The sequence below is a fragment of the Pseudomonas sp. NPDC089758 genome, from assembly GCF_044748705.1.
In the GTDB taxonomy this organism is placed as follows: Bacteria; Pseudomonadota; Gammaproteobacteria; order Pseudomonadales; family Pseudomonadaceae; genus Aquipseudomonas; species Aquipseudomonas putida_X.
In genome coordinates, this window is sequence record NZ_JBIVGN010000015.1 from 57,198 (window position 1) to 113,215 (window position 56,018).

Below are 56,018 nucleotides of genomic sequence, written 5' to 3' on the forward strand. Positions count from 1 at the left end.
AGCGACGATCGCTGAATTAAAACTTAATGCAACAAAACCAGGGCATGGCACCGGCTTTGCCGGCGATGGGCCGCAAAGCGGCCCCGATTCGCGTGACTGGCCAGCACTCAGATCACTGGTGGTACTGCGCGGACAGTTCATGCACGGCGTTGATGAACACGCCCGCATGCTCCGGGTCGACCTCCGGCGTAATGCCGTGACCCAGGTTGAACACATGGCCGGTACCCTTGCCATAGCTCGCCAGGATCCGTGCCACTTCGTTGCGGATGGCCTCGGGCTTGGCGTACAGCACGGTCGGGTCCATGTTGCCTTGCAGGGCAACCTTGTCACCCACGCGGCGGCGGGCGTCGCCGATCTCGCAGGTCCAGTCCAGGCCCAGTGCATCAGCGCCGGCTTCAGCGATGCTCTCCAGCCACAGGCCGCCATTCTTGGTGAACAGGATTACCGGCACCTTGCGCCCATCGTGCTCACGGATCAGGCCACTGACGATCTTGCGCATGTAGGCCAGGGAGAACTCCTGATACGCCGCCGCCGACAGGTTGCCGCCCCAGGTGTCGAAGATCTGCACGGCCTGGGCACCGGCCAGAATCTGCCCGTTGAGGTAGCTGGTGACCGACTGTGCCAGCTTGTCCAGCAGCATGTGCAGGGCTTGCGGGTTGTCGTAGGCCATCGCCTTGGTCTTGCGGAAGTCTTTGGACGAGCCACCTTCGACCATGTAGGTGGCCAGGGTCCATGGGCTGCCGGAGAAACCGATCAGCGGCACACGGCCGTTGAGCTCGCGCCGAATGGTGCTTACGGCATCCATCACGTAGCCGAGGTCTTTCTGCGGATCAGGGATGGCCAACGCTTCGATGTCGGCCGGGGTGCTGATGACCTTCTTGAAACGCGGGCCTTCGCCGGTCTCGAAGTAAAGGCCAAGGCCCATGGCATCGGGAATGGTGAGGATGTCCGAGAACAGGATCGCTGCGTCGAGCGGGTAGCGTTCCAGCGGCTGCAGGGTGACCTCACAGGCGAACTGGGGGTTCATGCACAGGCTCATGAAGTCACCGGCCTTGGCGCGGCTGGCGCGGTATTCCGGCAGGTAACGGCCGGCCTGGCGCATCATCCATACAGGGGTGACGTCTACGGGTTGCTTGAGCAGTGCACGCAGGAAACGATCGTTCTTCAGGGCAGTCATGTCGGCATCCGGCAAAAAAGTGCGGGCATTTTCTCAGACGCCAGCGCAAAAGGCACGGTTGAGACCATGCGTTTTGTCTATTGGGTGCCGTGGATCAAACAATTTTGTATACAAAACCGATGAGGCCGCTTTGCGGCCCCATCGGGCCGATCAGACTTCGAGGTAATCCAGGATACCTTCGGCAGCGTTGCGGCCTTCGAAGATGGCGGTCACCACCAGGTCCGAACCGCGCACCATATCGCCACCGGCAAATATTTTCGGGTTGCTGGTCTGGTGCTTGAACTTGCCTTTCTCCGGGGCCACCACGCGGCCTTGGCTGTCCATCTGGATGCCATGCTGCTCGAACCAGGGGGCCGGGCTTGGGCGGAAGCCGAATGCGATCACCACGGCGTCCGCCGGGAGGATTTCTTCGGAACCCGGGATTGGCTCAGGGCTGCGACGGCCACGGGCATCCGGCTCGCCAAGACGGGTCTCGACCACCTTCACGCCTTCGACCTTGTCTTCACCGACAATGGCGATCGGCTGACGGTTGTAGAGGAATTTCACGCCCTCTTCCTTGGCGTTCTTCACCTCTTTGCGCGAGCCTGGCATGTTGGCTTCGTCACGGCGGTAGGCACAGGTCACCGACTTGGCTCCCTGGCGGATCGAGGTGCGGTTGCAGTCCATCGCGGTGTCGCCACCGCCCAGCACCACGACCCTCTTGCCCTGCATATCGACGAAGTCTTGCGGCGACTTCTCGAAGCCCAGGTTGCGGTTGACGTTGGCGATCAGGAAGTCCAGCGCGTCATGCACGCCCGGCAGGTCCTCGCCCGGGAAGCCGCCTTTCATGTAGGTATAGGTACCCATGCCCATGAACACCGCGTCGTACTCGGCGAGCAGCTGTTCCATGGTGATGTCGGTGCCCACCTCGGTGTTCAGGCGGAACTCGATACCCATGCCAGTAAAGACTTCGCGACGATGGCTCAGCACGGTCTTTTCCAGCTTGAACTCAGGGATGCCGAAGGTCAGCAAGCCGCCGATTTCAGGGTTCTTGTCGAACACCACCGGGGTAACCCCGGCACGCACCAGCACGTCGGCACAGCCCAGGCCCGCCGGGCCAGCACCGATGATGGCAACGCGCTTGCCAGTCGGTTTGACCTTGGACATGTCCGGGCGCCAACCCATGGCGAAGGCGGTGTCGGTGATGTACTTCTCAACCGAACCGATGGTCACCGCGCCGAAGCCGTCGTTCAGCGTGCAGGCACCCTCGCACAGGCGGTCTTGCGGGCACACACGGCCACAGACTTCCGGCAGGGTGTTGGTCTGATGCGACAGTTCGGCCGCGGCCAGGATGTTGCCTTCGGCGACCAGCTTCAACCAGTTCGGGATGAAGTTGTGCACCGGGCATTTCCACTCGCAATACGGGTTACCGCAGCCCAGGCAGCGATGCGCCTGCTCTACGGACTGCTGGGGCTTGAAGGGCTCGTAGATTTCCACGAACTCCTTCTTGCGCTGGCGCAGCAGCTTTTTCTTCGGGTCCTTGCGGCCCACTTCGATGAACTGGAAGTCGTTACTCAGACGTTCAGCCATTTTTCAAAACCTCTTAACAGCAGCTGCAAGCTACAAGCTGCAAGCCGCAAGACGATCACTTAAGCCGGGCAAACCTCGAGCTGCTCTTACTTGCAGCTTGAGGCTTGCCACTTGCAGCTGTTTTTACTGCGGGTTGGCACGGGTACTGGACAGCAGTTGCTTGAGATTGGCCGCCTTCGGCTTGACCAACCAGAAGCGTCGCACGTAATCGTCCAGGTTCTCCGAGAGCTCACGCCCCCACTCGCTGCCGGTTTCTTCCACGTATTCGCCAAGGACCCGCGCCAGGTGGCTACGGTAGGCTTCCATCGCTTCACCACTGATACGCTGGATTTCCACCAGTTCGTGGTTGAGCTTGTCGACGAAGCTGTTGTCCATGTCGAGCACGTAGGCGAAGCCGCCAGTCATGCCAGAGCCGAAGTTGTAACCGGTCTTGCCCAGGACGCAGACAAAGCCACCGGTCATGTATTCACAGCAGTGATCGCCAGTACCCTCGACAACAGCGTGGGCGCCGGAGTTACGCACAGCGAAGCGCTCGCCCGCGGTGCCGGCGGCGAACAGCTTGCCGCCCGTGGCGCCATAGAGGCAGGTGTTGCCGACAATGGCGCTGTGCTGGGTTTCGAACGGGCTGCCGGCTGGCGGCACGATGGTGACCTTGCCACCGGTCATGCCTTTGCCGACGTAGTCGTTGGCGTCACCTTCCAGGTACAGGTTCAGGCCGCCGGCGTTCCACACGCCGAAGCTCTGGCCTGCAGTGCCCTTGAAGCGGAAGGTGATCGGCGCTGCGGCCATGCCCTGGTTGCCGTGCAGCTTGGCGATTTCGCCGGAGATGCGCGCACCGATGGAGCGGTCACAGTTGCAGATGTCGAGCGCGAACTCGCCACCGGCCTGATCGCGGATGGCCGGCAGGGCCATTTCCACCATCTTCTCGGCCAGCTCGCCCTTGTCGAACGGCGGGTTCTTGTCGACTTCGCAGAACTGCGGCTTGTCGGCCGGAATGTGCGAGCTGCCCAGCAGCGGCGACAGGTCAAGGTGGTGCTGGCGCTCGGTATCGCCTGGCAGCACGTCGAGCAGGTCGGTCCGGCCGATCAGCTCGCCCAGGCTACGCACACCCAGCTTGGCCAGCCACTCGCGGGTTTCTTCGGCAACGAAGGTGAAGAAGTTGATCACCATGTCGACGGTGCCGATGTAATGGTCCTTGCGCAGCTTGTCGTTCTGCGTGGCCACGCCGGTGGCGCAGTTGTTCAGGTGGCAGATGCGCAGGTACTTGCAGCCCAGGGCGATCATCGGTGCGGTACCGAAGCCAAAGCTCTCGGCACCCAGGATGGCAGCCTTGATCACGTCCAGGCCGGTTTTCAGGCCACCGTCGGTCTGTACCCGTACCTTGCCGCGCAGGTCGTTGCCGCGCAGGGTCTGGTGGGTTTCGGCCAGGCCCAGTTCCCACGGGGCGCCGGCGTACTTGATCGAGGTCAGCGGCGAAGCACCGGTACCACCGTCGTAACCGGAGATGGTGATCAGGTCGGCATAGGCCTTGGCCACGCCAGCGGCGATGGTACCAACGCCTGCTTCTGCCACCAGCTTGACCGACACCAGGGCCTGAGGGTTGACCTGCTTGAGGTCATAAATCAGCTGGGCCAGGTCTTCGATCGAGTAGATATCGTGGTGTGGCGGTGGCGAAATCAGGGTCACGCCCGGTACCGCATAGCGCAGCTTGGCGATCAGGCCGTTGACCTTGCCGCCTGGCAACTGCCCACCCTCGCCCGGTTTGGCGCCTTGGGCAACCTTGATCTGCAGCACTTCGGCATTGACCAGGTATTCCGGAGTCACACCGAAGCGGCCGGTGGCCACCTGCTTGATCTTGGAGCTACGGAGGGTGCCATAGCGCGACGGGTCTTCACCGCCCTCACCGGAGTTGGAGCGCGCGCCCAGGCGGTTCATCGCCTCGGCCAGCGCTTCGTGAGCCTCTGGCGACAGCGCGCCCAGCGAAATACCAGCAGAGTCGAAGCGCTTGAGGATCGCCTCCAGCGGCTCGATCTGATCCAGCGGCAGGGCCTGGTCGGCCACCTTCACCTTCAGCAGGTCGCGGATCATCGATACCGGGCGCTGGTCGACCAGCGTGGTGTATTCCTTGAACTTGGCGTAGTCGCCCTGCTGCACGGCAGCCTGCAGCGTATTGACCACATCCGGGTTGTAGGCGTGGTACTCGCCGCCGTGGACGAACTTGAGCAGACCGCCCTGCTGGATCGGCTTGCGCGCGCTCCAGGCCTCAGCGGCGAGCAGCTTCTGGTCGCCCTCAAGGTCGACGAAACGCGCGCCCTTGATGCGGCTGGACACGCCTTTGAAGCTCAAGCCGACCACTTCGTCGGCCAGGCCCACCGCTTCGAACAGCTGGGCGCCACGGTAAGAGGCGATGGTGGAGATGCCCATCTTCGACAGGATCTTCAGCAGGCCCTTGGAGATGCCTTTGCGGTAGTACTTGAACACTTCGTCCAGGTCGCCCAGCACTTCGCCGGTGCGGATCAGGTCGGCCAGCACTTCATACGCCAGGTACGGGTATACCGCAGAGGCGCCGAAGCCAAGCAGTACCGCGAAGTGGTGCGGATCACGGGCAGTGGCGGTTTCGACCAGGATGTTGCTGTCGCAACGCAGGCCTTTTTCCGTCAGGCGGTGGTGGACCGCGCCAACGGCGAACGAAGCATGCACCGGCAGCTTGCCCGGGGCGATATAGCGGTCGCTGAGCACCAACTGGGTCTTGCCTGCGCGAACCGCTTCTTCAGCCTGATCGGCGATATTGCGGATGGCCGCTTCCAGGCCGATGCTTTCCTCATAGTTGAGGTCGATCAGCTGACGGTCGAAGCCTTCGCGCTCCAGGTTCATCAACGAACGCCATTTGGTGGGCGAGATGACCGGGGAGCTGAGGATTACCCGCGAGGCATGCTCGGGAGATTCCTGGAAGATGTTGCGCTCGGCCCCCAGGCAGATCTCCAGCGACATGACGATCGCTTCGCGCAGCGGGTCGATCGGCGGGTTGGTAACCTGGGCGAACTGCTGGCGGAAGAAGTCGTAAGGCGAACGCACGCGCTGCGACAGGACAGCCATTGGCGTGTCGTCACCCATCGAACCGACCGCTTCCTGGCCTTGCTCGCCGAGTGGGCGCAGTACCTGGTCACGCTCTTCGAACGTGACCTGGAACATCTTCATGTACTGCTTGAGCTGGTCAGCGTCGTAGCTGGCCGCGCCTTGGTCGTCGGTGAGGGTCGCCTGGATGCGCAAGGCGTGCTGACGCAGCCAGCGCTTGTACGGGTGGCGCGACTTCAGCCGGTTGTCGATGGCATCGGTGTCGAGGATGTGACCGGTCTCGGTGTCCACGGCGAAGATCTGGCCTGGGCCGACCCGCCCCTTGGCGATGACATCTTCAGGCTTGTAGTCCCAGACGCCGATTTCCGACGCCAGGGTGATATAGCCATTCTTGGTGGTCACCCAGCGCGCCGGGCGCAGGCCGTTGCGGTCAAGCAGGCACACCGCATGGCGGCCTTCGGTCATGACGATGCCGGCCGGGCCATCCCACGGCTCCATGTGCATGGAGTTGTATTCATAGAACGCGCGCAGGTCGGCGTCCATGGTCTCGACGTTCTGCCAGGCTGGCGGTACCAGCATGCGCACGCCGCGGAACAGGTCGATGCCGCCGGTGACCATCAGCTCCAGCATGTTGTCCATGCTCGAGGAGTCGGAACCAACGCGGTTGACCAGCGGGCCGAGCTCTTCGAGGTCGGGGATCTGGTCGTTGGCGAACTTGGTGCGACGGGCCATGGCCCAGTTGCGGTTACCGGTGATGGTATTGATCTCGCCATTGTGGGCGAGGAAGCGGAACGGCTGCGCCAGCGGCCATTTCGGCAGGGTGTTGGTGGAGAAGCGCTGGTGGAACACGCAGATCGCGGTTTGCAGGCGCTCGTCGTCCAGGTCCGGATAGAAGGCCGCGAGATCGCGCGGCATCATCAGGCCTTTGTAGATGATGGTCTTGTGCGAGAAGCTGCAGATGTAGTGGTCGGCGTCGTGGGCGTTGGCCACGGACGAACGGCGACGGGCACTGAACAGCTTGATGGCGAATTCCTGATCGCTCAGACCTTCACCGCCGATGAACACCTGTTCGATCTGCGGCAGGCGCTCCAGCGCCAGGCGGCCGAGCACGCTGGTGTCGATCGGGACTTTGCGCCAGCCAACCAGGGTCAGGCCGGCAGCGATGATTTCGCGGTCCATGTTGGCGCGAGCAGCTTCGGCTTTTACCGGGTCCTGGTTGAAGAACACCATGCCAACGGCGTACTGCTTTGGCAGCTCGACGGCAAAATGTTCCTGGGCTACGGCACGCAGGAATTGATCGGGTTTCTGCATGAGCAGACCGCAACCGTCACCGGTCTTGCCGTCGGCGTTGATACCGCCGCGGTGGGTCATGCAAGTCAGGGCCTGCATGGCAGTTTGCAGAAGGTGGTGGCTCGGTTCGCCCGTCATATGGGCGATCAGGCCAAAACCACAGTTGTCCTTGAATTCTTCGGGATGGTACAGACCTGTTTTCATAGACACTTTCTCACCAGGTTCACCTCTCAACCGGAGGCAAATCTCTTTTTTAACAACCACTTACCATCCACGCCGATCAAATGCCAGCTTTTTTGCGGTGGCCATGGAAAACCATTGTTGCACAGCGACAGCGATGCCCACAAATTTTCATGTCTCACCATTGAAAATTTATGTCGCAATATTGAATGTTTTGCGCCATGCGCCGTGATAGCGGCTTGGCTCGAGTCTGAAGCGTTCCAGCCATGACTGCAAGATTGGCTTGTGGCCGGCAGCCTGGGACAGAAAAGCCTGCCGCGCTCGGGCGCAGCAGGCTAGACGAAAGTCAGTTATCGCTCAGCAACTGGGCGGCGGGGTGGTGCCGCCCGGAAGGTATCAGCGGGCCGTGGCCAGCTCTTGTTGGACGCTGGCTACAGTACGTGGCCAAGGTTTACCAGCCTGGACCTTCGCTGGCAAGTTCTTGATTGCCGCAACCGCTGCATCGCGGTTGGCGAAGCTACCATAAGTGACCACGTAAAGCGGCTTGCCCTGCAGGGTTTTCTTGAAGTAGCGATAGTCGCCACCCTGCGCCTTGATGAAGGCCTGCGCCGACGCTTCAGAGCTGGTACCGAGGATCTGCACGACATAGTTGCCAGGCTTCTGCCCGGTGTACCAGCCACTGTTACCGCTCCCGCCAGCCGCTTTGGCAGCAGGCTTGGCGGTGGCAACCTGGGTCGGTGCCGGAGCAGGCTTGGCAGGTGCAACCGGCTTGGCCGGCTGGGTTGCTACCGGTTTCTGCGCAGGAGCAACCGGCTGAGCCGGCGGCGTGCTGGTAGTGGCCTGGGCCATGGTGGGTGCAGGGCCGGCAGCCTCACCCTGCGGTGGTGCGATGGTCGTGACCGTCGGCGGATTGCCCGGCTGCAGCGCAGTGCTGTCCGCCGGGCCACCTTCTTCACCATCCCCCATGCCGGCGGCCTGCGCCAGAGGCTCGCGCATCACCGGCTGCGACTGGCCAACCAGCGGCAGTGGCATCGGCTGCGACGACCCTGAGAACTCGATCGCCGGGTCAGCAGGCTTTCCTTCCCCCAGCGGCAATTGGGCTTGGGCCGTCGGCGCATCCGTGGCCGCCTTGTCGCTTTTCTTGGGCATGAGAACCGCGGCAGCAACGGCGACCACAACGACAGCGGACAGCGCGAGCACGTGTTTCTTAGGCATTTTGAACCCCATGGTTGGTCGCTTCGCCGAACTACGGCTGGCGATCATGGCTTCGATCAAAGTATCGCGGGCGACCTGGTTGATATTGCCGGGCCACCCGTCGGAGTGTTCGTGAATATCGACGATCTGCTCATGGGTGAACACCTCGATGCCCCGGCCTGCGCCTTCCAGGCGCTGCTCCAGGTACTCGCGGGTCTCTTCCTCGCTGTAGGGCGCGAGTTCAATGACGTGGAAACGTTCTTCCTCGACAGGGATCTCGTCCAACCCGGCGATCAGCGACGCTTCGCCGAACAGGAACACGTGCGGGCGCCCCTCCGGGACACCTGCAGCCAGCTCCAGCAACGCTTGGAGTGCCGACTCGTCGAGTTGTTCCGCATCGTCCACCAGTAAATAGACTTCCTGCCCGGTGAGGGCAAGCTGGACTACCTTGGAGAGGATCGCCTGAACGTCCGCCGTGGCCAGCTCAAGCGCCTGGGCCACCTGGCCCAGCACACTGGCGGCATCGCTGGCGCTACGGGCCGAGACCACTACGCTCTGCACCGACTGCTTGTTGGTGCTGGCCACCAAGGCCTGGCGCAGCAAGGTTTTACCACTGCCGACAGGGCCTGTAACCACCAGCATCAGCTGGCTGTAACGGGCCAGGTGGTGCAGTTGGCCGAGCACAGGCTTGCGCTGGGCAGGGAAAAACTTGAAGCCGGGCACACGCGGCGCGAACGGATCGTGGCTCAACTGGTAATGGTCGAGAAACGCCTCATCGGCATGCAAACTGGTCATTGCGCTGTCACAACCTCAAAGCTGGGCCACGATCGCGCGGTAATCCGCCGACAGCGTGGCCTGAAGAACCTCTTTCGGATAGTCGTCGGTCACCACGGCTTCGCCCATCTGGCGCAGGAGCACCAGACGCAAACGCCCATCGATCACCTTCTTGTCGACCGCCATATGCTCCATGAAATGCGCCGGGGTCATTTCCTGTGGTGGCACCACCGGCAAACCTGCATCCTGCAGCAGGCGGATTGCGCGATCGCGCTCGGACTGGTCGATCCAGCCCAGGCGCATCGACATCTCCAGAGCCATCACCGTGCCCGCTGCCACGGCTTCGCCGTGCAACCAGACACCGTAGCCCATGTGCGTTTCGATGGCATGCCCGAAGGTATGCCCCAGGTTGAGCGTTGCGCGCACACCGGACTCACGTTCGTCAGCCCCGACCACGGCGGCCTTGGCTGCACATGAGCGCTGGATCGCTTCGGTCAGCGCCGCAGGTTCAAGGGCGCGCAAGGCCTTGATATTGTCCTCGAGCCAACCGAGGAAGGGCTTGTCGCAGATCAGCCCGTACTTGATCACTTCGGCAAGGCCCGCCGACAGCTCGCGCTCGGGCAGGGTCTTGAGGGTGGCGGTGTCGATCAGCACGGCATTGGGCTGATAGAACGCACCTACCATGTTCTTGCCCAGCGGGTGGTTGATGCCGGTCTTGCCTCCAACAGAGGAGTCGACCTGGGAAAGCAGGGTGGTGGGGACCTGGATGAAATCGACGCCACGCTGATAGCACGCTGCAGCGAAGCCGGCCATGTCGCCGATAACGCCACCACCGAGGGCCACCACCGTGGTGCGGCGGTCGTGCCGGGCGCGCAGCAGGCCGTCGAAGATCAACTGCAGGGTTTCCCAGTTCTTGTGGGCTTCGCCATCCGGAAGGATCACTGGCAGCACCGAATAGGCACCCAGCGTCTTGCTCAGACGTTCGAGATACAGGGGTGCGACGGTCTCGTTGGAAACGATGGCAACCTGCCGGCCGGCAATATGCGGCGCCAGCAGTTCTGGCTGGTCAAGCAGGCCTTCGCCAATGTAGATCGGGTAGCTACGCTCGCCCAGGTCGACCTTAAGTGTCTGCATGTATCCCCACAATGTACTTGGGCGCGGCGCCGGCTGAGCGACCCACGCGGTAACGTTGAACCTCGCCTCGGCCCTGGCCGAGAATAGTCCCGGCCTACCGGGGCGGCAATTGCTGCAAGCGCTCGAGAATATCCAGTACGACCATGCGCGGCGGCCGTTCGTCGGTTTCCACCACGATGTCGGCGATCTCACGGTACAGCGGGTCGCGGGCCTCGAGCAGGTTACGCAAGGTCGCCTCTGGATTGGCGGTACGCAGCAATGGCCGATTGCGATCACGCGCAGTACGCCCCACTTGCTGTTCCACCGAGGCATGCAGGTAGATCACCCGGCCGCCATGGTGCAGCGCGTGGCGGTTGGCCTCACGCATGACCGCACCGCCGCCGGTCGCCACGACCACGCCATCGAGCGCGCAGAGCTCGGCGATCATCGCCTGCTCACGGTCACGGAAACCCGGCTCGCCTTCTTTGTCGAAGATCCACGGGATATTGGCGCCGGTTCGCAGTTCGATTTCCTTGTCGGAATCTTTGAACAGCAGGCGCAGCTCTTTGGCCAACAGGCGCCCGATGGTGCTTTTTCCAGCGCCCATGGGCCCTACAAGTATCAAATTTCGCACAGAATCAACGACTCACAGCAATCGCCTGGTCACTCATGATACGCGGAGTCAGGAAGACCAGCAGCTCGGATTTTTTCTCTTGTAATACATCGCGTCGAAACAGCCGCCCAACATACGGCAGATCGCCGAAAAATGGCACCTTGTCGACCACATTGTTTTGCGTGGTCGAGTACACGCCGCCAATGACGATGGTTTCCCCATCCGCTACCCGGACCTTGGCATTGACCTCGTTCTTGCGGATCGGCGGCACATCGTGCAAGGCATTGACGAAATCAGGCTCGTCCTTGGTCACCTTGACCGTCATGATCACCTTGCCGTCCGGCGTAATCTGCGGCGTGACCTCCAGCGACAGCGACGCCTCGCGGAATGCAACCGACGTAGCGCCACTCTTAGAGGTCTCCTGGTAAGGGACTTCTGTGCCTTTGAGGATACGGGCAGTCTCGTTATTGGCGGTTACCACCTTGGGCTGGGAGATGATTTCGCCATTACCGGTCTTCTCCATGGCGCTGAGTTCAAGGTCCAGCAGCACGCCCCCGCGCAATACGCCCAAGCCGATGCTGGAACCGGCCCGCTCCACCCCAAGATCGACAAATACGTCCGCGCCCAACGCAGGGGCTTCGCCATAGAGACGCGGGCCCCAGCGCACCCCAAGGCTGTGCTCGTAATCGACATTGGCCTCCACGATGCGGGCCTCGATCTCGACCTGCCGTACAGGCACATCCAGCTGCGCAACCAACTGGCGCAACTCGGCAAGCCGGTCCTCAGGCTGGTGAGCGACCAGCGTATTGGTGCGCACATCCACATGCAAACTACCGCGCCCAGTCAGAATGCCGTCATCGGCCAACGTAGCCAGCAGCAACTCGGCAAGTTCTGAGGCCGCGGCGTGTTGTATCGGCAGCAACTCCCGGCGCAACGGCTGCGACTGGGCCTCCAGCTCCAACCCCATACGCGCCCCCAGCGCCTGCTCGGCCAGCTCAGCCGCTGGCGCCACCACCAGTACCTTGCCTTCTTCCCGCCGGGCCAGCCCCTTGCTGCGCAGCACCAATTCCAGCGCCTGATCCCACGGAACATCCTGCAGACGCAAGGTGATACTGCCCTGCACCGTGTCGCTGGCGACCAGGTTGATGCCGGCATAATCGGCCAGCACCTGCAACACAAGGCGCACTTCCACGTCCTGGAAGTTCAGCGAAACCGGTTCACCCTGATAAGGCGTCGCTGCCAGCGAAGGCATCGGCAGCAAGGCCGCCACCAGCCACTTCATCATCCCGTTCATTGTCCCGCGTGATCTCCCTGTCCACGCCCTTCCTGAGTGTCAGCACTGTGGTGCGCTCGCGCCAAATGCCCCCCACGAACAACCGTTCGCACACCTCGACCTGTTGCGCGTCCACGCGCACCACCACCCCCTCATCGCGCCCCAGCCGGTCACCGGCACGCACGCGATAGAGCCGCCCTGCAGACAACAGCAGAGCCTCATGCTGCATACCTCGGGACAAGCTGCCGACCATTTCCAGCTGAGCGAGCGGTATGTTGGCGAGCCCTTGCTTTACAGCGCGGCCCGACCAGCCAGAAAAGGGGTCGGCCACAGCTGGCCTGACGTGATCACGCGCAGGCAGCCAAGCCAGTGATTCCGGCTCTGCCACCGCCCCATCGGCGTGGAAGGCGTCGACACGCAGCCTTAACCTCAACACGCCCGGCCTGCCATGAGCACTGGCCAGATGCATATCACCGGCACGCAGCAGGCGAACCTGCCCAAGCCAATCATCGAGCCACATTCGCAGTGCCGCGTAACGCCCCACGACCTGCACATCCAGCGGTGTTCGGCCAAAACCTGGCTGATTCTGCTCATCCAGCACCTCAAGCCGCTCGAAATGCAGCCCATGCACATGCCCCGATGCGGCCAATTGGTCGAGCAGATCGCTGATTTCGCCGCCGGCCGCCAGACGCCATCGCATATCGTCCAAGTGCCGCTGGGCGTCGCTCAGCGCTTGCGGAGCATGCACACGAGCCGATACCTCGGCAGCCTTGGCCTGGTGCTTGTCGTCAAGGGCCTTTTGGTTTGCCTGGGCTGTGTGCTGCAGTTGCCGCCATTCCGGCCAACGCATCAGGCAGCCTGCCGCAACGACCAGGCACCCCGCAGCTATCGGCAGGGCACACCGGAACAGGCGCGAGCGCGCCACGAGCGCCTGCCAGTCCAGACGGGTGCGCAGTTTCACGACCAAGAGGCCGACATCCGCGCCTGCAGCAAAAACTTCTCGCCAGCAGGCAAGCTCTCGATCCGCTTCAGCTCCAGGTCGAGCAATACCCCGGAGCGCCCGAGATCGCGCATCAATTGCGCTATCACAGCACTGGACGCAGCCAGCCCGACCACGTGCAACCGCTCACCCTCGACCTTCAGTTCGACCACCTGAACGCCCTCGGGTAATGCCCGCTCCAGCGCGCTGAACAGCGCCGTCAGATACCCTCGATCAGCGAACAGAGCGTCCAGCAGAGCGGTTTGGGCCTGTGCTGCGTCGAGGGCCTGGTGAATGACGTCAAGCTGCTCCAACTGCGTATCGAGACCAGCGATGGCGGCCTGCCGGCCCAGGTTGGCAGCCAACTGATGCTGCGCGCGCTGGCGTGCCAGCTGGTCCATCAACAACACCACACAAAGCGCCAGCACCACGCCGCCAATCAGCCTGAATTGAAAGCGGCGAAGTGCTGCCTGGCGCTGCTGCTCGCGCCAGGGCAGAAGATTGATACGCAGCATCAGCGCAAAGCCCCCAGCGCCAGGGCAGTCGCCAGTGCCATGTCGCCGTCGTGGCATGCAAGGCCAGCCACCTGTGGCAATGGCCGGCAAGGCCTATTCAACTGGCTGCACAACTGATCGAGCCGACCTTGCTCAAGCAGCAGGCTTCCTGTCAGAAGCAGGTCCTGCACCTGTGGGTTATCGACAAACAGTTCATCCAGCCGGGCCAAGGGCACTTCGCGCCGCTGCGGCAACACACCTTCAGACCAGCCATGCAGCGTAGCGCTACCGGGTTCGAGGCGCAGCAACGCGGAGCCGTCTGCACGCGGTTGCGGCATCATTCGCCACAAGGCGATGCTGTCGACCTCCACGACCTCCAGCAGCAGGCCGGCCTCGTCGAACAGCGCTTCCAACGGCTGCAGCACGGTCTGCCGGCAAGCCACCACCAGAACATCACGCGCGTCAGCCTGGCCACAGGAAGGCCCCAAAACCTGGAAGTCCATCACCAAGTCTTCCAGCGGAAAAGGAAACAACCTGTCCGCATCAGCCAGGAGTTGCGCCTCCATCTCGGCCACCGGCTGGTCGGCCGGTAGCTGGCACAACTTGCAGATCACCTGCGAGGCAGGCAGCGCCACTGCGGCCCGCCGCTGGCGGCTGCCACTGCGCCGACAAGCGCGATGCAGCGCCGCCACTACGCGATCGGGCACCTGCCACCACTCACCAGCACCTGCGGGCTCGAACGGCTCGGCCTCCCAGGCAAGACGCTCGCAGCGCCCTTTTCTGCGTTGCAGTTGTACAAGCCGAATCGAATCGGCGGCAATTTCAACCCCCAACAGTGAACCGGCATCCTTGCCCATGCGTCCAAGCATCGCTGCTCCTCTGTGTCAGCCCTGAAACCCGCACCAGCACCCAGGCTCGATGGCCAGACGGTGCAGCGGGCTGCCCGGCCGGTCACCCGGCGAGGCGAAAAATGCTTATAATGCCCAGCGTTTTTTTTCGTCCGCCGGCTCCGTGCGCAACCCACCCCTCAACCTGGACACCCAAAAGCCTTGATACGCCTGCTGAAGTTCTTCTGGTGGTCTTTCGTCGCAGTCATCTGCGCGCTCGTACTCGGTGTGAGCGGTGCGTTTCTGTATCTTAGCCCCAACCTGCCGTCGGTCGATTCGCTCAGAAGCATCCAGTTGCAGATACCCCTGAGGGTGTACAGCAGCGATGGCAAGCTGATCGCTGAATTTGGCGAAATGCGCCGCTCGCCCATCCGCTTCGCGGACATTCCCCCGCAATTCATACAGGCGCTTCTGTCAGCCGAGGACGACAATTTCCTCAATCACTACGGCGTCGACCCGGGCAGCCTGATGCGCGCCGCGACCCAACTGGTGAAAACCGGTCACATACAGACCGGCGGCAGCACAATTACCATGCAGGTGGCGAAGAACTACTTCCTCACCAGCGAGCGCAGCTTCTCGCGCAAGACCAACGAGATTCTGCTGGCACTGCAGATCGAGCGCGAACTGACCAAGGACGAGATCCTTGAGCTGTACGTGAACAAGATCTACCTGGGCAACCGCGCCTACGGCATCGACGCTGCCGCACAGGTTTACTATGGCAAGTCGATCCGTGACGTGAGCCTGGCGCAGATGGCGATGATCGCTGGCCTGCCCAAAGCGCCGTCGCGCTTCAACCCTCTGGCCAACCCGGCGCGCGCAAAAGAGCGCCGCGACTGGATCCTGGGCCGCATGTACAAGCTCGGCAAGATCGACGAAGAGAGCTACCAGGCCGCCCTGGCCGAACCGCTCAACGCCAGCTACCACGTATCGGCACCAGAGGTGAATGCGCCCTACATCGCCGAGATGGCCCGAGCTGAAATGGTCGGCCGCTATGGCAGCGAGGCGTATACCGAAGGCTTCCGCGTCACCACCACCGTGCCGAGCGACATGCAGGAAATGGCCAACAAGGCCGTTCACGGTGGCCTGTCCGATTATGATGAGCGCCACGGCTACCGCGGCCCTGAATCGCGCTTCCCGGGCAAAGGTCAGGCTGCCTGGCTGCAGGAATTGAACAAGCAGCGCACCTTGGGCGGGTTGGAACCGGCCATCGTCACCCAGGTCGAGAAGAGTGGCCTGAAGGTGCTGACCCGTGGCGGCAAGGAAGAAGACATCGCCTGGGACACCATGAAGTGGGCGCGGCCGTTCATCAATAGCAATGCTCAGGGCCGGGCGCCACAATCGCCGGCGGACGTGGCCCAGGTCGGCGACCTGATACGCGTGCAGCGCCTGGACGACGGCACACTCAAATTCAGCCAGGTCCCGGCAGCGCAGAGCGCGCTGATCACGCTGGACCCTTACAACGGCGCCATTCGTGCACTGGTTGGCGGCTTCTCGTTCGAGCAGAGCAACTACAACCGCGCCATGCAGGCCAAGCGCCAGCCCGGTTCGAGCTTCAAGCCCTTCATCTATAGTGCGGCACTGGACAGCGGGTATACCGCCTCCAGCCTGGTCAACGACGCGCCGATCGTGTTCGTCGACGAGTACCTGGACAAGGAATGGCGACCGAAGAATGACAACAACACCTTCCTCGGCCCGATTCGTATGCGCGAAGCGCTGTACAAGTCGCGCAACCTGGTATCGATCCGTCTGCTGCAGGCCATGGGCGTAGGCCGCACCATCGACTACATCACCAAGTTCGGCTTCAACAAGCAGGACCTGCCGCCCAACCTTTCGCTGGCATTGGGCACCGCGACCCTGACGCCGATGGAAATCGCTACGGGCTGGAGCACCTTCGCCAACGGTGGTTACAAGATCAACCCGTACCTGATCGAGCGCATCGAGAGCCGCAACGGTGAGACGCTGTTCACCGCCAACCCTGCGCGCGTGCCGCAGGGCGCCGAAGACGATGCGGGCCTCGCGGCACCAGAGCAACCGATCAGCACGGCGTCGCTGCCAGGTGAGGGGCCGTCGGCTGCGAACCAGCCGGCCCCTGTTCCACAAGTGCCGGTAACCGCCGAGCAGATCATCGATGGCCGGACCACCTATATCCTGACGAGCATGCTGCAGGACGTAATCAAACGCGGCACCGGGCGCCGTGCCCTGGCCTTGGGCCGTACGGACCTGGCGGGCAAGACCGGCACCACCAACGAGTCCAAGGATGCCTGGTTCTCTGGCTACAATGCCGATTACGTCACTACCGTGTGGGTAGGTTTCGACCAGCCGGAAACCCTGGGCCGCCGTGAATATGGCGGGACGGCTGCACTGCCGATCTGGATGAGCTTCATGGGCGCGGCTCTAAAGGACAAACCCAACCATCCGCCTGCAGAACCGGAAGGCATCCTCAGCCTGCGGGTCGACCCGGTGAGCGGCCGCGCCGCCTCCCCGAGCACGCCTAATGCTTATTTCGAGCTGTTCAAAGCTGAAGACTCGCCCCCCTCGGTAGACGAACTGGGCAACGGCGCAGCCCCCGGCAGCCCCCTCCCAGCCGACGAAGCGGCGCCCATGGATCTGTTTTAAGCGGCAAGCTTCAAGCTGCAAGCGGCAAGCTGTTCTCGGCTGACTGAACCACCGCGCCAGTCAATGCTGGCGCGGTGAGGCTTGTAGCTTGTAGCTTGTAGCTTGCAGCTTGCAGCTTGCAGCTTGCAGCAAAAAAAACCGGCTCATATGAGCCGGTTCTTTTTTGCGCCTTGCTTCAGCCGTTGAACACTTCGTCCACGCTGTTGAGCGGGTAGTGTTTCGGATATGGCAGGGTAGCTACGCCGGATTCGATGGCAGCCTTGGCTACGGCATCGGAAACGACGGTGATCAGGCGGGCGTCCAGTGGCTTCGGAATGATGTACTCGCGACCGAACTCCAAGCCTTCCACGCCATAGGCTTCGCAAACTTCCTTAGGCACCGGCAGCTTGGCCAGGTCCTTCAGTGCGATGGCCGCGGCGATCTTCATTTCTTCGTTGATACGCTTGGCGCGAACGTCCAGGGCACCACGGAAGATGAACGGGAAGCCCAGCACGTTGTTGACTTGGTTCGGGTAGTCGGAACGACCGGTCGCCATGATCACGTCGCTGCGGGTGGCATGAGCCAGCTCTGGCGAGATCTCCGGGTCCGGGTTCGAGCAGGCGAACACGATCGGGTTGGCAGCCATCGATTTCAGGCCTTCCGCGCTCAGCAGGTTCGGGCCGGACAGGCCAACGAATACATCGGCGCCGTCCAGTGCATCAGCCAGGGTGCGCTTGTCGGTAGCGTGAGCGAACTGGGCCTTGTACTGGTTCAGATCGTCACGGCCAGCGTGGATGACGCCGCTGCGGTCGATCATGAAGATGTTTTCGACCTTGGCACCCATGCTGACCAGCAGCTTCATGCAAGAGATGGCGGCAGCGCCAGCCCCCAGGCAGACGATCTTGGCGTCTTCGAGCTTCTTGCCCGCGATTTCCAGGGCGTTGATCATGCCGGCCGCAGTAACGATAGCGGTGCCGTGCTGGTCATCGTGGAACACAGGGATGTCGCACTGCTCGATCAGGGTGCGCTCGATCTCGAAGCACTCTGGCGCCTTGATGTCTTCGAGGTTGATGCCACCGAAGGTAATCGAGATGCGGCGAACGGTGTCGATGAACGCTTGCGGGCTTTCCGACTCGACTTCGATATCGAATACGTCGATACCGGCGAAACGCTTGAACAGAACGCCCTTGCCTTCCATGACCGGCTTGGAAGCCAGTGGGCCAAGGTCACCCAGACCGAGGATGGCGGTGCCATCGGAAATAACTGCAACAAGGTTGCCCTTGCCAGTGTATTTGTAGGCCAGCTCAGGATCACGGCCGATTTCACGCACCGGTTCTGCAACGCCTGGGCTGTAGGCCAGGGCGAGATCACGGGCGGTGGCAGTGGGCTTGGAGAGCTCGACGCTCAGTTTCCCCGGACGAGGTTGAGCGTGGTATTCGAGAGCGGCGGTTTTCAGGTCTGACATGGTGGGCATTCCGCTATTTACTGTTCTGACGGACCGCCGAGGATACGCAAAGAGCCGGGGAGCCACAAGACTGGCCGGTCACTTGTGTCAAGGCCTTTAGCCTAAGACTTTACGCTATAACACACGGGGGCATTCGAACCACAGTGTGTACAATCTAACAGCGAAATGTCTACATCTTTTCAGCTCGAAATACGTTCAAGCATGCTCGGATCGGTGATTGGTAACACCCAGCGTCGCTGCCCCGGCTTGAGCCCACCCTTGCGGGAACGATCCAGCACCCAGCCACGCGCCTCGACCTGGCGTCCTTTGAGGTTATCGAAGAAGCCGGCGGGGAAGTTGCGTTGCAGACGAGCGGGAACCTGCAGCACCACGTCAGTTTCCAGCTCCAGCCAGATGCCCCCACGATTGCGCGCAATATTGCGAATACTGCCGCCGATCACCGCAAAGCCCGACTGGCGGACCTGGCTGGCGCGCCGTACCGGGGAACTGCGCCAAAGGCCAGCGCCTGCCTTGCGCGCCGATTGCTCGGCCACCTGTTGGCAGGCCACCAGGCGCACATTGGGCGCAACCGCAACGCGGTAACCAAGCCCCTCGCTAAGCAACCGCGCTTCAAGATTGTCGCCATTGCGGGCGTAAACGTGCGCCAGGGTCCGCCCATACTTGTCCTTGGGCTCGACGCCGGGCACCAACCAGACACGGCCGTCGCTGGCCTTGACCAGCGCTTGCAAACGCCGTTTGGCAGTGACTGCAAAAGGCTCGCTGGCGCGCCCCTTACGCCCGATCTCCGGGGCGTTGATGCCAATCATGCGCACACTGCGACCGTCGGTAAGGCGCAGCGTGTCGCCATCGACCACCTGGCGCACCGCCGCGCTCTGCGGCCCGTCCGGCAATGGGCAAAACGCCAGGGCCGACCCTTGCCAGAGAGCGCCCACAAAAAAGGCGCCCACAAGGGGCGCCTTTTTCAGCAACAACGCGAAACCCGAAGGGTTCGCCATGCGCATGATTACTTCTTGGTACCGAACATACCGAAGCGATCGGCGAAGCGCTGAACGCGGCCACCGGTGTCCAGCACTTTCTGCTTACCGGTGTAGAACGGGTGGCACAGGTTGCAAACGTCGATCGCCAGGGTGTTGCCCAGGGTCGAACGGGTTTCGAATTTGTTGCCGCAGCTGCAGGTCACAGCAACTGCTTCGTAGTTCGGATGAATATCAGCTTTCATGGTCACTTCCTCGAGCTGCGTGCCGCCACCCAACACCAATTGTTGAATACCGCACGTAATTAGGCGGGGAATAATACCAGAGCGCCGCCTCGACGCAAGTTGTCGCTTGCACCGACTGTCGTCTGCTAGGCTCGCCAGTCTTTGAAACGCCCTGCGAGCCCTTACGCGTGTCCGACGTCATTCTACGCCTTGCCCTGCCTTCCCCCCTGCGTCGCTTGTTCGATTACAGGGCGCCGGCGAGCATGGCGCGCCAGGCACTGACCCCCGGAATGCGCATCCGCGTGCCGTTCGGCCGCCGCGAGATGATCGGCGTGCTGGTGGAGGTCTGCGACCACAGCGAGGTCCCTGCCGACAAGCTGAAGCCGGCCAGCGCCCTGCTCGACCCGGTTTCACCGGTCCCTGCACCGCTGTTCAAGCTGTGCCTGTGGACAGCCCAGTACTACCAGCACAGCCTCGGCGACACCCTGAGCTGGGCCTTGCCGACCTTGCTGCGCCAAGGCGAGCCGGCCGAGATGCGCCAGGAGCGCTTCTGGCACGTGGCCCCAGGCGCCCGCCTGGAAGACCCGCGCATCGCCCGCGCACCGCGCCAGCGGGACGCTCTCAGAACGCTGGCGCAACACCCGCACGGCGTTGCGCACAGCCTGCTGAGCAAGCTCAACCTTAACAAGGACAGCCTTGACCTGTTACTGGCCAAGGACCTGGTTCAGCTCGAAACACGCCGCCACCTGCCGGAACAACGCCATGAGCACTGGCTGGCCCAGCCGGAACTGCCGCTAAACGAAGAGCAGCGAGTGGCCTTCGAGGCCGTGCGCGATGGCTTTGACGGCTTCAATGCGTTTCTTCTGGCTGGCGTTACCGGCAGCGGCAAGACCGAGGTCTACCTGCAACTGATCCGCGAAACCCTGGAGGCTGGAAAGCAGGCGCTGGTGCTGATCCCGGAAATCAACCTCGGCCCGCAAACCCTGGCGCGTTTCGAACAGCGTTTCAACGCACGCATCGCCCTGGTGCATTCGGCCGTCAATGACCGCGAACGCCTCGACGCCTGGCTGGCGGCGCGAGATGGCGAGGCCGATATCATCATCGGCACGCGTTCGGCGCTGTTCACGCCGATGAAGAACCCGGGCCTGATCATCATCGACGAGGAGCATGACGGCTCTTATAAACAGCAGGAAGGCCTGCGCTACCACGCCCGCGACCTGGCGATGGTGCGCGCGCACCAGGAAAACATCCCGATCCTGCTCGGCTCGGCCACCCCGTCGCTGGAAACCTTGCACAATGCCCTGACCGGCCGCTACCGCCTGCTACGCATGAACCAGCGCGCAGGAGGCGCGCGCCCACCACGCATGCTCCGCCTGGATGTGAAAAGCCTGCCGCTGGACAGCGGCATCAGCGGCCCGCTGCAACAGGCCATCCGCCAGACACTGGAAGCAGGCCAGCAGGTGCTGGTTTTCCTCAACCGCCGTGGCTTCGCCCCGACGCTGCTGTGCCACGACTGCGGCTGGCTCAGCGAATGCCCGCGCTGCGATGCCCGCATGACCGTGCATCAGCGCGCCGGCGTACTGCGCTGCCACCATTGCGGGTACGACGAACGCCTGCCGCACCAGTGCCCCAAGTGCAACCATGTCGACTTGCGCCCGGTAGGTGCAGGTACCGAGCGCGCCGAGGAACGCCTGAAGGTATTGTTCCCCGATTACCCGATCCTGCGGGTCGACCGCGACAGCACGGCCCGCAAGGACGCCATGCACAATTTGTTCAGCACCATCCAGCGCGGCCAGCCGAGCATCCTGGTCGGAACGCAGATGCTGGCCAAGGGGCATCACTTCCCCCGGGTTACCTTGGTCGCGATTCTCGATGCCGATGGCGGGCTGTTCTCCGGTGACTTCCGCGCCACCGAGCGCATGGCACAACTGATCGTGCAGGTGGCCGGGCGCGCCGGGCGTGCCGAGGAGCCCGGCAAGGTGGTCATCCAGACGCACCTGGCCGACCACCCGCTGTTGGTGCAGTTGACCGAGCAAGGCTATTTCGCCTTTGCCGAACAGGCCCTGGACGAACGCCGCGCCGCCGGCCTGCCCCCGTATTCCCACCTTGCCCTGCTGCGCGCCGAAGCGCACAAGCCCGGGCAGGCCGAAGGTTTCCTAGACGAAGCCTGCAGCGCAGCGCAGCGCCTGGTGACGGAGCAACACTTGCCTGGCATTGAACTGTTGGGCCCGGTACCTGCTCCGATGGAGCGCAAAGCCGGGCGCTTCCGTGCGCAGCTATTGATACAGGCCGAAACCCGGGCACCACTGCATCGTCTCATCAGTGCCTGGCTACTGGTGCTGGAGCAGCTTCCAGGCGGCCGGCAAGTACGCTGGTCGCTGGATGTCGACCCGGTTGACCTTTATTGAGCGGCAAGCGGCAAGCAAGAGCAGGCCGGTGGCGATCGCGCTTTTTCTTGCAGCTTGCAGCTTGAGGCTTGCAGCTTGCAGCTTGCAGCTTGAGGCTTGCAGCTTCAGGCTTGCGGCTTGAAGCTAGAAGCTTGGCAACCCGAGCCCAGCAACGGATAATGCCCAGTTTTTCCACCTGCGCACCCAGGCGCTCCTCCGCGCTAGCGGTCGAAAAGAGATCCCAATGAAAGACACCATTCGCCAGCTGATCCAGCAAGCCCTCACCCAACTCGTCACCGACGGTGTGCTGCCTGAAGGGCTGTCGCCGGCGATCCAGGTGGAAAACGCCCGGGACAAGACCCACGGCGACTTCGCCAGCAACATCGCGATGATGCTGGCCAAGCCGGCCGGCATGAAACCACGCGACCTGGCCGAAAAGCTGATTGCAGCCCTGCCGGCCAGCACCGACATCAGCAAGGTCGAGATCGCCGGCCCAGGTTTCCTCAACTTCTTCCAGAACACCGACGCCCTGGCCAACCGCCTGGATGCCGCCCTGGCCGATGCACACCTGGGTGCGCGCAAGGCTGGCCCTGCACAGAAGGTCGTGATCGACCTATCGGCGCCGAACCTGGCCAAGGAGATGCACGTCGGCCACCTGCGCTCGACCATCATCGGTGACAGCGTCGCCCGCGTCCTGGAGTTCCTGGGTGATGAGGTCATCCGCCAGAACCACGTGGGCGACTGGGGTACTCAGTTCGGCATGCTGCTGGCCTATCTGGAAGAAAACCCGATCACCAGCGACGAGCTGTCTGATCTGGAAAACTTCTACCGCGCTGCCAAGAAGCGCTTCGACGAGTCCGAAGAATTCGCCACTCGCGCCCGAGGCCTGGTGGTCAAGCTGCAGGCCGGCGACCCCGAGTGCATGGCGCTGTGGACGCGCTTCAAGGACATTTCACTGTCGCACTGCCAGAAAACCTACGAGCTGCTCAACGTCAAACTGACCATGGCCGACGTGATGGGCGAAAGCGCCTACAACGCCGACCTCGCCAACGTGGTGGCCGACCTCAAGGCCAAAGGCCTGCTGGTCGAGGACCAAGGCGCCCAGTGCGTGTTCCTCGAAGAGTTCAAGAACAGCGAAGGCGAGCCCTTGCCCGTGATCGTCCAGAAGGCCGACGGCGGCTACCTGTACGCCACCACCGACCTGGCAGCCGTGCGCTATCGCAGCAATGTGCTCAAGGCCGACCGCGCGCTGTACTTCGTCGACCAACGCCAGGCCCTGCATTTCAACCAGGTGTTCGAAGTGGCGCGCCGCGCTGGTTTCGTCGGCCACCCGATGCAGATGGAACACATGGGCTTCGGCACCATGAACGGCGCCGATGGCCGCCCATTCAAGACCCGCGATGGCGGCACCGTGAAGCTGATCGACCTGCTCACCGAGGCCAAGGACCGTGCCTACGCCCTGGTCAAGGAGAAAAACCCGAGCCTGGCCGAGGACGAACTGCGCCGCATCGGTGAAGTGGTCGGTATCGGCGCGGTGAAATACGCAGACCTGTCGAAGCACCGTACCAGCGACTACAGCTTCAACTTCGAGCTGATGCTCAACTTCGAAGGCAATACCGCGCCTTACCTGCTGTACGCCTACACCCGCGTGGCCGGCGTGTTCCGCAAGCTGGGCAAGGGCTTTGACGAGGTGGATGGGCACATCGTGCTGCAGGCTGCCCACGAGCAGGACCTGGCTGCACGCCTGGCGCAGTTCGGTGAAGTCCTCAACAACGTTGCCGAAAAAGGCACCCCGCACGTGTTGTGCACCTACCTGTACGACCTGGCCGGCCTGTTCTCCAGCTTCTACGAGAATTGCCCGATCCTCGCCGCCGAAACCCCCGAGCAACAGCAGAGCCGTCTGCGCCTGGCGGCCCTGACGGGGCGCACCCTGAAGCAAGGTCTGGAGCTGCTCGGCCTGGAAACCCTGGAGCGCATGTAAGTTGGCTGCCAAGAAAAAACCAGCTCCCAAGCGCGGCGCAAGCCGCACCCAGGCACCGGCCAAACAGCCGATTCCCGGCTGGATATGGCTGGCAGTCGGCCTGACGGTCGGCGCCTTCATCGTCTTCCTGATGAAGCTCGAGCCTGGGGGCGGCGACATCAAGCGCGCCAAGCCCGAGCAGCAGAAGCCGGCGAAAGTGGCCGAGGCGGGCAAAACCGCGACGGCCACGACGCAGCAGCCGGTAAAGCCCAAGTATGACTTCTACACCCTGCTGCCCGAGTCGGAAGTGATCGTGCCGCCAGAAGCCGTGCCTGAGAAGACGCCGCCTGTCCCAGCCCAGCCGGTGACCCCGGTCACACCTGCCGAAGCGGCGAAAATCGACACTGCACGCGCCCAGGCCGCACTGCTGGGCCAGACGCCACCGCCGGCGCCACCAGTGATCAAACCTGCAGCCACCACGCAGTACTTCCTTCAGGCGGGCTCGTTCCGCAAGCAGGCTGACGCCGACAAGGTGCGGGCGCAGATCATCCTGCTGGGCCAGACGGTGAAGGTGGAATCAGGCACGGTCAAGGATGAAACCTGGTACCGCGTGCTGGTCGGCCCCTACAGCAACCGCGAGCAGTTGACCGGTGCGCAGAAGCAACTGGCCGGCGCAGGGTTCAGCAACCTGCTACTGCAGCAGCGGCAGACCCGCCAGTAACGAAAAAGGCCTTGTCGCTCAGCGTGACAAGGCCTTTTTTGTGCTCAACGGCGCTCGGCGTTGGCCTGGGAAATCTGGCCGTTCAGCGTCCAGAAGTCATACAGCACACCCACCAGGAACAGGCCGCCGGTAAAGAAGTAGATGATCGCGGTGATCCACTTGCCCTGGTACAGGCGATGTGCGCCAAAAATGCCGAGGAAGGTCAGCAGTACCCAGGCAATGTTGTAGTCGATGCGCCCAGACTGGAAGCGTAAGTCGGCCTCCCGGTCCATCGACGGGATCAGGAACAGGTCGATCAGCCAGCCTATGCCCAGCAAGCCCAGCGTGAAGAACCAGATGGTGCCGGTGATCGGCTTGCCGTAGTAGAAGCGGTGCGAGCCGGTGAAGCCGAAAATCCACAACAGGTAGCCAATGACCTTGCTGTGGGTGTCGTGAAACGGCGCCCCGTGTTCATAACTGTTCATTCATAGCCCCCATGGCTTAGCCGAAAATTTTCTAAAAAAAAATGTGACTTTTTCGCGGCAGGCCGACGTACGGCAACATGACAATCGACCAACGGATCAAAAATTGATCGAAAAGCTGTTATAAAGTTGCGCGCCAACACCAAAACCACTATTAAAACTTCACAAGAGCTTCATCTATGCCGCCTTTGTTAAAGACATGGCTGACCCTCTGCCTATTATTGCCCCTGGCCGCCCACGCCACCAACCGTGAGCAACGTCTTCCAAATGGTTTCACCGGCTATACCACCAATGCCACGGTGAAACGCGCACCGAGCAAGCACATCGCGATGCGTGCACGCGCCACTAACGCTGGCCAGGTGCACAACCTGCCGGTCGCCGCCATGTCGCCGAAACAGAGCAGCGACGTGCTTAGCCGCGCCGTGAATGTGCTCGGCACACCTTATGTTTGGGGCGGCAGCAGCCCTAAAAAAGGGTTCGATTGCAGCGGGCTGGTCAAGTATGCCTTCAACGAGGTGGCTGACGTCGACCTGCCGCGCACCTCCAATGCCATGGCCAAGGGCCACGGCGTGAAGGTGGCCAAAAGCGACCTGAAGCCTGGCGACCTGATCTTTTTCAACATCAAGAGCCGCCGCGTCAACCACGTCGCCATCTACCTGGGCAACGATCGCTTCATCCACGCACCGCGCCGCGGCAAGCGGGTGAGCATCGACAACCTGAGCAAGCCTTACTGGCAGAAGCATTACGTCGTGGCCAAGCGGGTGTTGCCGAAGCAGCCGCAGCAGTTGGCTCTGGCCAAGCGCTGACCTGCCAGGCGACCCATCGATTGCTGGGGCCACCGCTACACGGCCCCGATCAATCCCTGCGCCTTCAATCGCTGCAATGCCCCCTCCATCGTGCGCATACCCTGCGCAGCACCCGCCTGCATCACCGAATTCAATTGCGCCATGCGCCCCTCGCGGATGAGGTTGCGCACCGCGGGCGTACCCACCAGCACCTCCCGGGCTGCCACCCGCCCGCCCCCGGCACGCTTGACCAGCACCTGCGCAACGACCATGCGCAATGACTCCGCCAACATCGCCCGCACCAGCGGTTTCTCCTCGGCGGCAAACACTTCCACCAGCCGGTCGACACTACCGGCAGCCGAGCGCGTATGTACGGTTGCCAACACCAGGTGGCCGGTCTCCGCAGCCCGCAACGCCAGGCGAATCGTCTCCAGGTCGCGCAATTCGCCTATCACGATCACGTCCGGGTCCTGACGCAAGGCGCTGCGCAACCCTTGGGAAAAATCGCGGCAGTGTCGACCGATCTCACGCTGATTGACCAGGCTTCGCTGGCTGCTGTGGATAACTTCGACAGGGTCTTCGAGGGTGATGATGTGCAAGGGCCGCTGCCGGTTCAGCTGATCGACCAGCGCCGCCAACGTGCTGGACTTACCACTGCCGGTAGGCCCGCCGAGCAGAATCAGGCCGTCAGTCCACTGCGCAACAGAACGAAACACATCTTCAAGGTCGAGCTCGTCGAGTGTCGCGATCCGCTTCGGGATCAAGCGAAAGGTGGCCGCCGGGCCATTCAACTGGCGAAACAGGTTCAGGCGAAAGCGCCCAAGCGGGGGCAGTTCCAGTGCCAGGTCCTGCTCGTCACCTTGCGCCCACTGCTGGCGCCGGCGCTCATCGAGCAGCGGCGCCAGGGCATCGGTCAACGCCAAAGGCGTCATGCTCGGTAGCGCCATGCGCCGCAGTTCACCCTCCACGCGCAGCATCGGTATCTCGCCCGCGGCCAGGTGCAGGTCGCTCGCCCCTGCATCGCCAGCCCGAGCCAACAGGTCAGTCACGTCCATGAGACTCCCCAACGGCCATCAAGCAGGTAGAATGCCGCTGACTCCTGAGCCAACGGCATCGATCCATGTCCACCATAGCAGACAACCTTCGCGCCCTTGCCGCCCGTATCGATAGCGCAGCCCAGGCGGCTGGGCGCGACCCGGCCAGCCTCACGTTGCTGGCAGTCAGCAAGACCAAACCGGCCAGTGCCATCCGCGAGCTGCATGCCGCAGGGGTATGCGATTTCGGTGAGAATTACCTGCAGGAAGCCCTGGCCAAGCAGCAGGACCTGCAGGACTTGCCCTTGATCTGGCACTTCATCGGCCCCATTCAGTCGAACAAGACCAAAGCCATTGCCGAGCATTTCGACTGGGTACACTCCGTGGACCGCCTGAAGATCGCCCAACGCCTGTCTGAACAGCGCCCACCCAGCCTGCCGCCACTGAACATCTGCCTGCAGGTGAATGTCAGCGGCGAGGCCAGCAAATCGGGCTGTGCGCCCGAGGACTTGCCGGGCCTGGCCAATGCCGTGGCCACACTGCCCAACCTGCGCCTGCGCGGGCTGATGGCCATCCCCGAACCCAGCGAAGACCGCGCCGAGCAAGAAGCCGCCTTTGCCAGCCTGCGCCAGCTGCAGGAGGGCCTGAATCTTGGCCTTGATACCCTGTCCATGGGCATGAGCCATGACTTGGAAGCCGCCATCGCGCAGGGTGCGACCTGGGTGCGTATCGGCACCGCCCTGTTCGGGGCCCGCAGCTACGGCCCCGTCTGATTCCATGCTTTACTCACTCTTTCCCTCAAGGACCTGACATGAGCAAGACACGTATTGCTTTCATCGGCGCCGGCAACATGGCTGCCAGCCTGATCGGCGGCCTGCGCGCCCAAGGCCTGGACGCCACGCAGATCCGCGCCAGCGATCCAGGCGCCGAAACCCGCACCCGGGTCCAGGCCGAGCACGGTATCGAGGTATTCGAAGACAACGCACAAGCCATCGCCGGGGCCGACGTGATCGTCCTGGCAGTCAAACCGCAGGTGATGAGAACCGTCTGCGAGGCCCTGCAGCCGAACCTGCAGGATGGCCAGCTGATCGTTTCGATTGCCGCCGGCATCACCTGCGCCAGCCTTCAGGCCTGGCTAGGCGCCCGCCCGGTGGTACGTTGCATGCCCAACACGCCGGCCCTGCTGCGCCAAGGCGTCAGCGGGCTGTATGCCACCGCCGAAGTCACCAGCACACAGCACCAGCAGGCCGAGCAGCTGCTATCGGCCGTGGGCACCGCCTTGTGGCTTGAGCACGAACACCAGCTCGATGCCGTGACGGCGGTTTCGGGCAGCGGTCCGGCCTATTTCTTCCTGCTGATCGAAGCCATGACTGCCGCCGGCGAGAAGCTTGGTCTGCCACGCGAAACCGCTACCCAGCTGACCCTGCAGACCGCACTGGGTGCCGCGCACATGGCGGTGGCCAGCGACGTTGACGCCGCCGAGCTGCGCCGCCGGGTCACTTCGCCAGCCGGCACCACAGAAGCCGCGATCAAGTCGTTCCAGAGCAACGGTTTAGAAGCCATCGTCGAGCAGGCACTGGCCGCCGCGGCGAAGCGTTCTGCCGAGCTGGCCGAGCAATTGGGCAAATAAGGAGTCTTAGATGAATGCATTGTCCGGCGCCGCGATCTTCGTGGTGCAAACCCTGGTCAGCCTGTACCTGGTGATCGTCCTGCTGCGTTTCGTGCTGCAGCTGGTGAAGGCCAACTTCTACAACCCGCTGTGCCAATTCGCGGTGCGTGCCACGCAACCGCTGCTCAAGCCGATCCGTCGCATCATCCCGAGCGTCGGCGGCCTGGATACCTCGTCGCTGCTGCTGGCAGTGGTGATCCAGGCTCTGCTGATGGGCTTCGTGCTGATGGTGACCTACGGCACCTTCGGTGATGTGCTGCACCTGCTGATGTGGGCGATCATCGGCATCACCTCGCTGTTCCTGAAGATTTTCTGGGTCGCGATGATCGTCATGGTGATCGTGTCCTGGGTCGCGCCGAACAGCCACAACCCAGCGGCCGAGCTGGCCTACCAGATCAGCGAACCCGTGCTGGCGCCGTTCCGCCGCATCGTACCCAACCTGGGCGGCATGGACATTTCGCCGATCTTCGCCTTCATCGCCATCCAGGTGCTGCAATCGTTCGTCATGCCCCCGCTGGCAGCCTATGCCGGCATGCCACAGGAACTGTGGCGGATGATCTGACCCCTGTTGTTCTCAGCGGCAAGCCTTTGCTTGCCGCTGGGGGTAGCGCTCTTTAGACTTACGCCTCCGTCAAGCGTGAGCAGGGTCGATGTCCACTGTCCTTCCCGAAGATTCCGTCGGTCTGGTTACACCGCAAATAGCCCGGTTCGATGAACCGCTGGCCCTGGCCTGTGGCCGCTCTCTGGCCAGCTACGAGCTGGTCTACGAGACCTATGGCACCCTCAATACCAACGCCAGCAATGCTGTGCTGATCTGCCATGCGCTGTCTGGCCACCATCATGCGGCCGGCTACCACGCTGCCACCGACCGCAAGCCCGGCTGGTGGGACAGCTGCATCGGCCCCGGCAAGCCGATCGACACCAACCGTTTCTTCGTGGTCAGCCTGAACAACCTCGGTGGCTGCAACGGCAGCACTGGCCCCAGCAGCGTCAACCCCGCCACCGGCAAGCCGTATGGCGCCGATTTCCCGGTATTGACCGTAGAAGACTGGGTACACAGCCAGGCACGCCTGGCCGATCGCCTGGGCATCCAGCAGTGGGCGGCCATCGTCGGCGGAAGCCTCGGCGGCATGCAGGCTTTGCAGTGGACCATGACCTACCCCGACCGCGTGCGCCATTGCGTCGACATTGCCTCGGCACCTAAGTTGTCGGCGCAGAACATTGCCTTCAACGAAGTGGCGCGCCAGGCCATCCTCACCGACCCTGAATTCCACGGCGGCTCGTTCCAGGACCAGGGCGTGATCCCCAAGCGTGGTCTGATGCTGGCGCGCATGGTCGGGCATATCACCTACCTGTCCGACGACTCGATGGGTGAAAAGTTTGGCCGGGAGCTCAAGAGCGACAAGCTCAATTACGACTTCCACAGCGTGGAATTCCAGGTAGAGAGCTACCTGCGCTATCAGGGCGAAGAGTTCTCCGGGCGCTTCGACGCCAACACCTACCTGCTGATGACCAAGGCGCTGGACTACTTCGACCCGGCGGCGGCCAATGGCGGCGACCTGGCCGCGACCCTGGCCCACGTCACAGCCGACTACTGCATCATGTCGTTCACCACCGACTGGCGGTTCTCGCCGGCTCGCTCGCGCGAGATCGTCAATGCCCTGATGGCGGCACGCAAGAACGTCTGTTACCTGGAGATCGATTCCCCTTACGGGCACGATGCCTTCCTGATCCCCACGCCTCGCTACATGCAGGGTTTCGCGAACTACATGAACCGCATCGCCATCTGAGGACAGCATGAGAGCCGATCTGGAAATCATCCACGACTGGATTCCCGCCGGCAGCCGGGTACTCGACCTGGGCTGCGGCAGTGGCGAGCTGCTGGCTTCGCTGCGTGACCGCAAGCAGGTTACAGGCTATGGGCTGGAAATCGACCCCGACAACATCGCCGCGTGCGTGGCCAAAGGCGTCAACGTCATTGAACAGGACTTGGACAAAGGCCTGGGCAACTTCGCCAGCAACAGCTTCGACGTTGTGATCATGACCCAGGCCCTGCAGGCCGTGGAGTACCCCGACCGCATTCTCGACGAGATGCTTCGGGTGGGCCGCCAGTGCATCATCACCTTCCCCAACTTCGGCCACTGGCGTTGCCGCTGGTACTTGGCAACCAAAGGCCGCATGCCGGTTTCGGACTTCATGCCGTACACCTGGTACAACACGCCGAACATCCACTTCTGCACCTTCGCCGACTTCGAACAGCTGTGCCATGAGCGCCGTGCCAAGGTCCTGGACCGCCTGGCCGTCGACCACTTGCACCGCAACGGGTGGGGCGGCCGGCTTTGGCCTAATCTGTTAGGGGAAATCGGCATCTACCGCGTCAGTAGCCCAGGCCTGCAGGAGCACCCGCTCGCGGTCTGACGCCCAGCAGAGGAATCGCCCCATGCGTCGCCTAGCCCTGTTCCTGATCAGCCTGTGCCTGGCGCTGCCAGCACTGGCGGCCGATGCCGCCAAAGCCGAGCGCAAGGAGGTGTTCGGCGACGTGACGGTGCACTACAGCGCCTTCACCTCCAGCATGCTGCAGCCGGACATTGCCGCCGCCACTGGGCTTGTACGCAGCAAGAATCAGGGGGTGCTCAACATTGCCGTGCTCAAGGCCAGCAAACCCGCCATGGCGGTGGTCAGCGGCACGGTGAAAGACCTCACCGGGCGCAGCAACCCGTTATCGTTCAAGCAAATCACCGATCGCGGCGCGATCTACTATATCGCCCAGTTCAAGATCGACCAGGCCGAGACGCTGACCTTCGACCTGAATGTCGAAACCGGCGGGATCAGTCATAAACTCAGCTTCAACCAGGAAGTGTTCCCAGGCGAATGATGAATCTCCAGCAACTCGTATTGGCCAGCCACAATGCCGGCAAACTCAAGGAACTTCAGGCCATGCTCGGCCAGACCGTACAACTGCGCTCGATCGGTGAGTTCAGCCAGGTAGAGCCCGAAGAAACCGGCCTGTCGTTCGTCGAAAACGCCATCCTCAAGGCGCGTAATGCCGCACGCATTTCCGGGTTGCCGGCGCTGGCCGACGACTCCGGGCTGGCGGTCGACTTTCTCGGCGGCGCGCCAGGCATCTACTCGGCGCGGTATGCCGACGGTAAGGGCGATGCAGCAAACAACGCCAAACTGCTCGAAGCACTCAAGGATGTCCCGCAAGATCAGCGCGGCGCCCAGTTCGTCTGTGTGCTGGCACTGGTACGCCATGCCGACGACCCACTGCCCATTCTCTGCGAAGGCCTGTGGCATGGGCGCATCATGTTCGAAGCCAGCGGCGATCAAGGGTTTGGCTATGACCCGCTGTTCTGGGTGCCTGAGCGCAACTGCTCGAGCGCCGATCTCGCGCCTGCCGACAAGAACCAGCTCAGCCACCGCGCGCGGGCCATGGTCCTGCTGCGCCAACGTCTGGGCCTGGCATGATCGAAGTGCTGCCCACCCAGCCGCGCCAGCCTGGCGTGGCGGGTTTCGCCACGCTGCCGCCTTTGGCGCTGTACATCCACATTCCGTGGTGCGTACGCAAATGCCCTTATTGCGACTTCAACTCCCACGCGGCCGGGCCTGACCTTCCGGAAGAGGCCTATGTCGATGCCCTGCTGACCGACCTCGACCAAGAGCTGCCAGCGGTTCAGGGGAGGCCGATTTCGTCGATCTTCTTCGGCGGCGGTACTCCGAGCCTGTTCAGCGCCCATGCCCTCGGCAGGCTGCTGCGCGGCGTGGAGCAACGCATCCCCTTCGCCCCGGACATTGAAATCACGCTGGAAGCCAACCCAGGGACGTTCGAGCAGGAGAAGTTCAAGGCGTACCGGCAAACGGGCATCAATCGCCTGTCGATTGGCGTGCAAAGCTTCCAGCCGGCCAAACTGCAAGCGCTCGGGCGCATCCACAATGGCGACGAAGCGATCCGCGCAGCGGGCATGGCCCGGGCAGCCGGCTTCGACAACTTCAACATGGACCTGATGCACGGCCTGCCCGATCAGTCGCTGGACGATGCGCTGGGCGACCTGCGCCAGGCCATCGACCTGGGGCCGACGCACCTGTCCTGGTACCAACTGACCGTGGAGCCAAACACGGTGTTCTGGAACCAGCCACCGGAACTGCCCGAGGACGACATCCTTTGGGACATCCAGGAGGCTGGCCAGGCCCTGATGGCGGCCCACGGCTACAAGCAGTACGAGGTTTCGGCCTATGCCCAGGCTGGGCGTGCCGCCAAGCACAACCTCAATTACTGGCGCTTTGGCGATTTCATCGGCATCGGCGCCGGCGCCCACGGCAAGCTGACCTTTGCCGATGGGCGCATCCTGCGCACCTGGAAGACCCGCCTGCCCAAGGACTACCTGAACCTGGCCAAGCCGTTCAAGGCTGGCGAGAAGCTGCTGCCGGTGGACGAACTGCCGTTCGAGTTCCTGATGAACGCCCTGCGCCTGACCGATGGCGTGGAAGCCGAGCTGTTCAGCCAGCGTACCGGCCTGCCACTGGCACAGCTGGCTGAGGCCCGCCGCGCCGCCGAACAAAAAGGCCTTTTGCAGGTCGAACCGGATCGGTTGGTGGCCACGCCACGCGGCCAGCTGTTCCTCAATGACCTGCTGCAGTATTTCTTGACCTAAGGATGACCCATGGATCTGGTACTTGACCTGCTGGCAACGGTTTCCCGCTGGAGCCGTAGCAACCTGTCTGAGATTTCGCTGGCCTTGGTAGGCTGCCTGCTGGTGCTGTTTGGTACCGACATCAAGGGCTGGGTGGAACAACGGCTGGGCGGCCTGGCAGGAGCCCTGCGGGTGCCGTTCATGGCGCTGCTGGTGATGATCGGCAGCGGCGCGGCGTTGATCTATGCCACGCCGTGGGTGGTGAGGGGCCTGAGCCAGTTCAACAACTACGCGTTGGCGCCGGTGCTGTTGGTGGTGCTGGTGTTGATTGGCGTGGTCGCTGATCGGCGGGGATAACGCTCACTGGACGCTGCTCCAGCATCAGGGTAGCCCTACCACTGGGCTGCCCATACAGGGTGCGCCGAACTGATCCGCATGAAATCACCCCGGGCCTTGAATGCAAACAAGCCCCGAAGGGCTTGCTCAGGCAGATCAGCGCACAATCGAAAGGCTCAAACGGCCAATCAATCCACCTTCTCGAACTTCAAATCCCAAACCCCATGGCCCAAGCGCTCACCACGGCGCTCGAACTTGGTGATGGGACGTTCTTCGGGACGCGGTACATAAGCCCCGTCCGCTGCCAGGTTGCGGTACCCCGGAGCCGCGCTCATCACTTCCAGCATGTATTCGGCATACGGTTCCCAGTCGGTGGCCATATGGAATACGCCACCCGGCTTGAGCTTGCGACGCACCAGCTCGGCGAACTCCAGCTGCACGATACGGCGCTTGTGGTGGCGCGCCTTGTGCCATGGGTCGGGGAAGAACAGCATCAAGCGGTCGAGGCTGTTATCGGCCACACAGCGGTTGAGCACTTCGATGGCGTCGCAATCGTAGACCCGCAGGTTCTTCAGGCCTTCGGTCAGCACGCCGTTGAGCAGTGCACCCACACCTGGGCGGTGCACTTCAACACCGATGAAGTCTTGTTCAGGTGCGGCGGCGGCCATTTCCAACAGGGAATGGCCCATGCCGAAGCCGATTTCCAGGGTGCGCGGCGCCGAGCGGCCAAACACCTGGTCATAGTCCACCGGGCTGTCGGCCAGCGGCAGGATATAAAGCGGGCCGCCCTGGTCCAGGCCACGTTGCTGGCCTTCGGTCATGCGCCCGGCGCGCATCACGAAACTCTTGATGCGGCGGTGCGGGCGCGTTTCGCCGTCGGTGGTGATCGGCGTATCTTGCGATTCAGTCATCAGTAGCTCTTACTTGATCAGACCATCCAGCGGCGAAGACGCGCTGGCATAGAGTTTCTTCGGCATGCGCCCGGCCAGGTAGGCCATGCGCCCGGCGACGATTGCGTGTTTCATGGCCTCGGCCATCAGCACCGGCTGCTGGGCGTGGGCGATGGCCGAGTTCATCAGCACCGCTTCACAGCCCATTTCCATGGCGATGGTGGCATCGGAGGCAGTACCCACGCCTGCATCGACCAGCACCGGCACCTTGGATTCTTCCAGGATGATCTGCAGGTTGTACGGGTTGCAGATGCCCAGGCCAGTGCCGATAAGGCCGGCCAGCGGCATGACCGCGATGCAGCCTGCTTCGGCCAGTTGACGAGCGATGATCGGGTCATCGCTGGTGTAGACCATCACGTCGAAGCCGTCCTTGACCAGCACTTCGGCGGCCTTGAGGGTTTCGATCACGTTGGGGAACAAGGTCTTCTGGTCTGCCAGGACTTCCAGCTTGACCAGGTTATGGCCATCGAGCAATTCACGGGCCAGACGGCAGGTGCGCACCGCTTCGACGGCGTCATAGCAGCCGGCGGTGTTCGGCAAAATGGTGTAACGGTCCGGCGGCAACACGTCGAGCAGGTTCGGCTCGCCCGGGTTCTGGCCGAGGTTGGTGCGGCGCACGGCGACAGTGACGATTTCAGCGCCCGAGGCCTCGATGGCCAGGCGGGTTTCTTCCATGTCACGGTACTTGCCGGTGCCAACCAGCAGGCGCGACTGGAAAGTGCGCCCGGCCAGGGTAAAGGGCTTGTCGCTACGAACGTTGCTCATCAGAGATCCTCTGGAATAGATTGCTGGGCTTGCAGGTGAATCACCAGGCCGGAATCAGCCGCCACCAATGGCGTGCACCACTTCGACCTGGTCGCCGTCGTTGAGCTGCGTGCTGTCGTGCTGACTGCGCGGCACGATATCCAGGTTCAATTCCACTGCCACCCGGCGCCCGGTAAGGTCCAGGCGGGTCAGCAGCGCCGCGACGCTTTCGCCAGCGGGCAATTCGTAGGGTTCACCGTTCAATTGAATGCGCATGCGCACGGCCACCATTGTGCGTTGGGGGCCAGCATTCTAGCGCCGATCAACGCGTTAACCCAAGGGCAGTGCACGCCATTAGTCGTGATTGTGGACCGCTTGGTCAGCCTAAGCGCCATGCCGCCATGCCCAGGCAGAGCCAGCCGGCCAGGAAGCACAAGCCACCGATAGGGGTGATGATGCCAAGCTTGCCCAGCCCGCTAAGGGTCAGCAGGTACAGGCTACCGGAGAACAGCACGATGCCCAGGGCGAACAGACCACCGGCCCAGCCAACCAGACGCCCCGACAAGTGCGCGGCGAGCAGCGCGACACCGAAGATTGCCAAGGCATGCACCAGTTGATAGGTCACCCCGGTTTGGAAGATGGCCAGGTAATCTGCGCTCAGACGGTTTTTCAGGCCGTGGGCGGCGAATGCGCCCAGGCCGACGCCGGTAAAGCCAAAAAAGGCGGCGAGCATGAGGAAGGTGCGAAGCATGGGACGACTCCTGGGATCGGGTCTGTATAATGGCCCGTTCCACCGGTCCGGCCAAGCCATCGCCATGCTGTCATCCCTACTCCGCCGCCTCGCCCGCGCCCTGCTCTGGTTCGCTGCCGGCAGCATCGTACTGGTGCTGGTGTTCCGCTGGGTGCCGCCTCCCGGCACGGCATTGATGGTCGAGCGCAAGGTGCAGTCGTGGGTCAGTGGCGAGCCGATCGACCTGCAGCGCGACTGGCAGCCGTGGGAGAATATTTCCGACGACCTCAAAGTCGCGGTCATCGCCGGTGAGGACCAGAAGTTCGCCAACCACTGGGGGTTCGACATCCCTGCCATTCAGGCGGCACTGGCCTATAACGAGCGCGGCGGCAGCATCCGGGGTGCCAGCACATTGACCCAGCAAGTGGCCAAGAACTTGTTCCTGTGGCCGGGCCGCAGTTGGCTGCGCAAGGGCCTGGAAGCCTGGTTCACGGCGCTGATCGAGCTGTTCTGGTCGAAAGAGCGGATCCTTGAGGTCTACCTGAACAGCGCCGAATGGGGCAAAGGGGTGTTCGGTGCGCAAGCTGCGGCGCGCTACCACTTTGGTGTCGATGCAAGTCGGCTGAGCCGCCAGCAGGCGGCTCAATTGGCTGCCGTGCTGCCCAGCCCCATCAAGTGGAGCGCCAGCCGGCCGAGCGCCTACGTGGCAAGCCGGGCAGGCTGGATTCGCCGGCAGATGAGCCAGCTAGGTGGGCCGAGCTACCTGATGCAACTGGATGCTTCGCGCAAGCCCTGAATGGAGACGCGGGCGCTAACTGCCCCTTCCACAAGCCGGTAAAACCTGCACGAACAAAAAAGCCGCTCACCCTGCTATGGGTCAGCGGCTTTTTCAGGCATCAGGCGCCAATCAGGCTGCGATCAACGCTTTTACCTTGTTCATTGCATTCTTTTCCAACTGGCGAATACGCTCAGCCGAAACGCTGTACTTGTCCGCCAGCTCATGCAATGTGGCTTTCTCTTCAGCCAACCAACGCTGGTAGAGAATGTCGCGGCTACGCTCGTCCAGGCCCTGCAGGGCTTCATGCAGGTTGCTGGTGGAGTTGTCGCTCCAGTCAGCATCTTCGAGCTGCACAGCCGGGTCGTAGCGATGGTCTTCCAGGTAATGTGCAGGCGACTGGAAGGCGCTGTCGTCATCCGCCTCTGCTGCCGGGTCGAAGGCCATGTCCTGGCCACTCAGGCGGCTTTCCATCTCACGCACTTCACGCGGTTCGACGCCGAGGCTTTCGGCCACGCGGTGAACTTCATCGTTGTTCAACCAGGCCAGGCGTTTCTTCTGGCTGCGCAGGTTGAAGAACAGCTTGCGCTGGGCCTTGGTGGTAGCCACCTTGACGATGCGCCAGTTGCGCAGGATGAATTCGTGGATTTCAGCCTTGATCCAGTGCACGGCGAACGACACCAGGCGCACACCCATTTCCGGGTTGAAGCGCTTGACCGCTTTCATCAGGCCGACGTTGCCTTCCTGAATCAGGTCGGCCTGGGCCAAGCCGTAGCCAGCATAGCTACGGGCGATATGTACGACGAAGCGCAGGTGGGCCATCACCATTTGCCGAGCGGCCTCAAGATCCTGCTCATAATAGAGACGCTCGGCCAGATCACGCTCCTGCTCGACAGTCAGCAGCGGGATGCTGTTGACCGTGTGCACATAGGCTTCCAGGTTTGCACCGGGAACCAGGGCATAGGCAGGTTGCAACGATGTGGTCATTCAAGAACCTCCGACTTACCAGACTCGTGCCTTGTGAGCACTGCCAACATAGACCTGGAACCAAGGTGCAAGTTCCAAAGATGAAAAATTGTCAATGCTGGCTCAGAAAAACTATCGCGGGGCCAGCTCGTTCAAATGGCGAGCCACCGCAATCCATGCACCGATATACCCCAACAGCACCGCTCCGATCAAGAGCGACAGACCATCGGATGCTGGCACCCCGCCCAGGGAGAAGTCGCTGCCGTAGAGCCCGGACAGCCCTACCACGGCCTCGTTCAGCCAGTTCAGGCCGAAGGCCAGGATACCCCAGGCCAGCAGGCCCGCACCCAGGCCATACAACGCGCCCATGTACAGGAAAGGCCGCCGTACGTAGCTGTCGGTGCCGCCTACCAGCTTGATGACTTCGATCTCGGTACGGCGGTTTTCGATATGTAGACGAATTGTGTTACCGATTACTAACAGCAAGGCAGAAATCAGCATCACCGCCAGGCCGAAGACGAACCGGTCGCCCAGTTTCAGGATCGCCGCCAGGCGCTCCACCCACACCAGGTCAAGTTGTGCGTTTTCAACCCGAGGCAGCTCGGCCAGACGCTGACGCAGCGCTTCCAGGGCGGGCTTATCGACTTCGGTCGGGGTTACCACCACGACACCAGGCAGCGGGTTGTCGGGCAATTCACGCAAGGCTTCGCCCAGCCCCGACTGCTGCTGGAACTCTTCCAGCGCCTGCCCTGGGCTGATGTACAAGGCATCGGCCACCCCAGGCATGCCTTTGATCTCTTCGCGCAGGGCCTCGCCCTCCTTGCTGCCCGCGTCGAGCTTCAGGTACAGGGAAATCTGCGCGGCGCGCTGCCAGGAGCCCCCCAGCTTCTCGACGTTCTTCAACAGCAGCGACAAGCCCATGGGCATGCTCAGCGCCACGGCCATCACCAGGCAGGTGAAGAAGCTGCCGATTGGCTGCTTGCCCAGGCGGCGCAGGCTGTCGGCCAGGCTGGCACGGTGGCTGTCCAGCCAGGCATGCAACAGCGTGCGGAAGTCCGGGCCGTCATCATCATGCTCGCCGCGCTTTTTCCGGGTATCCGCGTCGGCCGCCTTGGGCGCGACACGCTCGGAAACCTTGGGTGTACGTGTAGTGCTCATTGCCCGGCCTCCCCATCGCCGATCAGACGGCCGCGCTGCAAGGTCAGCATGCGGTGGCGCATGCGCGCAATCAGTGCCAGGTCATGGCTGGCGATCAACACCGTGGTGCCCAGGCGGTTGATGTCCTCGAACACCCCCATGATCTCTGCGGCAAGGCGCGGGTCAAGGTTACCGGTGGGTTCGTCGGCCAGCAGCAAGGCGGGCTGGTGGACGATCGCACGGGCGATACCGACCCGCTGCTGCTGGCCAGTGGACAGGTCGGCCGGGTACAGCTCCCCCTTGTCGACCAGCGACACACGCTCCAGCGCCGAATCCACGCGCTTGGCGATCTCTGCCTTGGACAGGCCGAGAATCTGCAGCGGCAGGGCGATGTTGTTGAAAACGGTGCGGTCGAACAGCAACTGGTGATTCTGGAACACCACCCCGATCTGCCGACGCAGGAACGGGATCTGCGCATTGCTGATCTGGCCCAGGTCCTGCCCGGCCAGCATCAACTTGCCGCTGGTCGGGCGCTCCATGGCCAGCAACAGGCGCAGCAAGGTGCTCTTGCCGGCCCCGGAATGGCCGGTGACGAACAGGAATTCGCCCCGGCGCGCCCGGAAACTCAGCTCATGCAAGCCAACATGGCCGTTGGGGTAGCGCTTGGCAACCTGTTCGAATCGGATCATGGGTGCTCTCGCTCGGCAAACAGAGCCTTGACGAACGGCTCGGCTTCGAAGGTGCGCAGATCGTCGATGCCTTCACCCACGCCGATGAAGCGGATCGGGATGTTGAACTGCTTGGCAAGGGCGAAGATCACCCCGCCCTTGGCGGTGCCATCCAGCTTGGTCAGGGCCAGGCCGGTCAGCTCGACGCTCTGATTGAAGTACTTGGCCTGGCTGATGGCGTTCTGGCCAGTACCGGCATCGAGCACCAGCAGCACCTCGTGGGGCGCCTCGGCGTCAAGCTTGCCGATGACCCGGCGAACCTTTTTCAGCTCTTCCATCAAGTTGTCTTTGGTGTGCAGCCGGCCGGCGGTATCGGCGATCAGCACATCGACGCCACGGGCCTTGGCGGCCTGCACGGCATCGAAGATCACCGACGCGGAATCGGCACCGGTGTGCTGAGCGATCACCGGAATCTGGTTGCGCTCGCCCCAGACCTGCAACTGCTCGACTGCAGCAGCTCGGAATGTGTCACCCGCCGCCAGCATGACCTTCTTGCCCTCGAGCTGCAGCTTCTTGGCCAGCTTGCCGATCGTGGTGGTCTTGCCAGCGCCGTTGACGCCGACGACAAGGATCACATAGGGCTTGTTCTGCGCCTGGATCTTCAGCGGCTGCTCGACCGGGCGAAGCAGCGCGGCCAGTTCTTCCTGCAGCGACTTGTACAGGGCATCGGCATCGGCCAGCTGTTTACGCGCAACCTTCTGGGTCAGGTTCTGAACGATGATCGAGGTCGCCTCAACGCCGACGTCGGCGGTCAGCAAGCGTGTTTCGATCTCGTCCAACAGGTCGTCATCGATGACTTTCTTGCCCAGGAACAGGCTGGCCATGCCTTCGCCAATGCTGGCACTGGTCTTCGACAGGCCCTGCTTGAGGCGAGCGAAGAAGCCGGGTTTGGCAGGTTCGGCATCGGCTGGGGTGATGGCCGCGACGGCCTGTTCGGGGGCCGGGCGCTCGGGAATCGCTGGCGGGGCCTTGGGCTCCAGGTCTGGAACCAGGGCGACCGGCTCTTCGGCAACCGGCAGGACCAGGTTGCTGACCGGGGCTTCGGGGGCTGCGGCCACTGGAGCAGGGCTTTCGAGCGGAGCGGCAGCAGGCTCGGAACGTGCCGGCAGGTCCACCCGCACAGGGGCCGCAGCAGGCTCGGGAACCGGCACTGGCTCAGGGACCGGAGCAGGCTCTGGGAGCGGGGCCACTTCAGGAGCCGGAGCCGGGGCCGGCTCAGGCTCAGGCACCGGCGCGAGCGCTTGGGCCGGAGCGGGGGCAATGACAGGCGCAGGCTGCGGGGCCAGCACCGGCTCGGCGGGCCTTACCGGCTCAACGGCAGGCGTGGGCGCTTCGCCAGCCACCGGCTCGGCCGCAACCGGCTCAGGCTGCTCGGCGGCAGGCTGCGGCGATACCGGCTCTACTGCCTGCGCATCAGGGGCTTGTGGCTGTTCGGCGACAGGTTGCTGCGGCTTCTTGCGAAACCAGCTGAACAGGCCTTTTTTCTCGCCAGCCTCGGCCGGCGCTTTTTTGTCGTCGTTTGAACCAAACATGGAAGACGGCTATCTCAGGGTAGCGATGGGCCAGCAGCGGCTCATCTGGAATTCTCTAAACGCAGAACAGACTATTTTGAAGCCGGCTGGTTCATGCGCAATGTTTTGTCTTAATGGACCTGCAGGCCAGAACGGCGACAGGCATGGTCGCCAGGCAACCGGATCAGTATCCTAGCACCTCCTGGCCCGCCGACGCTAAACCCTGCAGGCCGCCGAACAGGTTAAACACCTTATGAATGCTCTAGCCCGCCGCGCCGCTGGCGTGTTGCTCGGCACGCTCTGCCTGCCGCTCGCAGCCTTTGCCGCCGATGTGCAACCCACCCACGAATTCATCCTCGACAACGGCCTGAAAGTGGTCGTGCGCGAGGACCACCGCGCGCCAGTGGTGGTTTCGCAGATCTGGTACAAGGTCGGCTCCAGCTACGAGACCCCCGGCCAGACCGGGCTGTCTCACGCCCTGGAGCACATGATGTTCAAGGGCAGCGCCAAGGTCGGCCCCGGCGAAGCTTCGCGCATCCTGCGCGACCTGGGCGCGGAAGAGAACGCCTTCACCAGCGACGACTACACCGCCTACTATCAGGTTCTGGCCCGCGACCGTCTGCCGGTGGCGCTGGAGCTGGAAGCCGACCGGCTGGCCAGCCTGCGCCTGCCGGCCGATGAGTTCAGCCGCGAAATCGAGGTGATCAAGGAAGAGCGCCGCTTGCGTACCGACGATCAGCCAAGCGCCAAAGCATTCGAACTGTTCCGCGCCATGGCCTACCCGGCCAGCGGCTACCACACCCCGACCATCGGCTGGATGGCCGACCTCGAACGCATGAAAGTCGAGGAGCTGCGCCACTGGTACGAGTCCTGGTACGCGCCGAACAACGCCACCCTGGTGGTGGTCGGCGATGTTACCGCCGCCGAGGTCAAAGGCCTGGCGCAGAAATACTTCGGCAGTATCCCCAGGCGCGCTGTTCCGCCGGCAAAGCTGCCGCTGGAGCTGACCGAGCCAGGCCGGCGTCAGCTGACCCTGCACGTGCGCACCCAACTGCCCAGCCTGATCTACGGCTTCAACGTACCGGGCCTTGCGACCGCCAAGGACCCACGCACCGCGCACGCCCTGCGGCTGATCTCGGCCTTGCTCGACGGCGGCTACAGCGCCCGCCTGCCGGCGCGCCTGGAGCGCGGTCAGGAACTGGTGGCCGGCGCCTCGTCCAGCTACAACGCCTTCACCCGCGGCGACAGCCTGTTCCTGATCTCGGCTACCCCTAACGTGCAGAAGCAAAAGACCCTCGCCGATGTCGAGAAAGGCGTCTGGCAGTTGCTCGATGAGCTCAAGACGACCCCACCGAGCGCCGAGGAACTGGAACGTGTACGTGCCCAGGTGATCGCTGGCCTGGTCTACGACCGCGACTCCATCAGCAGCCAGGCCACCACCATTGGCCAGCTGGAAACGGTCGGCCTGTCCTGGAAACTGATCGACAGCGAACTGGACGAACTCAAGCGTGTGACCCCAGAGGACATCCAGGCCGCCGCACGCACCTATTTCACCCGCGAACGCCTGAGCGTTGCCCATGTACTGCCTGAGGAGTCCGCTCATGAGTGATCGCAGCGCACCACGCTACACCCTGATCGGCACAGGCATCATCGCCCTGGTGGTGGCGCTTGCCGCCGTGCTGGCGCGCCCCGCGCATTCCGAAGCCGACAGCACCGCAGCCCGCCCCGCCAATACCTTGCAATCGCTGGCCGAACTGGACGGCAAAGCCCCCAGCCGGCGCCAGCTGAACATCCAGAACTGGACCACCGCCGAAGGTGCACGCGTGCTGTTCGTCGAAGCCCGCGAGCTACCGATGTTCGACCTGCGCCTGACCTTCGCCGCCGGCAGCAGCCAGGACGGCAACACGCCAGGCCTGGCCACCCTGACCAACGCCATGCTCAACGAGGGCATTGCCGGCAAGGATGTGACCGCCATCGCCGAAGGCTTCGAAGGGCTCGGCGCAGACTTCGGCAACGGCTCCTACCGCGACATGGCAGTGGCCTCGTTGCGTAGCCTCAGTGCCAAGGACAAGCGCGAGCCGGCCCTGAAGCTGTTCGCTGAAGTGACCGGCAAGCCGACCTTCCCAGAGGACGCACTCAAGCGCATCAAGAACCAGCTGCTGGCAGGTTTCGAATACGAGAAGCAGAACCCCAGCAAGATCGCCGGCAAGGCGTTGTTGAGCAACCTTTATGGCGAACACCCGTACGGCCATCCAAGCGACGGCACCGCTGAAAGCATCCCGGGCATCACCCTGGAGCAGCTGCGCGCATTCCACGCCAAAGCCTATGCAGCGGGCAACGCGGTAATCGCCCTGGTCGGCGACCTCAGCCGTGAAGAGGCCGAGGCGATTGCCGCCCAGGTCTCCGCCGCCCTGCCCAAAGGCCAGGCACTGGCCAAGCCAGCGCAACCCGTCGAGCCCAAGGCTGGTGCGACCCACATAGACTTCCCATCCAAGCAGACCCACCTGATGCTGGCCGAGCTGGGCATCGACCGCCAGGACCCGGACTGGCCAGCCCTGTCGCTGGGCAACCAGATTCTCGGCGGTGGCGCCTTCGGTACGCGCCTGATGAGCGAAGTGCGGGAAAAGCGCGGCCTGACCTACGGCGTATACTCGGTATTCAGCCCGATGCAGGTGCGCGGCCCCTTCATGATCAACCTGCAGACCCGTGCCGAACTCAGCGAGGGCACCCTCAAGCTGGTGCAAGGCATTCTTGCCGACTACCTCAAGAGCGGCCCGACCCAGCAGGAACTGGACGACGCCAAGCGCGAACTGGCCGGTAGCTTCCCGCTGTCGAACGCCAGCAATGCGAGCATCGTCGGCCAATTGGGCGCCATCGGCTTCTACGACCTGCCCTTGACCTGGCTGGAAGACTTCATGCAGCAGTCCCAGGCACTGACCGTCGAGCAGGTCAAGGCAGCCATGAACAAGCACTTGGCCGCCGATAAACTGGTGATCGTTACCGTCGGCCCGAGCGTGCCGCAAAAACCGCTGCCAGCCCCTACTGACAAACCCGCCGAGCAGCCCCTCGGCGTACCGGAGCACTAATGCCTAGATCCACCCCTCCCGCCCGCTCTCAGCAGGGCCAAAGCAAGGGCCAGGGCCACCTGCGCATCATCGCCGGCGAGTGGCGCAGCCGCCGCCTGGCGGTGCCTGAAGGCGACGGACTGCGGCCGACCACCGACCGCGTGCGGGAAACCCTGTTCAACTGGCTGGCACCCTACATCGAAGGCGCCCGGGTGCTGGATGCCTTCACCGGCAGTGGCGCCCTGGTGCTCGAAGCGTTGTCCCGCGGTGCTGCAGATGCCGTTGCGCTGGACAGCAACCCAGCGGCTATCAGCAACCTGAAGAACAACCTGGAGATCCTGCGCTGCCCGCGCGGGCAAATCCTCCAGACCGACGCCCAGCGCTACTTGCAAGCACCGGCCAAGCAACAGTTCGACGTCGTGTTTCTCGACCCACCGTTCCATCAGGACCTGCTGGCCAACACCTGCAACCTGCTGGAGCAGAACCAGTGGCTGCGCGAGCAGGCGTGGATCTACACCGAGAGCGAAGCGGCACCCTCTACCCTGCAAATGCCAGGCAACTGGCGCCTGCACCGCGAAAAAAAGACCGGCCAGGTGCATTACGCGCTGTGGCAGCGCGCCTGACGGCAAGCCGTAATTATGTAACGCAGGCAAGCGCAGAATCTCACCGAAGCTGCTCCTGGTCACCCAACCAGGAGCACTTGAGCAATGCCATCGACTCCACCGTTCACCCTCGACGACACAACCCTGTCAGCCGGCATCGAGTCCATCGCCGATGCCACCCAGCCCCCGTTGCAGCACTTCACACTGGACAACGGCCTGGCTGTCTACCTGCGTGAAGACCACAGCACCCCGCTCGCCGCGATTCAGCTCCGGTACCACGTGGGCACCAGCCATGAGTCAGCCGGCCATACCAACATCTCGCACCTGCTGGAACACCTGATATTCGAAGGCAGCCGCAAACTTGAGGCGGGCCGATACAGCCAGGTGATAGCACGGCTCGGCGGGGAGGCCAATGCCAATACCATCGATGATGCAACGGTCTACGAAATGCTGTTACCTGCGGCACGGCTACCGGTTGCGCTGGAAATAATGGCCGATGCCATGGAGGGCGCGACCTTTGGCCAGGCAGCCCTGGAGCGGGCAGCCAAAGCCATCGAAGACGAGCGCCGGCTCAAAGTTGACAACGTCCCTGCCCAGCAGGCAGCTGAACGACACAATGCACTTGCACACGGCAGCAGCCCGTATGCAACGGCGACGTTCGGCAACCCGGCAGATTTGCGCAACTTGAGCGTGGAAACCGTGCGCGCCTGGTATCAAAAGTGGTATCGGCCCAATAACGCCACCCTCGTGGTGGTGGGTGCCGTCGATCTTGCCACGCTTGGCCAGCACGTGAGCCGGTATTTCGGCAGCATTGCCAGGGCTGCGCTTGACGCAGTACCCGTCCCCCGGCATGACGCGCACCTGCAGGCGCGAAGCCAGAAGCTGACACTGCCAGGCCGTGATGGTTTGTTCATGTCCTTCAATGTACCCAGCCACGCCACGGCCACCGACGCAACTACAGTGCCTGCCCTGGGCCTGCTCTGCGAGGTGCTTGGCAAAGGGTTCAGCGCAAGGCTCTACAGCGAGTTGGTGCGAGACCGACGGCTGCTCAAGGGCCTCACCCTGGCATATGAGCCACTGGCGCGTGGTGACACGCTGTTGACCCTTTCAACCTACATCAACAGTCAAAAGTCTACGCACGAGCAGGCCGAGGAGGCGATCTATACCGCGATTGATGCCCTGCGCCATACGCCGCTTTCCACCCAGGAGCTCAAGCGCGCGAAACTGCGCATGCTCACCCGTCGCCTGTTCAGCCACGACAGCATCAGCCTGCAAGCTGACCGCATCGGCGCAGCAGCGGCCGCTGGCCTGCCCCCCTCGCTGATCGATCAAGAAGCCGACAGTATCCGCCACCTCGATAGCGCGACATTACAGCAGGTAGCGTTCGACTACCTGAGCCGCGAAAGGCTGACCATCACTCACCTGCAGGCAGGAGCACCGGCATGAACACATCGCTTACCACCAGCAATATGCCTCTGATTTGCAAAGGCCCCGTGAGCGATACCGCTGTGGCGGCAATGGCCAGGCTGGAGTCCGCGCAAGGCCTTGACCTGGAGCAGCTGCAGCAGTTGCCGGCCCAGATACAGCAATGGCAGACCGACGAAGGCGCCAGGGTCAGCTTCAGCCCGTCCCATGGCCGCCCGATATTCGACCTGGCGCTGCGCTTTCGCGCTGGTAGTGCACTCGATGGCGACAGCCCGGGCCTCGCCGCCCTTGTCCTTTACAGCCTCGATCAGGGTAGCGAGCTTCTGGACGCCGCCCAGTTCGCTCAGGCTATGGAGGGGCTCGGTGCGATCATGGCAAGGCGGGTGAATCAGGATGAGGCGGTGATCACGCTGCGCTGCCTGAGCCTGCCGGCGCTTCGTACAAGCGCCCTGCAACTGCTCACCCAAATGCTGGCACGCCCCGCCTTCCGCGAGAACGCCGTCGCAGGCATCCGCGAACGACTGCTCAATCACTCTCGCGCAATCGCGTCGAGCGCGGTCTATGGGGTGTCACCGGCGATCATGAGCCATGTGTTCGATGGCCATCCCTACGCCACCCATTGGGCTGGCACGCCTGAAAGCCTCGAGCGGATCGACGAGCAGCAAATGCGGGCTTTCCACCGACGCGCCTACTCTGCCAACAACCTCGATATCGGCCTGGTGGGCGACCTGTCGCGCGACGAGGCGCAAACCCTCATCACTGAACTCCTTCAGACGCTACCGCAACACTGGGCGGGACAGGCCCCACCACCGGCGCCGTTGCCAGAGCCCCTCACCCGGCATCAACCACACACCGCAAGTACCACACTGGCCACGCTGGCGCTGCTGTTGCCCACATCCCCCGACAAGCCTGGGTATGCAGCGCTGACCATGCTCGATGAAATCCTCGGCAGCGGCTACGAGTCGCGCCTTACACAAGAGCTGCGAAGCCGACGTGCCTTGACCTACAGCATCCACTCATCGCTCACCCCCTTCGATGCGGCGAGCCTGCTGCAGATTCAATGGGACATCGCACCCGAATACCGAGATGCCTCACGTGAGCTGGTTTCAGGGATGCTGGCTTGCCTGCGCGAGCATGGCCCAAGCCAGGCGGAGTGCGACATGGCGCGCAACCAGATAGCAGGCAGGTTGCATCGCACCCTGGTGAGCAACGCAGAGCTGGCCAAGAGCCTGGCAACCTCAAGCCACCTGGGGCAACCCGCCGATCACTTTGCGACCTATGTCCAGCGCCTGGCAGCGCTGACACCCATGGACATTCGCGAAGCCGCCCGGATATGGCTGACCCCTGCGCAGGAAGTATTCATCACTGTCGGCCCGGCCCCTGCACAACAACCCTTGCCCGAACCGACCTGACCGACCAATAGCGCGGGTACAACGGCGGTATTTCATGGCAATCTAGGACGGCACAACACGAGTCGCCCAGCATGCCCAGCCTTACCGCCACGTTCCGCCCGGCCACCGGGTTATCCAACCCTCACCTGCAAACCCTTTGGGGCCCGCTGTGGCGCAAGCTGCCTGCGCTTGAGCGCAAACGCGAGCGCCTGTGGCTGGCCGATGGTGACTTCATCGACCTCGACTGGCACGGGCCGCACCAGCCAGATACACCGCTGGTGCTGGTGCTGCACGGCCTGACGGGTTCGTCCCATTCGCCTTATGTCAAAGGCCTGCAGCAGGCGCTCGATGCCCGCGGCTGGGCCAGCGTTGCGGTGAACTGGCGCGGCTGCTCGGGCGAGCCGAACCTGCTGCCACGCAGTTACCATTCCGGGGCCAGCGGGGACCTGGCCGAGGTGGTCGCCCATCTGCGTGCCCAACGCCCGCTGGCCCCTTTGTATGCCGTCGGCTATTCGCTGGGCGGCAATGTACTGCTCAAGTACCTGGGTGAAAGTGGCAGCGCCAGCCAACTGCAGGCGGCCGTGGCGGTGTCGGTACCGTTTCGCCTGGATCAGTGCGCCGACCGCATCGGCCAGGGCTTTTCGAAGGTCTATCAGGCACATTTCATGCGCGAAATGATGGCCTATGTGCAGGTGAAGCAGCGGCATTTTCGTGCCCAGGGTCATCATGAAGGGCTTGCCGCACTTGACCGCCTCGGATCGTTGCGCAAACTGCGGACCTTCTGGGATTTTGACGGCAAAGTGACCGCGCCACTCAACGGCTTTGACGATGTACACGACTACTACCGTCGCTCATCGAGCCGCTACTACCTCGGGGAGAACCGCACGCCGACGCTGATCATCCACGCAAACGATGATCCGTTCGTGTCCCGCCACAGCCAGCCCACGCCGAGCGAGCTGGCACCGCAGACTCAGTTCGAGCTGCATGAGCGGGGTGGGCATGTGGGCTTTGTCGAGGGCAGCCTGCGAAACCCGGGGTATTACCTTGAGCGGCGGATTCCGCAGTGGCTGGTGGATGGGCGATGAACCCGCGGCTCAGTCGCCCGTGGCAACCTGATGCGCGGGATCATTGATCCACTCACTCCACGATCCGGCATACAGCCTGCCCAGCGGATACCCCGCCAACGCCAGGGCAAACAGGTTATGGCAAGCCGTCACGCCCGAGCCGCAATAGGCCACCAAACGTTCCGCTGAACGCCCCCCCAGCTTCTCGGCAAAGCGCTGCCTGAGCTGCTCTGGCGCCAGGAAGCGCCCCTCTTCGTTCAGATTGTCGGTGAATGCTGCGCACTGAGCGCCGGGTATATGCCCGGCCACTGGGTCGATCGGCTCCACATCCCCACGAAAACGCGGCAAGGCACGCGCATCGATCAACGTCAGCTCGGGGCTTGCTAGCTCGGTGACCACGTGCTCGGCGTCAATCAGCAGCTTGGTATCCGGCTTGCCGCTGAACGTCCCCTCATACCGTGCTGGCGCGTCCAGGCTCAATGGCTGGCCCGCGGCGTGCCAGGCCTTGAGGCCTCCGTCGAGAATGGCCACACCGGTGCGTTTGCCCAACCAGGCCAGCAGCCACCAGGCACGGGCGGCAAAGGCACCAGGCCCGTCGTCGTACAGCACCACCTCGCTGTCATTGTCCAGCCCCCACTCACGCAGCCGCTCGACCAGCCGCTGCGGATCAGGCAAGGGATGGCGGCCGGTCTGGCCCTTGATTACCGGGCCACTCAGGTCGCGCTCCAGGTCGGCGAAGTGGGCCCCGGCTATATGCCCCTCGGCATAGCTGCGTTGGCCATAATCCGCGTCGTCCAAGGCAAACCGACAATCGAGGATCACCAGCTTGGGCGAGCCCAGACGCTCGGCCAGTTGCTGCGGGGTGATCAATTGCGCAAGAGGCATGACAATCTCCTGATCGATGGCACGAAGGCTCTGGGCTAACGCTCCAGGGCCTGGTTGAACGGAACATGGAATTCATGGCACAGGGCATCCACGGCACTGCGGGCGTTGGCGGTGACGAAGCCGAGTTCCAGTACCAGCACCTGATACACGCCACGCTTGAAGGCTTCTTCACCCAGATGAGCGGAGTGCTCCCGCGTGGTGCTGAGAAAGCGGACCCAAGAGGTCAGTACGATCCAGGCGTTGATGGTCAGCGATTCGATCTGGGCAGGGGCCATGACCAGAATGCCGGCCTCGACGAAACCCCGGTAGATCGCCTGGCCCTGGCGCAGGCAACGTTCGGAAAAGCGTCGGTAACGGGCAGCCAGCTCAGGGTCGCTGTCGAGCAGGTGTTCGAGATCACGGTGCAGGAACCGGTAGTTCCACATCGCTGCGAGCAGTGCCTTGAGGTAGAAGCGCTTGTCTTCGACGGTAGCGGCGCGGCCCTGCGGGGGGCGCAGGAAGCTGTCCACCAATTCTTCATACTGGCTGAACAACAGGGCGATGATCGCCTGCTTGTTGGGGAAGTGGTAGTAGAGGTTGCCGGGCGAAATCTCCATGTGCGCGGCAATGTGGTTGGTACTCACGCTACGCTCGCCTTGTTGATTGAACAGTTCAAGGCTGTTCTGCACGATGCGCTCTCGGGTCTTGATGCGCGGGGCCATGCTCAGCTCCCAGTCTGCAGGCTTTCGGTAAGGGGTTCATCTTACGGTGTAACAGGGCCCGGATGCACCGTGCGGTAGCGCGAAAAAATTCGCACCATCGTACCGATTAGAGTATAGGCTCTAGAGATTCTCAGCCCCTATGGGAGCCGCCGTGACTTCTCCTATCGCCTTGCCCCCTCTGCAGTTCGACACTGAATTGACAAGCACATTCACTGCCCAGCGCAAGGCATTTGCCGGCAACCCCATGCCGCCGCTGGCCCAACGCCGGCAATGGCTGAAAAGCCTGCGCGAAGCATTGCTGGCGGATCGACAACGGCTGATAGAGGCGATCGATGCGGATTTTTCCGGGCGCAGCGCCGACGAAACCCTGTTGGCCGAGCTACTGCCCTCCGTACAGGGGATTCGCCATGCCGAACGCCACCTCAAGGGCTGGATGCGACCCGCCAGGCGAACCGTCGGCCTGGCCTTCCAGCCGGCCAGCGCCCGCGTGCTGTACCAGCCGCTGGGGGTGGTTGGCATTATCGTGCCGTGGAACTACCCGCTGTTTCTCGCCATCGGCCCGCTGACGTGCGCCCTGGCCGCCGGCAACCGCGTGATGCTCAAGCTCAGTGAGGCCACCCCTGCCAGCGCCCTGGCGCTCAAAGCCTTGCTTGAGCAGGTATTCCCCCACGACCTGGTCAGCGTGGTGCTGGGTGATGTGGAAGTCGGCCAGGCATTTGCCCGGCTGCCCTTCGACCATCTGCTGTTCACCGGCGCCACCAGCGTCGGCCGCCAGGTCATGCTGGCGGCTGCACAGAACCTGACCCCGGTCACACTGGAACTCGGCGGCAAGTCACCGGCCATCATTTCGTCCAGCGTGCCGCTCGATAGCGCCGCCGAGCGTATCGCATTCGGCAAGACCCTCAATGCCGGCCAGACCTGCGTCGCCCCAGACTACGTCCTGGTGCCACGCGAGCGCCTGAACGCCTTCAGCGAGGCCTACCGCAGGGCGGTCCACCGGCTGTACCCGCGCATCGCCGACAACCCCGACTACAGCGCCATCATCAATCCGAGGCAATTGCAGCGCCTGCAACACTTGATGGACGACGCCAGCAGCAAGGGCGCGCAGGTCATCGACCTGTACCCGGACGAGCCCCGCCAGGGCAGGCGCCTGCCGCCGCACGTGCTGCTTGAGGTGAATGACAGCATGCAGGTGATGCAGGACGAAGTCTTTGGCCCGCTGCTGCCGGTAGTGCCCTATGACAGCCTCGACGGTGCACTGGCCTACATCAATGAACGGCCACGCCCACTGGCGCTGTACTACTTCGGCTACGACCATGCCGAGCAAGAGCATGTGCTGCAGCGCAGCCACTCCGGTGGCGTCTGTATCAACGATACACTGCTGCATGTCGCTCAGGACGACCTGCCGTTCGGCGGCATCGGCCCTTCGGGCATGGGCCACTACCACGGCCGTGACGGCTTCCTGACCTTCAGCAAGGCCAAGGCGGTGCTGGCCAAACAGCGCCTGAACGCCGCGCGCCTGATTTACCCGCCATATGGCAAGGCGCTGCAGCGCCTGGTCTACAAACTGTTCATCCGCTGAGGTCTGGGCCATGCAACGTCGTGACCTTCTGCGATTCAGCCTGGGCGCCAGCGTGTTTCTGGCCAGTGCCAGCCTGGTCGGCTGCAGCCCGCAGGGGCGTGCTACCGGGTACCAGGTACTGCGCGATGACGACCTGCCATTGCTACGGGCACTGATCCCGGTGGTGCTTGCCGGTACGTCGGCAAGCGCAACACTCGTGCTACCCAGGCTGGACGACACACTGGCGGCACTGTCCCCGCCAATGCTCAAGCTCACCCGGCAACTGTTCGATGTGCTCAGCCTGCCCCTGACCCGCGGCCCACTGACTGGGGTCTGGGGCGCCTGGGACCTGGCGGGTGAACAGCAGATAGCGGCGTTTCTGCAACGCTGGCAGAGCAGTTCCCTGAACCTGCTGCGCATGGGGCACGCGTCGATCGTGCAACTGCTGACGATGGCCTGGTATGAATGCCCGGAAAGCTGGGCCGCCTGTGGCTACCCGGGGCCACCGAAAATCTGAACAACAACAACAACAACAACAACAACAACAACAACAACAACAAGAGCACTTTCAATGCCTGTCATCGACCCGTTTCGCCAAGGCCTGGAACGCGGCTGGATCACCCATGACGCCTCGCGCCTGGGGCAGGATCTCAGCGTGCAAGCCGACATCGCCGTGATAGGCAGCGGCGCCGGTGGCGCCACCAGCGCGCAGATGCTCAGCGCCGCAGGCTTCAAGGTACTGCTGATCGAGGAAGGCCCGCTCAAGACCAGCAGTGACTTCCGCCTGCTAGAGAATGAGGCCTACGCCAGTCTCTACCAGGAAGGCCTGGGCAGGATGAGCAAGGACGGCGCCATCACCATTCTGCAGGGCCGTGCGGTGGGCGGCACCACGCTGGTCAACTGGACCTCCAGCTTTCGCACACCCGCGCCGACCTTGGCCCACTGGGCCACGGCCCACAACGTCAAAGGGCTGGGCGACGACGCACTGCGTCCCTGGTTCGATCGCATCGAGCAAGACCTCGGCATCACCCCTTGGGCGATGCCGGCAAACGCCAACAACGACGTACTGCGCCGTGGGTGTGAACAGCTCGGCTACCGATGGGCGGTGATCCCACGCAATGTCAGGGGGTGCTGGAATCTTGGCTATTGCGGCATGGGTTGCCCGGTCAACGCCAAGCAATCGATGCTGGTGACGCGCATTCCAGCCCTGCTCGACAAGGGCGGCGAGCTGCTGTACCTGGCCCGGGCCGAACGCTTCGAGCATGACGGCGAACGCATTGCGCAGCTGCGCTGCCAAGGCCTGGACGCGCAAGGCCTACACCCCAACGGGCGCAGCATCACGGTGCGCGCCCGCCACTACATCCTCGCGGGCGGTGGCATCAACAGCCCCGCCCTGCTGCTCCGCTCCAAGGCTCCTGACCCCCACGAGTGCCTGGGCAAACGGACCTTCCTGCACTTGGTCAACTTCAGCGCGGCCCGCTTCGACGCACGCATCGACCCCTATTACGGCGCCCCGCAGTCCATCTACAGTGACCACTTCCAATGGCAGGACGGCGTCGATGGCGCGGTCGGCTACAAACTTGAAGTGCCGCCCCTGCACCCGGCGCTGGCCAGCACCCTGCTCGGTGGCGAGGGTGTCGAAAATGCCCAGCGCATGGCCGAGCTGCCGCACACCCACGTCATGCTTGCGCTGTTGCGCGACGGGTTCCATCCCGAAAGCCCAGGCGGCACGGTGGAGCTGCGTGGCGATGGCTCACCGGTGCTCGATTACCCGGTCACCGACTACTTGCGAGACGGCCTGCGCCGTGCCTTTCACAGCATGGCGCAGATCCAGTTCGCCGCGGGCGCCACGCAGGTGACACCCGCGCACAGCGATGCCCGCGCAGCTACCCGCCTGGCGCAGGCCCAACGCATGATCGACGGATTGCGCCTGGAGCCGTTCCATACGCGGTTGGGCAGCGCCCACGTGATGGGCGGCTGCGCAATGGGCGAAGATCCACAGCATGCGGTGTGCGACAGCCTGGGCCGTCACCATCAGCTGGAAAACCTGTCGATTCACGACGGCTCGTTGTTCCCGACCAGCATCGGTGCCAACCCACAACTGTCGGTCTACGCCATCAGCGCGAAGCTCACCGACGCCCTGATAACCCGCCTGGCACACAGTGCATGACAACAAATGCCCCTGCTGTCTATAGTGCCATCAGCCGGCCGCATGACTTGGCCGGGCGCAATCGCTGCGCTACCATCCGACTCCCCAACGCACTCCAGCCAGGATGACGCGATGAACCGAGTGTTGTACCCGGGTACTTTCGACCCTATTACCAAGGGCCATGGCGACCTGGTCGAGCGCGCCTCGCGGCTGTTCGACCACGTGATCATCGCTGTGGCAGCCAGCCCGAAGAAGAACCCGCTGTTCCCGCTGGAGCAACGTGTAGCGCTGGCCCGTGAGGTCACCAGGCACTTGCCCAATGTCGAAGTCATCGGCTTCTCCACCCTGCTTGCGCATTTTGCCAAGGAACAGGGCGCCAACGTCTTCTTGCGGGGGCTGCGGGCGGTGTCCGACTTCGAATACGAGTTCCAGTTGGCGAACATGAATCGGCAACTCGCGCCTGAAGTCGAAAGCCTGTTCCTCACGCCGTCGGAGCGTTATTCGTTCATTTCTTCGACCTTGGTCCGGGAAATCGCTGCGCTGGGAGGCGACATCACCAAATTCGTGCACCCAGTGGTGGCCGAAGCGCTGACTGAACGCTTCAAGAAGTAAGCCTGAGCGCTGATTATCGCGCCCGCGTGCACTGCGGGCGCGAATGCGGCACAATTGTGCCCATTGCGTTGAACATGCCCGGGCGGTGAGCCCCGGCCGGAGTCCCCATGTCCCTGATTATCACCGACGATTGCATCAACTGCGACGTCTGCGAACCCGAGTGCCCGAACGAGGCCATCTCCCAAGGCGAAGAGATCTACGTGATCGATCCGAACCTGTGCACCCAGTGCGTGGGTCATTATGACGAGCCGCAGTGCCAGCAGGTCTGCCCGGTCGACTGCATCCCGCTGGATGAGGCGCACCCGGAAACCGAAGAGCAGTTGATGGCCAAGTACCGCCGGATCACCGGCAAGGCGTGATCGCTGCGCTGCTGCGTATGGCCCAATCGCTGCTAAACCGGCGATTGGGCCATACCATTCAACGCTGGCAACGTGGGCAGTAAACGCTGGCCCGTTGCCCAAGCTTGGCCTCACGCAAGGTAGTGCCGCACAGCTTGCACGGTAGCCCGCCTCGGCCGTAGACGAACAGTTCCTGCTGGAAGTAACCCGGCTGCCCGTCGCCGCCAATGAAGTCGCGCAACGTCGTGCCCCCTTGCTCGATGGCTGCCGCCAGCACGCGCTTGATCTCGATGGCCAGCTTCAGGTAGCGGCTACGGGATATCCCACCCGCCTCACGGCGCGGGTCGATACCGGCGGCGAACAGCGCCTCGGTCGCGTAGATATTGCCCACACCCACCACCACCGCGTTATCCATGATGAACGGCTTGACTGCCATCGTCCGCCCACGGGACAGCTGGAACAGGCGCTCACCATCGAACAGGTCGGTCAACGGCTCTGGGCCCAGGCGCAGCAGCAACTCATGATTGAGCGGGTCGAGGCTCCAGAGCATGGCGCCGAAACGACGCGGATCGGTGTAGCGCAGCACCAGCCCTGACTCCAGCTCGATGTCGACGTGCTCATGCTTGGCCGCCGGTAGCCCCATCTGCACCAGGCGCAGGTTGCCCGACATGCCCAGATGGCTGATCAAGGTGCCCACCTCGGCGTTGATCAGCAGGTATTTGGCGCGCCGCTCGACGCTGAGAATACGCTGCCCGGACAAACGCACGTCCAGGTCCTCCGGGATTGGCCAGCGCAAACGCCGGTCTCGCACCACCACGCGGCTG

At 63.0% G+C, this 56,018-nt stretch carries 52 protein-coding genes (1 of these 52 only partly in view); 26 read left to right on the forward strand and 26 right to left on the reverse strand.

Features of this window, described 5'->3' with window-relative positions:
- Window positions 1–112 precede the first annotated feature (112 nt).
- The 10 genes from hemE to pilM all read right to left on the reverse strand — a co-directional run bounded on the left by hemE (window position 113) and on the right by pilM (window position 14,600).
- Window positions 113–1,177 (reverse strand): uroporphyrinogen decarboxylase, encoded by a 1,065-nt coding sequence (gene hemE / locus ACIPZH_RS19370; RefSeq protein ID WP_267820364.1) that lies wholly within the window; start codon window positions 1,175–1,177, stop codon window positions 113–115.
- Window positions 1,178–1,327: 150 nt separating this feature from the next.
- Window positions 1,328–2,746 carry an FAD-dependent oxidoreductase gene (locus tag ACIPZH_RS19375; RefSeq protein ID WP_241805118.1) on the reverse strand — a complete coding sequence of 473 codons (1,419 nt, stop codon included), beginning with the start codon at window positions 2,744–2,746 and terminating at the stop codon, window positions 1,328–1,330.
- Window positions 2,747–2,869: 123 nt separating this feature from the next.
- On the reverse strand, window positions 2,870–7,315 hold the full coding sequence (gene gltB, locus ACIPZH_RS19380; protein ID WP_400637408.1) for a glutamate synthase large subunit: 4,446 nt from the start codon (window positions 7,313–7,315) through the stop codon (window positions 2,870–2,872).
- A 372-nt stretch (window positions 7,316–7,687) separates the two neighbouring features.
- Window positions 7,688–9,280: an SPOR domain-containing protein gene (locus ACIPZH_RS19385; protein WP_400637409.1), complete on the reverse strand. Its 1,593-nt coding sequence runs from the start codon at window positions 9,278–9,280 to the stop codon at window positions 7,688–7,690.
- A 15-nt stretch (window positions 9,281–9,295) separates the two neighbouring features.
- Window positions 9,296–10,393: a 3-dehydroquinate synthase gene (aroB, locus tag ACIPZH_RS19390; RefSeq protein WP_267820357.1), complete on the reverse strand. Its 1,098-nt coding sequence runs from the start codon at window positions 10,391–10,393 to the stop codon at window positions 9,296–9,298.
- Window positions 10,394–10,487: 94 nt separating this feature from the next.
- On the reverse strand, window positions 10,488–11,006 hold the full coding sequence (gene aroK / locus ACIPZH_RS19395) for a shikimate kinase AroK (RefSeq protein WP_241805111.1): 519 nt from the start codon (window positions 11,004–11,006) through the stop codon (window positions 10,488–10,490).
- A 4-nt stretch (window positions 11,007–11,010) separates the two neighbouring features.
- Window positions 11,011–12,279, reverse strand: a complete 1,269-nt coding sequence (locus ACIPZH_RS19400) for a type IV pilus secretin PilQ (RefSeq protein WP_241805108.1) — start codon at window positions 12,277–12,279, stop codon at window positions 11,011–11,013.
- Window positions 12,203–13,219, reverse strand: coding sequence for a pilus assembly protein PilP (locus ACIPZH_RS19405; RefSeq protein ID WP_400637411.1), 1,017 nt, complete (start codon window positions 13,217–13,219; stop codon window positions 12,203–12,205). The genes ACIPZH_RS19400 and ACIPZH_RS19405 overlap by 77 nt, the downstream gene beginning before the upstream one ends.
- Complete coding sequence (locus ACIPZH_RS19410; protein WP_400637412.1) at window positions 13,216–13,752, reverse strand: PilN domain-containing protein; 537 nt, start codon at window positions 13,750–13,752, stop codon at window positions 13,216–13,218. Before ACIPZH_RS19410 ends, ACIPZH_RS19405 begins: the two co-directional genes overlap by 4 nt.
- Complete coding sequence (pilM, locus tag ACIPZH_RS19415) at window positions 13,752–14,600, reverse strand: type IV pilus biogenesis protein PilM (protein ID WP_400637414.1); 849 nt, start codon at window positions 14,598–14,600, stop codon at window positions 13,752–13,754. Before pilM ends, ACIPZH_RS19410 begins: the two co-directional genes overlap by 1 nt.
- 180 nt (window positions 14,601–14,780) lie before the next feature.
- Between pilM and ACIPZH_RS19420 the strand changes: the two genes are divergently transcribed.
- The gene (locus tag ACIPZH_RS19420; RefSeq protein ID WP_400637416.1) at window positions 14,781–17,234 is read left to right on the forward strand and encodes a penicillin-binding protein 1A; all 2,454 of its coding nucleotides are present in this window, start codon (window positions 14,781–14,783) and stop codon (window positions 17,232–17,234) included.
- 175 nt (window positions 17,235–17,409) lie between these two features.
- Here ACIPZH_RS19420 and ACIPZH_RS19425 read toward each other — a convergent pair whose 3' ends face one another.
- The 3 genes from ACIPZH_RS19425 to rpmE all read right to left on the reverse strand — a co-directional run bounded on the left by ACIPZH_RS19425 (window position 17,410) and on the right by rpmE (window position 19,897).
- Entirely contained in the window at window positions 17,410–18,678 is a 1,269-nt protein-coding gene (locus ACIPZH_RS19425; protein ID WP_241805102.1) for a malic enzyme-like NAD(P)-binding protein, read from the reverse strand.
- A gap of 179 nt (window positions 18,679–18,857) precedes the next feature.
- Window positions 18,858–19,679 (reverse strand): thermonuclease family protein, encoded by an 822-nt coding sequence (locus ACIPZH_RS19430; protein WP_400637417.1) that lies wholly within the window; start codon window positions 19,677–19,679, stop codon window positions 18,858–18,860.
- 2 nt (window positions 19,680–19,681) lie between these two features.
- Window positions 19,682–19,897, reverse strand: a complete 216-nt coding sequence (gene rpmE, locus ACIPZH_RS19435; RefSeq protein ID WP_039603147.1) for a 50S ribosomal protein L31 — start codon at window positions 19,895–19,897, stop codon at window positions 19,682–19,684.
- Between the two features lie 167 nt (window positions 19,898–20,064).
- Here rpmE and ACIPZH_RS19440 point away from each other — a divergent pair, with 167 nt between their 5' ends.
- The 3 genes from ACIPZH_RS19440 to ACIPZH_RS19450 all read left to right on the forward strand — a co-directional run bounded on the left by ACIPZH_RS19440 (window position 20,065) and on the right by ACIPZH_RS19450 (window position 24,944).
- Window positions 20,065–22,284, forward strand: coding sequence for a primosomal protein N' (locus tag ACIPZH_RS19440; protein WP_267820341.1), 2,220 nt, complete (start codon window positions 20,065–20,067; stop codon window positions 22,282–22,284).
- Between the two features lie 223 nt (window positions 22,285–22,507).
- Complete coding sequence (argS, locus tag ACIPZH_RS19445) at window positions 22,508–24,244, forward strand: arginine--tRNA ligase (RefSeq protein ID WP_241805095.1); 1,737 nt, start codon at window positions 22,508–22,510, stop codon at window positions 24,242–24,244.
- Between the two features lies 1 nt (window position 24,245).
- Window positions 24,246–24,944, forward strand: a complete 699-nt coding sequence (locus ACIPZH_RS19450) for an SPOR domain-containing protein (RefSeq protein WP_400624561.1) — start codon at window positions 24,246–24,248, stop codon at window positions 24,942–24,944.
- 44 nt (window positions 24,945–24,988) lie between these two features.
- Here the strand turns inward: ACIPZH_RS19450 and ACIPZH_RS19455 are convergent, their stop codons facing one another.
- On the reverse strand, window positions 24,989–25,408 hold the full coding sequence (locus tag ACIPZH_RS19455) for an NINE protein (RefSeq protein ID WP_400637419.1): 420 nt from the start codon (window positions 25,406–25,408) through the stop codon (window positions 24,989–24,991).
- Between the two features lie 176 nt (window positions 25,409–25,584).
- Between ACIPZH_RS19455 and ACIPZH_RS19460 the strand changes: the two genes are divergently transcribed.
- Complete coding sequence (locus ACIPZH_RS19460; protein WP_267820333.1) at window positions 25,585–26,211, forward strand: C40 family peptidase; 627 nt, start codon at window positions 25,585–25,587, stop codon at window positions 26,209–26,211.
- A 35-nt stretch (window positions 26,212–26,246) separates the two neighbouring features.
- Here the strand turns inward: ACIPZH_RS19460 and ACIPZH_RS19465 are convergent, their stop codons facing one another.
- Window positions 26,247–27,245, reverse strand: a complete 999-nt coding sequence (locus ACIPZH_RS19465) for a type IV pilus twitching motility protein PilT (RefSeq protein WP_400637421.1) — start codon at window positions 27,243–27,245, stop codon at window positions 26,247–26,249.
- Between the two features lie 65 nt (window positions 27,246–27,310).
- On the opposite strand from ACIPZH_RS19465, the gene ACIPZH_RS19470 reads away from it, so the two are divergent.
- From ACIPZH_RS19470 to ACIPZH_RS19510, 9 genes are all read left to right on the forward strand, one after another.
- A complete protein-coding gene (locus tag ACIPZH_RS19470; RefSeq protein WP_400637423.1) occupies window positions 27,311–27,997 on the forward strand; it encodes a YggS family pyridoxal phosphate-dependent enzyme in 687 nt (228 codons plus the stop codon).
- A gap of 38 nt (window positions 27,998–28,035) precedes the next feature.
- Window positions 28,036–28,854: a pyrroline-5-carboxylate reductase gene (gene proC, locus ACIPZH_RS19475; protein ID WP_400637424.1), complete on the forward strand. Its 819-nt coding sequence runs from the start codon at window positions 28,036–28,038 to the stop codon at window positions 28,852–28,854.
- A 10-nt stretch (window positions 28,855–28,864) separates the two neighbouring features.
- The gene (locus ACIPZH_RS19480) at window positions 28,865–29,455 is read left to right on the forward strand and encodes a YggT family protein (RefSeq protein WP_012312312.1); all 591 of its coding nucleotides are present in this window, start codon (window positions 28,865–28,867) and stop codon (window positions 29,453–29,455) included.
- Between the two features lie 88 nt (window positions 29,456–29,543).
- A complete protein-coding gene (locus ACIPZH_RS19485; protein ID WP_267820325.1) occupies window positions 29,544–30,683 on the forward strand; it encodes a homoserine O-acetyltransferase in 1,140 nt (379 codons plus the stop codon).
- 7 nt (window positions 30,684–30,690) lie between these two features.
- A complete protein-coding gene (gene metW / locus ACIPZH_RS19490) occupies window positions 30,691–31,311 on the forward strand; it encodes a methionine biosynthesis protein MetW (RefSeq protein ID WP_241805087.1) in 621 nt (206 codons plus the stop codon).
- A 22-nt stretch (window positions 31,312–31,333) separates the two neighbouring features.
- Window positions 31,334–31,768: a DUF4426 domain-containing protein gene (locus tag ACIPZH_RS19495; protein ID WP_267820322.1), complete on the forward strand. Its 435-nt coding sequence runs from the start codon at window positions 31,334–31,336 to the stop codon at window positions 31,766–31,768.
- A complete protein-coding gene (gene rdgB / locus ACIPZH_RS19500; RefSeq protein ID WP_046787037.1) occupies window positions 31,765–32,361 on the forward strand; it encodes an RdgB/HAM1 family non-canonical purine NTP pyrophosphatase in 597 nt (198 codons plus the stop codon). The genes ACIPZH_RS19495 and rdgB overlap by 4 nt, the downstream gene beginning before the upstream one ends.
- Window positions 32,358–33,545 (forward strand): radical SAM family heme chaperone HemW, encoded by a 1,188-nt coding sequence (hemW, locus tag ACIPZH_RS19505; RefSeq protein ID WP_349975941.1) that lies wholly within the window; start codon window positions 32,358–32,360, stop codon window positions 33,543–33,545. The genes rdgB and hemW overlap by 4 nt, the downstream gene beginning before the upstream one ends.
- Window positions 33,546–33,554: 9 nt before the next feature.
- The gene (locus tag ACIPZH_RS19510; protein ID WP_241805084.1) at window positions 33,555–33,881 is read left to right on the forward strand and encodes a DUF3392 family protein; all 327 of its coding nucleotides are present in this window, start codon (window positions 33,555–33,557) and stop codon (window positions 33,879–33,881) included.
- Window positions 33,882–34,048: 167 nt separating this feature from the next.
- Here the strand turns inward: ACIPZH_RS19510 and trmB are convergent, their stop codons facing one another.
- The 4 genes from trmB to ACIPZH_RS19530 all read right to left on the reverse strand — a co-directional run bounded on the left by trmB (window position 34,049) and on the right by ACIPZH_RS19530 (window position 36,305).
- Window positions 34,049–34,771, reverse strand: a complete 723-nt coding sequence (gene trmB, locus ACIPZH_RS19515; RefSeq protein ID WP_400637425.1) for a tRNA (guanosine(46)-N7)-methyltransferase TrmB — start codon at window positions 34,769–34,771, stop codon at window positions 34,049–34,051.
- Window positions 34,772–34,780: 9 nt separating this feature from the next.
- Entirely contained in the window at window positions 34,781–35,575 is a 795-nt protein-coding gene (locus ACIPZH_RS19520; RefSeq protein WP_008092966.1) for a thiazole synthase, read from the reverse strand.
- A gap of 54 nt (window positions 35,576–35,629) precedes the next feature.
- Entirely contained in the window at window positions 35,630–35,830 is a 201-nt protein-coding gene (gene thiS / locus ACIPZH_RS19525) for a sulfur carrier protein ThiS (RefSeq protein WP_400624544.1), read from the reverse strand.
- Between the two features lie 103 nt (window positions 35,831–35,933).
- Window positions 35,934–36,305: a DUF423 domain-containing protein gene (locus ACIPZH_RS19530; RefSeq protein ID WP_400637427.1), complete on the reverse strand. Its 372-nt coding sequence runs from the start codon at window positions 36,303–36,305 to the stop codon at window positions 35,934–35,936.
- Window positions 36,306–36,369: 64 nt separating this feature from the next.
- On the opposite strand from ACIPZH_RS19530, the gene mtgA reads away from it, so the two are divergent.
- Window positions 36,370–37,080 (forward strand): monofunctional biosynthetic peptidoglycan transglycosylase, encoded by a 711-nt coding sequence (gene mtgA, locus ACIPZH_RS19535; protein WP_241805188.1) that lies wholly within the window; start codon window positions 36,370–36,372, stop codon window positions 37,078–37,080.
- A 111-nt stretch (window positions 37,081–37,191) separates the two neighbouring features.
- On the opposite strand, the gene rpoH is transcribed toward mtgA, so the two are convergent.
- From rpoH to ftsY, 4 genes are all read right to left on the reverse strand, one after another.
- On the reverse strand, window positions 37,192–38,046 hold the full coding sequence (gene rpoH / locus ACIPZH_RS19540; protein WP_012312302.1) for an RNA polymerase sigma factor RpoH: 855 nt from the start codon (window positions 38,044–38,046) through the stop codon (window positions 37,192–37,194).
- A 111-nt stretch (window positions 38,047–38,157) separates the two neighbouring features.
- On the reverse strand, window positions 38,158–39,183 hold the full coding sequence (gene ftsX, locus ACIPZH_RS19545; protein ID WP_241805081.1) for a permease-like cell division protein FtsX: 1,026 nt from the start codon (window positions 39,181–39,183) through the stop codon (window positions 38,158–38,160).
- Entirely contained in the window at window positions 39,180–39,851 is a 672-nt protein-coding gene (gene ftsE / locus ACIPZH_RS19550) for a cell division ATP-binding protein FtsE (RefSeq protein WP_241805080.1), read from the reverse strand. The genes ftsX and ftsE overlap by 4 nt, the downstream gene beginning before the upstream one ends.
- Window positions 39,848–41,422, reverse strand: coding sequence for a signal recognition particle-docking protein FtsY (gene ftsY / locus ACIPZH_RS19555; protein WP_400637429.1), 1,575 nt, complete (start codon window positions 41,420–41,422; stop codon window positions 39,848–39,850). The genes ftsE and ftsY overlap by 4 nt, the downstream gene beginning before the upstream one ends.
- A 232-nt stretch (window positions 41,423–41,654) precedes the next feature.
- Between ftsY and ACIPZH_RS19560 the strand changes: the two genes are divergently transcribed.
- The 6 genes from ACIPZH_RS19560 to ACIPZH_RS19585 all read left to right on the forward strand — a co-directional run bounded on the left by ACIPZH_RS19560 (window position 41,655) and on the right by ACIPZH_RS19585 (window position 48,969).
- A complete protein-coding gene (locus ACIPZH_RS19560; RefSeq protein ID WP_400637431.1) occupies window positions 41,655–43,010 on the forward strand; it encodes a M16 family metallopeptidase in 1,356 nt (451 codons plus the stop codon).
- Window positions 43,003–44,487: a M16 family metallopeptidase gene (locus tag ACIPZH_RS19565; RefSeq protein WP_400637433.1), complete on the forward strand. Its 1,485-nt coding sequence runs from the start codon at window positions 43,003–43,005 to the stop codon at window positions 44,485–44,487. Before ACIPZH_RS19560 ends, ACIPZH_RS19565 begins: the two co-directional genes overlap by 8 nt.
- On the forward strand, window positions 44,487–45,089 hold the full coding sequence (gene rsmD / locus ACIPZH_RS19570; RefSeq protein ID WP_241805076.1) for a 16S rRNA (guanine(966)-N(2))-methyltransferase RsmD: 603 nt from the start codon (window positions 44,487–44,489) through the stop codon (window positions 45,087–45,089). The genes ACIPZH_RS19565 and rsmD overlap by 1 nt, the downstream gene beginning before the upstream one ends.
- An 84-nt stretch (window positions 45,090–45,173) precedes the next feature.
- Entirely contained in the window at window positions 45,174–46,514 is a 1,341-nt protein-coding gene (locus ACIPZH_RS19575) for a M16 family metallopeptidase (protein ID WP_400637435.1), read from the forward strand.
- Window positions 46,511–47,905 carry a M16 family metallopeptidase gene (locus tag ACIPZH_RS19580; protein WP_400637436.1) on the forward strand — a complete coding sequence of 465 codons (1,395 nt, stop codon included), beginning with the start codon at window positions 46,511–46,513 and terminating at the stop codon, window positions 47,903–47,905. Before ACIPZH_RS19575 ends, ACIPZH_RS19580 begins: the two co-directional genes overlap by 4 nt.
- A 71-nt stretch (window positions 47,906–47,976) precedes the next feature.
- Entirely contained in the window at window positions 47,977–48,969 is a 993-nt protein-coding gene (locus ACIPZH_RS19585; RefSeq protein ID WP_349975934.1) for a hydrolase, read from the forward strand.
- A gap of 9 nt (window positions 48,970–48,978) precedes the next feature.
- Here ACIPZH_RS19585 and ACIPZH_RS19590 read toward each other — a convergent pair whose 3' ends face one another.
- Both ACIPZH_RS19590 and ACIPZH_RS19595 read right to left on the reverse strand, forming a co-directional pair.
- A complete protein-coding gene (locus ACIPZH_RS19590) occupies window positions 48,979–49,833 on the reverse strand; it encodes a sulfurtransferase (RefSeq protein WP_400637438.1) in 855 nt (284 codons plus the stop codon).
- A gap of 35 nt (window positions 49,834–49,868) precedes the next feature.
- On the reverse strand, window positions 49,869–50,534 hold the full coding sequence (locus tag ACIPZH_RS19595; protein WP_241805071.1) for a TetR/AcrR family transcriptional regulator: 666 nt from the start codon (window positions 50,532–50,534) through the stop codon (window positions 49,869–49,871).
- A gap of 151 nt (window positions 50,535–50,685) precedes the next feature.
- On the opposite strand from ACIPZH_RS19595, the gene ACIPZH_RS19600 reads away from it, so the two are divergent.
- From ACIPZH_RS19600 to ACIPZH_RS19620, 5 genes are all read left to right on the forward strand, one after another.
- Window positions 50,686–52,116 carry a coniferyl aldehyde dehydrogenase gene (locus tag ACIPZH_RS19600; RefSeq protein WP_400637440.1) on the forward strand — a complete coding sequence of 477 codons (1,431 nt, stop codon included), beginning with the start codon at window positions 50,686–50,688 and terminating at the stop codon, window positions 52,114–52,116.
- Between the two features lie 10 nt (window positions 52,117–52,126).
- A complete protein-coding gene (locus ACIPZH_RS19605; RefSeq protein ID WP_400637441.1) occupies window positions 52,127–52,612 on the forward strand; it encodes a twin-arginine translocation pathway signal protein in 486 nt (161 codons plus the stop codon).
- A gap of 54 nt (window positions 52,613–52,666) precedes the next feature.
- Complete coding sequence (locus ACIPZH_RS19610; RefSeq protein ID WP_400637442.1) at window positions 52,667–54,265, forward strand: GMC family oxidoreductase N-terminal domain-containing protein; 1,599 nt, start codon at window positions 52,667–52,669, stop codon at window positions 54,263–54,265.
- Window positions 54,266–54,376: 111 nt separating this feature from the next.
- Window positions 54,377–54,856, forward strand: a complete 480-nt coding sequence (gene coaD, locus ACIPZH_RS19615; protein WP_039601221.1) for a pantetheine-phosphate adenylyltransferase — start codon at window positions 54,377–54,379, stop codon at window positions 54,854–54,856.
- Between the two features lie 107 nt (window positions 54,857–54,963).
- Window positions 54,964–55,215 (forward strand): YfhL family 4Fe-4S dicluster ferredoxin, encoded by a 252-nt coding sequence (locus ACIPZH_RS19620; protein WP_009683359.1) that lies wholly within the window; start codon window positions 54,964–54,966, stop codon window positions 55,213–55,215.
- 58 nt (window positions 55,216–55,273) lie between these two features.
- Here the strand turns inward: ACIPZH_RS19620 and mutM are convergent, their stop codons facing one another.
- Window positions 55,274–56,018: the 3' portion of a bifunctional DNA-formamidopyrimidine glycosylase/DNA-(apurinic or apyrimidinic site) lyase gene (gene mutM, locus ACIPZH_RS19625; protein WP_241805067.1), read on the reverse strand. The gene runs 68 nt beyond the window's last position; the window shows 745 of its 813 coding nt (coding positions 69–813); its start codon lies off the right edge, out of view — the gene reads right to left on this strand; its stop codon occupies window positions 55,274–55,276.

What these genes read in the sequence shown, in the direction of transcription:
- ACIPZH_RS19510 (WP_241805084.1), top strand. Translation starts at nt 33,555, where the DNA reads ATGGATCTGGTACTTGACCTGCTGGCAACGGTTTCCCGCTGGAGCCGT.
- ACIPZH_RS19565 (WP_400637433.1), top strand. Translation starts at nt 43,003, where the DNA reads ATGAGTGATCGCAGCGCACCACGCTACACCCTGATCGGCACAGGCATC.
- ACIPZH_RS19375 (WP_241805118.1), bottom strand. Translation starts at nt 2,746, where the DNA reads ATGGCTGAACGTCTGAGTAACGACTTCCAGTTCATCGAAGTGGGCCGC.
- ACIPZH_RS19585 (WP_349975934.1), top strand. Translation starts at nt 47,977, where the DNA reads ATGCCCAGCCTTACCGCCACGTTCCGCCCGGCCACCGGGTTATCCAAC.
- ACIPZH_RS19385 (WP_400637409.1), bottom strand. Translation starts at nt 9,280, where the DNA reads ATGACCAGTTTGCATGCCGATGAGGCGTTTCTCGACCATTACCAGTTG.
- ACIPZH_RS19580 (WP_400637436.1), top strand. Translation starts at nt 46,511, where the DNA reads ATGAACACATCGCTTACCACCAGCAATATGCCTCTGATTTGCAAAGGC.
- ftsE (WP_241805080.1), bottom strand. Translation starts at nt 39,851, where the DNA reads ATGATCCGATTCGAACAGGTTGCCAAGCGCTACCCCAACGGCCATGTT.
- ACIPZH_RS19485 (WP_267820325.1), top strand. Translation starts at nt 29,544, where the DNA reads ATGTCCACTGTCCTTCCCGAAGATTCCGTCGGTCTGGTTACACCGCAA.
- argS (WP_241805095.1), top strand. Translation starts at nt 22,508, where the DNA reads ATGAAAGACACCATTCGCCAGCTGATCCAGCAAGCCCTCACCCAACTC.
- rpoH (WP_012312302.1), bottom strand. Translation starts at nt 38,046, where the DNA reads ATGACCACATCGTTGCAACCTGCCTATGCCCTGGTTCCCGGTGCAAAC.
- ACIPZH_RS19590 (WP_400637438.1), bottom strand. Translation starts at nt 49,833, where the DNA reads ATGCCTCTTGCGCAATTGATCACCCCGCAGCAACTGGCCGAGCGTCTG.
- ACIPZH_RS19425 (WP_241805102.1), bottom strand. Translation starts at nt 18,678, where the DNA reads ATGTCAGACCTGAAAACCGCCGCTCTCGAATACCACGCTCAACCTCGT.
- mtgA (WP_241805188.1), top strand. Translation starts at nt 36,370, where the DNA reads ATGCTGTCATCCCTACTCCGCCGCCTCGCCCGCGCCCTGCTCTGGTTC.
- ACIPZH_RS19620 (WP_009683359.1), top strand. Translation starts at nt 54,964, where the DNA reads ATGTCCCTGATTATCACCGACGATTGCATCAACTGCGACGTCTGCGAA.
- thiS (WP_400624544.1), bottom strand. Translation starts at nt 35,830, where the DNA reads ATGCGCATTCAATTGAACGGTGAACCCTACGAATTGCCCGCTGGCGAA.
- ftsY (WP_400637429.1), bottom strand. Translation starts at nt 41,422, where the DNA reads ATGTTTGGTTCAAACGACGACAAAAAAGCGCCGGCCGAGGCTGGCGAG.
- ACIPZH_RS19430 (WP_400637417.1), bottom strand. Translation starts at nt 19,679, where the DNA reads ATGCGCATGGCGAACCCTTCGGGTTTCGCGTTGTTGCTGAAAAAGGCG.
- ACIPZH_RS19560 (WP_400637431.1), top strand. Translation starts at nt 41,655, where the DNA reads ATGAATGCTCTAGCCCGCCGCGCCGCTGGCGTGTTGCTCGGCACGCTC.
- ACIPZH_RS19595 (WP_241805071.1), bottom strand. Translation starts at nt 50,534, where the DNA reads ATGGCCCCGCGCATCAAGACCCGAGAGCGCATCGTGCAGAACAGCCTT.
- ACIPZH_RS19495 (WP_267820322.1), top strand. Translation starts at nt 31,334, where the DNA reads ATGCGTCGCCTAGCCCTGTTCCTGATCAGCCTGTGCCTGGCGCTGCCA.
- rpmE (WP_039603147.1), bottom strand. Translation starts at nt 19,897, where the DNA reads ATGAAAGCTGATATTCATCCGAACTACGAAGCAGTTGCTGTGACCTGC.
- ACIPZH_RS19470 (WP_400637423.1), top strand. Translation starts at nt 27,311, where the DNA reads ATGTCCACCATAGCAGACAACCTTCGCGCCCTTGCCGCCCGTATCGAT.
- ACIPZH_RS19610 (WP_400637442.1), top strand. Translation starts at nt 52,667, where the DNA reads ATGCCTGTCATCGACCCGTTTCGCCAAGGCCTGGAACGCGGCTGGATC.
- hemW (WP_349975941.1), top strand. Translation starts at nt 32,358, where the DNA reads ATGATCGAAGTGCTGCCCACCCAGCCGCGCCAGCCTGGCGTGGCGGGT.
- ACIPZH_RS19460 (WP_267820333.1), top strand. Translation starts at nt 25,585, where the DNA reads ATGCCGCCTTTGTTAAAGACATGGCTGACCCTCTGCCTATTATTGCCC.
- trmB (WP_400637425.1), bottom strand. Translation starts at nt 34,771, where the DNA reads ATGACTGAATCGCAAGATACGCCGATCACCACCGACGGCGAAACGCGC.
- ACIPZH_RS19605 (WP_400637441.1), top strand. Translation starts at nt 52,127, where the DNA reads ATGCAACGTCGTGACCTTCTGCGATTCAGCCTGGGCGCCAGCGTGTTT.
- ACIPZH_RS19530 (WP_400637427.1), bottom strand. Translation starts at nt 36,305, where the DNA reads ATGCTTCGCACCTTCCTCATGCTCGCCGCCTTTTTTGGCTTTACCGGC.
- pilM (WP_400637414.1), bottom strand. Translation starts at nt 14,600, where the DNA reads ATGCTTGGACGCATGGGCAAGGATGCCGGTTCACTGTTGGGGGTTGAA.
- hemE (WP_267820364.1), bottom strand. Translation starts at nt 1,177, where the DNA reads ATGACTGCCCTGAAGAACGATCGTTTCCTGCGTGCACTGCTCAAGCAA.
- rdgB (WP_046787037.1), top strand. Translation starts at nt 31,765, where the DNA reads ATGATGAATCTCCAGCAACTCGTATTGGCCAGCCACAATGCCGGCAAA.
- ACIPZH_RS19410 (WP_400637412.1), bottom strand. Translation starts at nt 13,752, where the DNA reads ATGCTGCGTATCAATCTTCTGCCCTGGCGCGAGCAGCAGCGCCAGGCA.
- aroB (WP_267820357.1), bottom strand. Translation starts at nt 10,393, where the DNA reads ATGCAGACACTTAAGGTCGACCTGGGCGAGCGTAGCTACCCGATCTAC.
- metW (WP_241805087.1), top strand. Translation starts at nt 30,691, where the DNA reads ATGAGAGCCGATCTGGAAATCATCCACGACTGGATTCCCGCCGGCAGC.
- ACIPZH_RS19465 (WP_400637421.1), bottom strand. Translation starts at nt 27,245, where the DNA reads ATGGACGTGACTGACCTGTTGGCTCGGGCTGGCGATGCAGGGGCGAGC.
- ACIPZH_RS19575 (WP_400637435.1), top strand. Translation starts at nt 45,174, where the DNA reads ATGCCATCGACTCCACCGTTCACCCTCGACGACACAACCCTGTCAGCC.
- ACIPZH_RS19480 (WP_012312312.1), top strand. Translation starts at nt 28,865, where the DNA reads ATGAATGCATTGTCCGGCGCCGCGATCTTCGTGGTGCAAACCCTGGTC.
- ftsX (WP_241805081.1), bottom strand. Translation starts at nt 39,183, where the DNA reads ATGAGCACTACACGTACACCCAAGGTTTCCGAGCGTGTCGCGCCCAAG.
- gltB (WP_400637408.1), bottom strand. Translation starts at nt 7,315, where the DNA reads ATGAAAACAGGTCTGTACCATCCCGAAGAATTCAAGGACAACTGTGGT.
- coaD (WP_039601221.1), top strand. Translation starts at nt 54,377, where the DNA reads ATGAACCGAGTGTTGTACCCGGGTACTTTCGACCCTATTACCAAGGGC.
- proC (WP_400637424.1), top strand. Translation starts at nt 28,036, where the DNA reads ATGAGCAAGACACGTATTGCTTTCATCGGCGCCGGCAACATGGCTGCC.
- rsmD (WP_241805076.1), top strand. Translation starts at nt 44,487, where the DNA reads ATGCCTAGATCCACCCCTCCCGCCCGCTCTCAGCAGGGCCAAAGCAAG.
- ACIPZH_RS19400 (WP_241805108.1), bottom strand. Translation starts at nt 12,279, where the DNA reads ATGAACGGGATGATGAAGTGGCTGGTGGCGGCCTTGCTGCCGATGCCT.
- ACIPZH_RS19455 (WP_400637419.1), bottom strand. Translation starts at nt 25,408, where the DNA reads ATGAACAGTTATGAACACGGGGCGCCGTTTCACGACACCCACAGCAAG.
- ACIPZH_RS19520 (WP_008092966.1), bottom strand. Translation starts at nt 35,575, where the DNA reads ATGAGCAACGTTCGTAGCGACAAGCCCTTTACCCTGGCCGGGCGCACT.